The organism is Streptomyces sp. NPDC055189 (assembly GCF_053606765.1).
In genome coordinates this window covers 56,693-101,177 of the sequence record NZ_JBSGSG010000026.1, presented here as the reverse complement: position 1 = coordinate 101,177, position 44,485 = coordinate 56,693, and the positions used below count along the sequence as shown (strand labels likewise).

The 44,485-nt window shown below is 71.1% G+C and carries 42 protein-coding genes and 2 pseudogenes (1 of these 44 only partly in view); 18 read left to right on the top strand and 26 right to left on the bottom strand.

Features of this window, described 5'->3' with window-relative positions:
• Positions 1 to 63: 63 nt before the first annotated feature.
• Positions 64 to 948, bottom strand: a complete 885-nt coding sequence (locus ACWFR3_RS20615) for an NAD(P)-dependent oxidoreductase (RefSeq protein WP_453736036.1) — start codon at positions 946 to 948, stop codon at positions 64 to 66.
• 48 nt (positions 949 to 996) lie between these two features.
• Here ACWFR3_RS20615 and ACWFR3_RS20610 point away from each other — a divergent pair, with 48 nt between their 5' ends.
• Positions 997 to 1,404, top strand: coding sequence for a MerR family transcriptional regulator (locus tag ACWFR3_RS20610; RefSeq protein ID WP_453736035.1), 408 nt, complete (start codon positions 997 to 999; stop codon positions 1,402 to 1,404).
• Positions 1,405 to 1,469: 65 nt separating this feature from the next.
• Here ACWFR3_RS20610 and ACWFR3_RS20605 read toward each other — a convergent pair whose 3' ends face one another.
• Positions 1,470 to 2,918 (bottom strand): lipase family protein, encoded by a 1,449-nt coding sequence (locus ACWFR3_RS20605; protein WP_453736034.1) that lies wholly within the window; start codon positions 2,916 to 2,918, stop codon positions 1,470 to 1,472.
• A 20-nt stretch (positions 2,919 to 2,938) separates the two neighbouring features.
• A complete protein-coding gene (locus ACWFR3_RS20600) occupies positions 2,939 to 4,540 on the bottom strand; it encodes a GMC oxidoreductase (RefSeq protein ID WP_453736033.1) in 1,602 nt (533 codons plus the stop codon).
• Between the two features lie 335 nt (positions 4,541 to 4,875).
• Here ACWFR3_RS20600 and ACWFR3_RS20595 point away from each other — a divergent pair, with 335 nt between their 5' ends.
• Positions 4,876 to 5,523, top strand: coding sequence for a TetR/AcrR family transcriptional regulator (locus ACWFR3_RS20595; RefSeq protein ID WP_453736032.1), 648 nt, complete (start codon positions 4,876 to 4,878; stop codon positions 5,521 to 5,523).
• A gap of 142 nt (positions 5,524 to 5,665) precedes the next feature.
• On the opposite strand, the gene ACWFR3_RS20590 is transcribed toward ACWFR3_RS20595, so the two are convergent.
• A complete protein-coding gene (locus tag ACWFR3_RS20590; protein WP_453736031.1) occupies positions 5,666 to 6,628 on the bottom strand; it encodes an alpha/beta hydrolase family protein in 963 nt (320 codons plus the stop codon).
• 216 nt (positions 6,629 to 6,844) lie between these two features.
• On the opposite strand from ACWFR3_RS20590, the gene ACWFR3_RS20585 reads away from it, so the two are divergent.
• The 5 genes from ACWFR3_RS20585 (at position 6,845) to ACWFR3_RS20565 (ending at position 10,561) form a co-directional block, all read left to right on the top strand.
• The gene (locus tag ACWFR3_RS20585) at positions 6,845 to 7,444 is read left to right on the top strand and encodes a TetR/AcrR family transcriptional regulator (protein ID WP_453736030.1); all 600 of its coding nucleotides are present in this window, start codon (positions 6,845 to 6,847) and stop codon (positions 7,442 to 7,444) included.
• Positions 7,445 to 7,525: 81 nt separating this feature from the next.
• The gene (locus ACWFR3_RS20580) at positions 7,526 to 7,996 is read left to right on the top strand and encodes an N-acetyltransferase family protein (RefSeq protein WP_453736029.1); all 471 of its coding nucleotides are present in this window, start codon (positions 7,526 to 7,528) and stop codon (positions 7,994 to 7,996) included.
• Between the two features lie 202 nt (positions 7,997 to 8,198).
• Positions 8,199 to 8,798 (top strand): SUKH-4 family immunity protein, encoded by a 600-nt coding sequence (locus tag ACWFR3_RS20575; RefSeq protein WP_453736041.1) that lies wholly within the window; start codon positions 8,199 to 8,201, stop codon positions 8,796 to 8,798.
• A gap of 276 nt (positions 8,799 to 9,074) precedes the next feature.
• Positions 9,075 to 9,641 carry a hypothetical protein gene (locus ACWFR3_RS20570; RefSeq protein ID WP_453736028.1) on the top strand — a complete coding sequence of 189 codons (567 nt, stop codon included), beginning with the start codon at positions 9,075 to 9,077 and terminating at the stop codon, positions 9,639 to 9,641.
• A 200-nt stretch (positions 9,642 to 9,841) separates the two neighbouring features.
• Positions 9,842 to 10,561, top strand: coding sequence for an HD domain-containing protein (locus ACWFR3_RS20565; protein ID WP_453736027.1), 720 nt, complete (start codon positions 9,842 to 9,844; stop codon positions 10,559 to 10,561).
• A 33-nt stretch (positions 10,562 to 10,594) separates the two neighbouring features.
• Here ACWFR3_RS20565 and ACWFR3_RS20560 read toward each other — a convergent pair whose 3' ends face one another.
• Positions 10,595 to 11,566: an SDR family NAD(P)-dependent oxidoreductase gene (locus ACWFR3_RS20560; RefSeq protein WP_453736026.1), complete on the bottom strand. Its 972-nt coding sequence runs from the start codon at positions 11,564 to 11,566 to the stop codon at positions 10,595 to 10,597.
• Between the two features lie 64 nt (positions 11,567 to 11,630).
• Between ACWFR3_RS20560 and ACWFR3_RS20555 the strand changes: the two genes are divergently transcribed.
• A complete protein-coding gene (locus ACWFR3_RS20555; protein WP_453736025.1) occupies positions 11,631 to 12,215 on the top strand; it encodes a TetR/AcrR family transcriptional regulator in 585 nt (194 codons plus the stop codon).
• 6 nt (positions 12,216 to 12,221) lie between these two features.
• On the opposite strand, the gene ACWFR3_RS20550 is transcribed toward ACWFR3_RS20555, so the two are convergent.
• Complete coding sequence (locus tag ACWFR3_RS20550) at positions 12,222 to 12,992, bottom strand: SDR family oxidoreductase (RefSeq protein WP_453736024.1); 771 nt, start codon at positions 12,990 to 12,992, stop codon at positions 12,222 to 12,224.
• A gap of 102 nt (positions 12,993 to 13,094) precedes the next feature.
• On the opposite strand from ACWFR3_RS20550, the gene ACWFR3_RS20545 reads away from it, so the two are divergent.
• On the top strand, positions 13,095 to 13,925 hold the full coding sequence (locus ACWFR3_RS20545; RefSeq protein WP_453736023.1) for a helix-turn-helix domain-containing protein: 831 nt from the start codon (positions 13,095 to 13,097) through the stop codon (positions 13,923 to 13,925).
• Between the two features lies 1 nt (position 13,926).
• Here the strand turns inward: ACWFR3_RS20545 and ACWFR3_RS20540 are convergent, their stop codons facing one another.
• Complete coding sequence (locus ACWFR3_RS20540; RefSeq protein ID WP_453736022.1) at positions 13,927 to 15,060, bottom strand: winged helix DNA-binding domain-containing protein; 1,134 nt, start codon at positions 15,058 to 15,060, stop codon at positions 13,927 to 13,929.
• Between the two features lie 87 nt (positions 15,061 to 15,147).
• Between ACWFR3_RS20540 and ACWFR3_RS20535 the strand changes: the two genes are divergently transcribed.
• Complete coding sequence (locus ACWFR3_RS20535; protein ID WP_453736021.1) at positions 15,148 to 15,576, top strand: hypothetical protein; 429 nt, start codon at positions 15,148 to 15,150, stop codon at positions 15,574 to 15,576.
• A gap of 21 nt (positions 15,577 to 15,597) precedes the next feature.
• Here ACWFR3_RS20535 and mnhG read toward each other — a convergent pair whose 3' ends face one another.
• The 10 genes from mnhG to ACWFR3_RS20485 form a co-directional block, all read right to left on the bottom strand.
• Positions 15,598 to 15,969, bottom strand: coding sequence for a monovalent cation/H(+) antiporter subunit G (mnhG, locus tag ACWFR3_RS20530; RefSeq protein WP_453736020.1), 372 nt, complete (start codon positions 15,967 to 15,969; stop codon positions 15,598 to 15,600).
• Entirely contained in the window at positions 15,966 to 16,262 is a 297-nt protein-coding gene (locus ACWFR3_RS20525) for a monovalent cation/H+ antiporter complex subunit F (protein ID WP_453736019.1), read from the bottom strand. The genes mnhG and ACWFR3_RS20525 overlap by 4 nt, the downstream gene beginning before the upstream one ends.
• Complete coding sequence (locus ACWFR3_RS20520) at positions 16,259 to 16,900, bottom strand: Na+/H+ antiporter subunit E (RefSeq protein ID WP_453736018.1); 642 nt, start codon at positions 16,898 to 16,900, stop codon at positions 16,259 to 16,261. The genes ACWFR3_RS20525 and ACWFR3_RS20520 overlap by 4 nt, the downstream gene beginning before the upstream one ends.
• A complete protein-coding gene (locus ACWFR3_RS20515; RefSeq protein WP_453736017.1) occupies positions 16,897 to 18,504 on the bottom strand; it encodes a Na+/H+ antiporter subunit D in 1,608 nt (535 codons plus the stop codon). The genes ACWFR3_RS20520 and ACWFR3_RS20515 overlap by 4 nt, the downstream gene beginning before the upstream one ends.
• Entirely contained in the window at positions 18,501 to 19,076 is a 576-nt protein-coding gene (locus ACWFR3_RS20510) for a Na(+)/H(+) antiporter subunit C (protein ID WP_453736016.1), read from the bottom strand. The genes ACWFR3_RS20515 and ACWFR3_RS20510 overlap by 4 nt, the downstream gene beginning before the upstream one ends.
• Positions 19,073 to 21,964, bottom strand: coding sequence for a Na+/H+ antiporter subunit A (locus tag ACWFR3_RS20505; protein WP_453736015.1), 2,892 nt, complete (start codon positions 21,962 to 21,964; stop codon positions 19,073 to 19,075). Before ACWFR3_RS20505 ends, ACWFR3_RS20510 begins: the two co-directional genes overlap by 4 nt.
• A gap of 108 nt (positions 21,965 to 22,072) precedes the next feature.
• A complete protein-coding gene (locus tag ACWFR3_RS20500; RefSeq protein WP_453736014.1) occupies positions 22,073 to 22,759 on the bottom strand; it encodes a GNAT family N-acetyltransferase in 687 nt (228 codons plus the stop codon).
• Positions 22,756 to 23,619 carry a class I SAM-dependent methyltransferase gene (locus ACWFR3_RS20495; RefSeq protein WP_453736013.1) on the bottom strand — a complete coding sequence of 288 codons (864 nt, stop codon included), beginning with the start codon at positions 23,617 to 23,619 and terminating at the stop codon, positions 22,756 to 22,758. The genes ACWFR3_RS20500 and ACWFR3_RS20495 overlap by 4 nt, the downstream gene beginning before the upstream one ends.
• A gap of 71 nt (positions 23,620 to 23,690) precedes the next feature.
• Complete coding sequence (locus ACWFR3_RS20490) at positions 23,691 to 25,373, bottom strand: MFS transporter (RefSeq protein WP_453736012.1); 1,683 nt, start codon at positions 25,371 to 25,373, stop codon at positions 23,691 to 23,693.
• Between the two features lie 214 nt (positions 25,374 to 25,587).
• Positions 25,588 to 26,601, bottom strand: coding sequence for an NAD(P)/FAD-dependent oxidoreductase (locus ACWFR3_RS20485; protein ID WP_453736011.1), 1,014 nt, complete (start codon positions 26,599 to 26,601; stop codon positions 25,588 to 25,590).
• 97 nt (positions 26,602 to 26,698) lie between these two features.
• On the opposite strand from ACWFR3_RS20485, the gene ACWFR3_RS20480 reads away from it, so the two are divergent.
• From ACWFR3_RS20480 to ligA, 3 genes are all read left to right on the top strand, one after another.
• Entirely contained in the window at positions 26,699 to 27,277 is a 579-nt protein-coding gene (locus ACWFR3_RS20480; RefSeq protein WP_453736010.1) for a helix-turn-helix domain-containing protein, read from the top strand.
• Positions 27,278 to 27,450: 173 nt separating this feature from the next.
• On the top strand, positions 27,451 to 28,392 hold the full coding sequence (locus ACWFR3_RS20475; protein ID WP_453736009.1) for a class I SAM-dependent methyltransferase: 942 nt from the start codon (positions 27,451 to 27,453) through the stop codon (positions 28,390 to 28,392).
• A gap of 43 nt (positions 28,393 to 28,435) precedes the next feature.
• Positions 28,436 to 30,532 (top strand): NAD-dependent DNA ligase LigA, encoded by a 2,097-nt coding sequence (ligA, locus tag ACWFR3_RS20470; RefSeq protein ID WP_453736040.1) that lies wholly within the window; start codon positions 28,436 to 28,438, stop codon positions 30,530 to 30,532.
• Here the strand turns inward: ligA and ACWFR3_RS20465 are convergent.
• The 3 genes from ACWFR3_RS20465 to ACWFR3_RS20455 are packed head-to-tail and all read right to left on the bottom strand — an operon-like array spanning position 30,525 to position 32,214.
• Complete coding sequence (locus ACWFR3_RS20465; RefSeq protein ID WP_453736039.1) at positions 30,525 to 31,028, bottom strand: hypothetical protein; 504 nt, start codon at positions 31,026 to 31,028, stop codon at positions 30,525 to 30,527. The two genes, ligA and ACWFR3_RS20465, sit on opposite strands and share 8 nt — an antisense overlap.
• Positions 31,029 to 31,064: 36 nt before the next feature.
• Positions 31,065 to 31,589, bottom strand: coding sequence for a DUF1877 family protein (locus ACWFR3_RS20460; protein WP_453736008.1), 525 nt, complete (start codon positions 31,587 to 31,589; stop codon positions 31,065 to 31,067).
• Positions 31,590 to 31,635: 46 nt separating this feature from the next.
• Positions 31,636 to 32,214, bottom strand: coding sequence for a TetR/AcrR family transcriptional regulator (locus ACWFR3_RS20455; protein WP_453736007.1), 579 nt, complete (start codon positions 32,212 to 32,214; stop codon positions 31,636 to 31,638).
• A gap of 113 nt (positions 32,215 to 32,327) precedes the next feature.
• Between ACWFR3_RS20455 and ACWFR3_RS20450 the strand changes: the two genes are divergently transcribed.
• Positions 32,328 to 33,602: an MFS transporter gene (locus tag ACWFR3_RS20450; RefSeq protein ID WP_453736006.1), complete on the top strand. Its 1,275-nt coding sequence runs from the start codon at positions 32,328 to 32,330 to the stop codon at positions 33,600 to 33,602.
• Between the two features lie 95 nt (positions 33,603 to 33,697).
• The gene (locus tag ACWFR3_RS20445; protein WP_453736005.1) at positions 33,698 to 35,446 is read left to right on the top strand and encodes a sensor histidine kinase; all 1,749 of its coding nucleotides are present in this window, start codon (positions 33,698 to 33,700) and stop codon (positions 35,444 to 35,446) included.
• An 11-nt stretch (positions 35,447 to 35,457) separates the two neighbouring features.
• Here the strand turns inward: ACWFR3_RS20445 and ACWFR3_RS20440 are convergent, their stop codons facing one another.
• The 6 genes and pseudogenes from ACWFR3_RS20440 to ACWFR3_RS20415 form a co-directional block, all read right to left on the bottom strand.
• On the bottom strand, positions 35,458 to 36,141 hold the full coding sequence (locus ACWFR3_RS20440) for a response regulator (RefSeq protein WP_453736004.1): 684 nt from the start codon (positions 36,139 to 36,141) through the stop codon (positions 35,458 to 35,460).
• A 502-nt stretch (positions 36,142 to 36,643) separates the two neighbouring features.
• A complete protein-coding gene (locus ACWFR3_RS20435) occupies positions 36,644 to 37,108 on the bottom strand; it encodes a Crp/Fnr family transcriptional regulator (RefSeq protein WP_453736003.1) in 465 nt (154 codons plus the stop codon).
• Positions 37,105 to 37,832: pseudogene (locus ACWFR3_RS20430) on the bottom strand (4Fe-4S dicluster domain-containing protein). The gene ACWFR3_RS20435 and the pseudogene ACWFR3_RS20430 overlap by 4 nt, the downstream one beginning before the upstream one ends.
• Positions 37,833 to 38,076: 244 nt before the next feature.
• Entirely contained in the window at positions 38,077 to 38,598 is a 522-nt protein-coding gene (locus ACWFR3_RS20425; RefSeq protein ID WP_453736002.1) for a flavodoxin domain-containing protein, read from the bottom strand.
• 16 nt (positions 38,599 to 38,614) lie between these two features.
• A complete protein-coding gene (locus ACWFR3_RS20420; RefSeq protein ID WP_453736001.1) occupies positions 38,615 to 39,346 on the bottom strand; it encodes a CBS domain-containing protein in 732 nt (243 codons plus the stop codon).
• A 12-nt stretch (positions 39,347 to 39,358) separates the two neighbouring features.
• Positions 39,359 to 42,061: a bifunctional acetate--CoA ligase family protein/GNAT family N-acetyltransferase gene (locus ACWFR3_RS20415; RefSeq protein WP_453736000.1), complete on the bottom strand. Its 2,703-nt coding sequence runs from the start codon at positions 42,059 to 42,061 to the stop codon at positions 39,359 to 39,361.
• 427 nt (positions 42,062 to 42,488) lie between these two features.
• Between ACWFR3_RS20415 and ACWFR3_RS20410 the strand changes: the two genes are divergently transcribed.
• The 3 genes and pseudogenes from ACWFR3_RS20410 to ACWFR3_RS20400 all read left to right on the top strand — a co-directional run.
• On the top strand, positions 42,489 to 43,352 hold the full coding sequence (locus ACWFR3_RS20410) for a universal stress protein (RefSeq protein WP_453735999.1): 864 nt from the start codon (positions 42,489 to 42,491) through the stop codon (positions 43,350 to 43,352).
• 39 nt (positions 43,353 to 43,391) lie between these two features.
• A pseudogene (locus tag ACWFR3_RS20405) lies at positions 43,392 to 43,611 on the top strand (hypothetical protein); the annotation flags it as partial.
• Between the two features lie 30 nt (positions 43,612 to 43,641).
• Positions 43,642 to 44,485, top strand: partial view of a universal stress protein gene (locus ACWFR3_RS20400; RefSeq protein WP_453735998.1) — the 5' portion only. It continues 11 nt past the right edge of the window; the window shows 844 of its 855 coding nt (coding positions 1-844); it begins with the start codon at positions 43,642 to 43,644; its stop codon lies beyond the right edge, outside the window.

Below are 44,485 nucleotides of genomic sequence, written 5' to 3'. Positions count from 1 at the left end.
CTTCTCGGCGGCGTGCCCGGCATTTTCATGTGCCCCTGCCGGGAAGTCCGCTTGTCGGCTCGGTCAGTCGCCGCGGGGCTTGGCGAACTCCTCGATCAGCGCGGGGTATTGTTCCCCGCCGTGCCCGGCGGCGACCGCGCGGTCGGCCATCGCCTTGATCAGTTTGGGCAGTTCGGCATTGACCCCCACTGCCTCGCTCTCCTCGATCAGGTGGGCCATCGCCCGCACGTCGGTCTCCAGGGCCGACACCTCGGCCGGGAAGGCACCGTTGTCGATCTGCTCGGCGTATCCGGGCAGCCATGCGGCCACCCCGACCGCGATCTGCCGCGCGAACGGCGCATATGTGCCGGCGTCCACACCAGCCGTCCTGAGCAGGGCGGTGCCCTGGAGCCAGGCGTTCAGAACGCTCCACATCATCGCCAGACCGGCCACGTCGTACAGGGCTGCCAGCCCGTGGTCGGCGCCGAGGTAGCTGACGGTGCCGAGCGCGTCGAGGGTGGGCTTGTGTGCTTCGAAGTGCGGCTGGGGACCGCTGTGCAGAATCACCGCCTCGGCGGTGCCGATCGCGGACGGGATGGCCATGATGGCGCCGTCCAGGTAGTGGGCGCCGCGCTGTTCGGCCCATCGGGCGGCCTCGCGGGCCCGGGCCGAATCGCCGGATGTCAGGTTGATCAACGTCGTGCCGTCCAGCGGGATATCGCTTCCGCCGAGCAGTGCGCGCATGGCCGGGTAGTCGGTGACGCAGATGACGGTCAGTGGACTCGCCGTCAGCGCCTCGCCCACGGTCGGCGCCATCTGCGCCCCGTCGGCGATGAGTTGGTCCGCCTTGGAGGCCGTACGGTTCCACACGGTAGTGGGGTGCCCGGCCTTGAGGAACGCGCCGGCGAGTGCCCGGCCCATCCGTCCGAGTCCGATGACGGTCACGGGTGTATCCGTTTTGATGTTCATGGCAGCATCGTCAACGTTGATACCGGTGTGAAGGTCAAGTGAGGTGCGATGCGGATCGGGGAACTGAGTCGCCGGACGGGCGTCAACGCCCATCAGTTGCGCTACTACGAGGCCCAGGGCCTGTTGGAGGCAGACCGCGGGGCGAACGGATACCGCGAGTACGACGAGAACGCCGTACTGCGGGTGAAACAGATCCGCCACCTGCTCGGTGCCGGTCTGTCCTCCGAGGACATCGCCTACGTGCTGCCCTGTGCGGTCGGCGAGGCCCCGGAGCTGCCCGGTTGTCACGAGTTGCTGTCAGCGATGCGCTCACGGCTGCAGCGCCTTGACGACCAGATGGACAAGATCGCCCGGTCCCGCGACGCGCTGGTCGTCTACATCGACGCGGCCGAGCGCACGGGCAGCGGAAGCTATCCGCCCTTCGACGGGGCCGGCCAGGAGCCCGTCCCCGCCTGAGCGGCAGAAGCGGCGCACCCGCCCGCGGCCGACGAGCGCCGCGGGCGGGACGCGGGCGGCCCGGGTCAGGGCTGGAGCGGCAGTTTCCAGCAGGTGGAGGCGGTCTGCTTGCCCGAGAGGCGGTCGGTTAGCCAGGCGATGGCATCACCCTGGTCGGTGATGAGGGGCACGAGGTGGTTGGTGAGGATTTTGTCGCCGAGGTTGGGCAGCGCGAGCGGTTCGTAGGTGACGTCGGCGCCCTTGTTGCACCAGTCCGCGGCCAGTTGCCTGGCTTGGCCGTGCGGAACGATGTCGTCGTGGATGCCGGTGGCCAGACGTACCGGGCCACTGGGCTTGAGCCTGCCGATGCGCTGCTTGTCCAGGGCCGCCTGCGCCCGGGGGTCGGCGGCGATGATGTCGCCTATGGATGTGCCGTCGTTGGTCCATTTGTTGCTCTTGGTGAAGCCGTAGCCGAACAGCGCGTCACCGACACACATCGTCGAGGCGTCCTTGAGGGCCGCCTTCCCGGCGGCGTTGACATTCGCGTCGACGACCTCGCGCAGGTCGGGGTCGGCCTGGGCGAAACCGCTGATCGACCAGGCGAGCGCGCCTGCCAGGGCACTGCCGTCGATGCCCTTCATGACCGATGTCAGGTCCGCGGGCGGAGCGCCGGAGTAGGTGCCGGCGAGCTTGATGTCGGGGGCGTAGGAGGACTGGAGTTCGGCGGCCGACGCGCTGGCGCCGCCGCCCTGGCTGTAGCCGTACAGACCGGTGCGGGACTCGGCGGTGACCGAGGCCCCCGGCACGGCGCGCGCCGCGCGGGCCGCGTCCAGCAGGGCGTGGCCCTGGTCGAGGCGGTTGACGTAGGTATGCAGGCGGTCGGTGGCGCCGAGGCCCACGTAGTCGGTGATGACGACGGCTGCCCCGGTGGCCAGGATCCGGTAGATGGCCAGCGCCTCGTAACCGACCGACACCGTCTGGCCGTTGAGGGTCAGGGGGTGCTGCAGGGCGAACGAGGGAGCGCACTGATCACCCTGGCCCATGGTGCCCGAGGCCACCGCGACCAGCGGGCGCGGTCCCGGTTTCGTCCAGGCGGCCGTGGGCTCGATGTAGGCGCCGGTCACCGCGACGGGTTTGCCGGACGAGTCGGTGGACTTGTACATCAGGCGGCTCGCGGTGCCGGGCATCGGGCGGCCGTCCAGGCCGGGGATGCTCAGCCCGAGCGGCATGGCTTCGGTGCGGATCAACGCGCCGTTGGCATCGGGCAGTTCGGTCGGCGGGCTGTAGAAGGCGGGGATGGTGACCCCGCGGGAGACGACAGGCTCTCCATCGGCCGCGGAGGCCGATGCGGCTGACGCAGCGGTTGCGGCCGATGCGCTCGAAAGGCCCACACAGACGGTGCCGGCGACGACACCGGCCATCAGACGCCGGCGGGCCGGGGCGGCACGGCGGGTGATCGACGCTGCCGGGAGTGTGTCCGTTTCGGTCGACCGGGCGGGCAGGGCAGAACGCGAAGGCAGTCTCTTGCGGCTCATGTTGGCTCCTCGTCCGTGATTCAGATGATGGTGTCGATGTCGCGGGCGGTGATGGCGTCCAGCGCCCGTTCGGCCACGGCGGCGATGGTCATGGAGGGGTTGCACGCGCCCGTCGTGCCGGGGATCAGCGCGCCGTCGAGTACGTAGAGGCCGCGTTGTCCTTGCACGCGGCCGTCGAGGTCGCACACGCTGCCCATGGCGGCTCCCCCCAGCGGGTGCCAGGTGCTGTTGACCAGGGAGTTGGTGTCCGTGAGCACGCCGAGCCCCCGGGAGACCGCCGTGACCCGCTGGTGGATGTGGCGGTGGCTGGCGGCGTCGCCGTCCCGTGGCCAGTGCAGCGAGACGGAGTCCGTGGAGGCGTCGTAGCGCAGGCGGCCGCGATCGGGGCTGACTCCGAAGCCGACGAGCATGGTCGTCCTGGTGTCGATGCCCAGTGGTGGCAGTGACGCCTGGATGATCGTGTTCGCGGTGGCCGGGTCGCCCCACGCCTTGCTGCCGTAGACCACCGGTCCGCCCTGCTCGGCCCCGAAGTCCTCCTGCAGGTTGGTCCATGCGTAGATGCGGTCGCCGTTGGTGCCCCAGCCTTCGCCGAGCCTGTCGGGCAGATCGGGGATGGCGCCGGTGGCTGCCGCGCGGACGAGAAGCTTGCTGGTGTTGACGCTGCCGGCCGCCATGATCAGGGCCCGGGTCGAGAGGATCTTCTGCTCCAGGACGCGTCCCGAGTCATCGGTGCGGTCGACGTGGACCTCCCAGCGGCCGTTGCCGGTCCGCGCCACGGAGGTGACGTTGTGGTGCGTCGCCACGGTGACCTCGCCGGTGGCCTCGGCCTGGTGCAGGTAGGTCACGTCGACGGAGTGCTTGCCGCCGTTGTTGACGCCGAGGGCGCAGTCGCCGTTCGTGTAGGACGGTTTCATCTCGCCGCGCAGTTCGGCCAGGGCGTAGTCCCAGTCGATCGGCATCGGGATCTTCTCGAGGCCGTAGCCGGCTTTGCGTACCCGCTCGGCGAACACCCGGGCCGCCAAGTAGGTGGGCGAGCCGACGAGTTCGGCGGGTGCCGTGGCCACCCGCAGCATCTTGGCGACCCGTGGGTAGTGGATCTGGTGCATGCGCCGGTAGTCGAGCCGTTCGGGCAGCCAGGTGTTGAAGACCGCTTCCGACGGCTGGAGGGTCATTCCCTGGTAGACGAGCGATCCGCCGCCGACTCCGGCCGCGCAGACGCTCAGGATGTTCTCGCCGAGTACGGGTTCCAGGAGCCCGGCGTAGGGCGCGAAGTTCAGCGGCGTGCCGAGGAGTTTGGCCAGCGGCCTGACGGCCGCCGGGAGGGTGCCGTACCAGAGCATCCGTTTGTCGAGGCCCGAGATCCGGGGGAAGGTCTCCGCGTTCGGCCCGGTCGGCCAGCGCCGGCCGCGTTCGAGCACGGTCACCGGAACGCCGGCCTGTGCCAGGCGGAGCGCGGCCACGCCGCCGCCGAAGCCGGATCCGATGATGACGACCCGGTGTTCCTCCCGGCTCAGCCGTACGCGGGCAGGCGCTGCGGAGGCGGTCGCCGGTGGCGTGAGGACGCCGGCGGCCGCGAGTCCTGCGGCGCCGGCGAGCAGGGCGCGTCTGCTGGGTGGGGGCATGAGCGGCTCCTTGGCGGGTGCGGGAACTCAAGGGGGTTTGCAGGGGCTCAAGGGGGTTTGCGGGGACTCAGGGGGGCGCTTTGTCAGCGATTGAGCAGGGGGCAGCATTGAACTGTCATGGGCATGACAGTTCGGACGGCATGGCAGCTCGGACGGCATGACGTTCTGACAAGACGGGTCGGACCGACATGGTTACCCGCTGGTCACTTACGGGAGAGTAGGGCTGGGTGTCAGTCTGTGACAAGACGTCTGCATGCGTCATCTGGCCGCTCGCATATGCCGGGTTGACGGCTCGCTATGCTGCCGTGATCGAGACGGAGGGCGGTGGAGCGAGAGTGCGCGAGGCGCCATCCACGCAGCGAGGGCAGACGGCGGAAGCGACCGTCAGACCGTCGCTCGTTCAGCGGCGAAAGGCGGCTCTCCGCTTCGAAATAGCCCGCGAGGCGGTCCGCCTGTTCACCTCGCAGGGCGTCACCGCGACGACGGGGGAACAGATCGCCCGGGCCGTGGGGATCTCCGCGCGCACCATGTGGCGCCACTTCCCCACCAAGGAGAGCTGCGTACTGCCCCTCCTGTCGGCAGGGCTCGACTTCGTCGTGGCCGAACTGCGCCACTGGCCGGCGGAGATGAGCCTCCTGGACTTCTTCGCCGAGACCTGCCGGATCGGCGAGCTGCCCGCCGACACCCCCGTCATCCTCGACCTGATCCGCATGACATCCACCGACCCCGCACTGCGCACCGTGTGGCTCCAGGCCCACGACGACGCCTTGCCGGTCCTGGGACAGCTCCTCGCCCGCCGCTCCGGCAGTCACGCCGACGACCTGAGAGTGAAGGTGCACGCGGCGGCCCTCAACGGCGCACTGCGCGCGGCGGCCGAGGACTTCGCCCAGCGGTACGCCGATGACCCCAAGGCGTCCGGAGCGGAAATCACCGCATGTCTTCTCGCGGCCCTGAATGCGGCGGCGGAGGGCTTGCCCTACTGAGGCGCGGCGACGGAGAGCTCGCCCTGCTGAAGCTCGGCGACGGGCCGCAGACGCGAGCGGGACAGGCGCCCGAACGCCTGCCCCCTTGGCCCGGTTGAACTTTCCGATCCGGCTTGCACCCGGGCCTACCTTGTACCCGGGCCTACTTGGATTCGACGCGTCCGAACGCGGCGGGGCCGGTGGCCAACGCGTCCCGGGCCTCCTGCCAGGCGGTGTCGCCCGGCCGGAACTGGGTGCGGAGGTAGGCCGAGGTGAGCCGTCCGAGTGCGGCGACTCGCCCGGGGTTCTCGTCGCTGGTCTCGGCGGCGTCGTATCCGCTGATCCCGCCGAGCAGATGCTCCGCGCCGAAGAGGGTCAGCAGCGTCTTGCTGCCGGGAGCGAGATGGTAGGGATCGGCGTGCCAGTCCGGACCCATCTCGGTGAAGTGCCGGGAGTCGTCCTTCTCCCCGGCGACCACCAGCGCGGGCGTGGTCATGGCGGAGAAGTCCATGCTCCGGAAGACCGGAACCTGCTGGGCCATGACCCCGGTCAGGATGTCCCCTCCCCTACCGGGGGCGGCCAGCAGCACGCCCTGCTTGATCCGCGACTCGGCGAGGACGACTTCCCGCCCGTCCTCGGGGTCGGCGACCCTGGCTCCCAGCAGGAGGGCTGCGGTGAAGCCGCCGAGAGAGTGTCCGGCCACGGCGATGCTGTCGTGGTCCATGCGCCCGGCGAGTTGCGGCACGGCGGCCTCGATCTCGTCGAACCGGTCGATGATGTGCGTCATGTCCTCGGCGCGCGAGCGCCAGAACATGGGGCCGTCGGGAGCGTCTGCGTGCAGGTGGCTGAGCGTCTTGGAGCTGAGATGGGTGGGCTGGATGACGACGAAGCCGTGGGCGGCCCACAGGTTGGCGAGCGGGGCGTAGCCGTTGAGCGAGGAGAGGTTGTTCGAGCTGCCGTGCCCGTGGGAGAGGAGGATGACCGGCAGGTCGCCACCAGTCGCGGGCAGGGTGACGCGCACTTGCAGGTCCGCGGGGCGCCCGGCCACGGAAAGCACCACCGGACTGTACGAGAGCACGGGGGCGGTCGAGGCGGCGATGCCGGTCATGGAAGTCGATGCACTCACGATGAGCCTGTCCCTTCGGTTTTCCCTTTGAGGCCTCTGCCGCTCCGCCGCCGGCCCGGAGGCGGGCGGGGCGCGCGAGGCAGGGAGGAAGCGCCGGTTTCAGCTAGACTGAACCGGAACGTTGCTCCACTTACGATACGGAACACTGCTCCGCTTATCAAGCGGAACGGCGTTCCGTCTTGTCGGCGGTCAGGGAAACAGGGAAGGGAGAGCGCGGTGCCCACTGCAGGCCAGTCCGGAGAGGTGCCGGCCCCGAGCAAACGGGCCGACGCGGTGCGCAACCAGCAGAAGCTGCTTGCCGCCGCCGCCGAGGTGTTCACCACCTCCGGCGTCGATGCGCCGATCCGCGAGATCGCGGCCAAGGCGGGCGTCGGGATGGGCACGATCTACCGCCACTTCCCGACGCGGGCGGACCTCGTCGTCGCCGTCTTCCGCCACCAGGTCGAGGCATGCGCCGAAGCCGGCCCGAGCCTGCTGGCCGGCAACGAATCGCCCCTCGCGGCGCTACGTCAGTGGATCGACGTCTTCGTCGATTTCCTGGTCACCAAGCACGGCCTCGCCAACACGCTGCAGCCCGACAGCAGCGGCTTCACCGCGCTGCACACCTACTTCCTCGACCGCCTGCTGCCCGTGGCCGAGCAGCTGCTCGACGCCGCGGCCGACGCGGGCGAGATCAGGTCCGGAACGCAGCCGTACGAGCTGATGCGCGGCATCGGCAACCTCTGCATCGGCCCCGACACCGACCCCCGCTACGACCCCCGCCGCCTGGTCGCACTGCTCCTCCAGGGCCTCCAGCAACCGCAGCCGCCGTCCTGACACCGGCACCTGCCCAGGCATCCTCTGCGCGGTCCCTGCCTCTTTGACGTCTGCGACTGCGGTCGGTCTAGGCTTCCGGGCATGAAGATCACCGTGCGGTCAGCTGTCGAGAAGGACCTCTCGTCGCTGCTTGGTCTCTACAGCGAGTTGAACCCCGACGATGCACCCCTGCCCCCGGAGTCCGCCGCCGCCATCTGGTCAGGGATTGCCGGGCAGCAGGGACGCACCGTGCTGGTCGCCGAGGCCGATGCCACTGTTGTCGGCACCGCGGACTGCGTGGTCCTGCCGAACCTCACCCGCGGCGGCCGGACCATCCTCTTCGTAGAGAACGTCGTGGTCGCCGGCACCTGCCGACGGCGAGGAGTCGGGGAGCGATTGCTGGCGGCCGTCGTGCGGCTGGGCGAGACGGCCGGCTGCTACAAGGTGCAGTTGCTGGCAGCGGACGACGAGTACGTCCACACGTTCCACGAGTCGTGCGGCTTCAAGCCGCTCGCGCAAGGCTTCCGGCGCTACATCGAGCGAGACAGGCCGAGCAGCTCAGTAACGGGCTGAGCGGCTCAGTAAGCTGACGGCCGTTGATCGCCCTCGGACGACAAGTTCGCTGCGGATGAGGGCGGGTGAGCGGACGAGTGGATGGGGGCGGACTCGGAGAGTCGCCGGAAGCACCTCCATCCGCAGCGCTTCCCTTGTGACCGCTTCCCATCCCCGAAAGCCCAACGGCGCCCGCGTCGGCGCCGAGTTCGGAGTTCCAGCAGTGCTTTTCGACGTCAGCCGCGACGAACTCGCCGACATTCTCGGCGGCGAGAACCGGCTCGCAACCCTGCCCGCCACCGCCTTCCCGCCCTCCACGGCGGACACCGAGGGCGCGCGCCTCCTGCAGACCGTGGGCGTCCCCACCGAGACGCTCCACCTGCGTGAACCCAACGAGACCTCCGGTCGGCTGGCCCTCGTCAAGGACGTCGTCCACACCGAGGACTTCGAGGACGCCGCGGAGGACGCGGGCGAGTGGCCCGTCATCGGCTGGCTGCTCAACGCCCACCTCGCCCTGGACCCCGGTTCCGGCAAGGTGCACGCTTTCGACCCCGACGAGGAGACCGTGCAGGAACTCCACGCGGACGTCTCCTCCCTCATCCAGGTCGCCTTCCGGTTCCAGCACCTGCTCGAGGAGTTCACCTTCAGCGGCGACGACGCCGAAGAGGACGCGGACTTCGAGCGCCTGGACCGCGAGGTCGAGCGCATTCGTCAGGAAACGAGCAGCACTGACCCGCTCCCCTTCCAGCACGACGAAACCGTCTGGTCGGTGATCAGCCAGGAGATCGCCGCGGGCCAGCACTTCAGGGGCGACGGCCCCTGAGCACGCTCGCTCCACGGGTGATCCCCGAACCCACTGGGCCCCGGAAGATGCGTGGGATGTCGTCCGCGGGTTCGCGGCGCACTGGACGACTCCGCTGGCGGAGGGGGACGGCTGAGGCGAGTCCGAACTGGCCGCCGCCGAGGAGAGGCTGGACCTTCGGCTGCCGCAAGCGCTGCGCGAGGCGGACGCGCTATTCGGCCGCCGCCGGGATCTCACCAGCAACCACGATGTCCTGCTCGCTCCGCGTCCTGGGGCATCCTTCTCGCCGATCTCGCGGTGGATGATCCCGCCGTGTTCATCCGGGCGGATCTGGCGGACAAGAACGCGGAGAAGTGGGAGAGCTGGCTGGAGCGAACCTCTCTGACCTTCATGGAAATCGTGCTCTCGGAATCCCTGCACTCCCCCGAGGAACTCACCGACTTCCTGGACGATCTCGACGCGGACGGCCTGGACGTGCTGGAGCAGCACTGCACGCGCCTGACGTTCCCGGACTACCCGCTCGGCGAGGAGGACACCGGCGTCGTCCGCTGGCACCTGGAAGGAGGCACCTTCGGCCGCGGCAGCCGGACCCGGACCGAAGGCGATCGTCGCGTAGGCGCGCTGTCGTCACATAGGCGCGCTGTCTGGCTATGGCCACTCGGCCTGCAGGCGGGCCCGCTGCTCGGACTGGGCGCTGTCCGGCACCAACTGCATGCACCACTTGCACTCGTCGCCCAGATGCACTGGAGCGTCCAGCCAGTAGGCACCGGTGAGGAGTTGTCCTTGGGGCGGGGTGGCCAGAGGGCCTCTCGTGTCGTCCATGACCCGCCCAACGAGGCCCGACAGGCGAGGTTTTGGCGGTGACAACCCGGCCGCCGCGCAAGCCGTCCTTGCGCCTGAAGTTCCCGCTTCGGTGTCTTCATCCGGGAAAACCGGGGTACACGGCACCGTTTCGCTCCTCCTCCGCGCGGCAGCGGCGGCGGCAGCGGAACCCACCTGGCGAGAATCCGGGGATTGTCGGCATTTTCGCCACTGGTCGGCTCGGTGGCGTCATCCATACGCTCGTGGCAACAACCGCCGAAGAGAGAGCAATTCGCGTGTCCGACCGGAGCAATGAGAAGAACTCGCTTCCGAGCGCTGCGCCCCTGCCCGGAAACGTGGCCGGAGTCCGCATCCCGTCCAGCGAAGTAGCCATGAGAACCGTTGAGTTCGTACGGGGTGTGTCCTCCCAGACCCTCTTCAATCACGTCATGCGGACCTACCTTTTCAGCTCTCTGCTGTTCGATCGGCGGGGTGTCCGCTACGACCGTGAACTCGCTTTCGTAGGCGCGGCCCTGCATGACCTCGGGCTGGTCGAGGCGTACCGGACCCCCACCGAACGCTTCGAAGTCGACGGCGCCGACGCCGCGAAGCGATTCCTGCGCAAGCAGCACATGCCGGCCGAGCGAGTCGAAGTCATCTGGGATGCGATCGCTCTGCACACCAGCGTCGGCATCGCGACGCGGAAGGGGCCGGAGATCGCCATGATCGCCGTCGGCTCCGGGCTCGATTTCGCCGGGAACGACTTGCAGCAGATCCCGTCGGACATCCTTCAGGAAGTACTCACCGCCTTTCCCAGAAAAGGCTTCAAGCAGGACGCGGTCGACAACATCTTGTCGTTGTGCCGCACCAAGCCCGCCTCGGTGCTCATGCACCCCTTCGCCGAGGTCGGCCGCCGCCACATCCCCGACTTCCCGGTGCCCACCGTGGAGGACCTGCTGCTCGCCGCGCCCTTCGAGGAGTGAGTCAGGCACACCCGCCGACGGGCCCCCTGGGCTTCAGGCTCGCAGCAGGCCGGCCGATACCGCCCACAGGCGCTCGGCGGTGACGGGATCCAGCGCCCATTGTTTGACGCCGTGCGGGTGCTGCGCGAGGTCGGCGTCGTTCGGCACGGTGTAGGCCTCTTGTGAGTCGTCGAGGTAGTGGCCTCCGGAGTGGGCGAACCCGGGGGCGACGGCCGCGACGATGCTGGTGGCGGCCCCCTGCTCGACGGTCTTGTACGTGAAGACCCCGGCGGCCTCGGCCGCATCGAGCGACGCCTTCTGCTGCGGTGTGAAGTTCCGCTGCAGTCCCGTCGCGACACCGCCGGGGTTCACCGCATTGGCAGTGATGCCCTCGGGCGCCCAGCGGCGGGTGGCCTCGACGGCAAAGAGGGAGTTCGCCGTCTTGGACTGGGCGTAGGCGATCTGCGGGTCGTAGTCGCGGCGCACGAAGTGGAGGTCGTCGAAGTCGATGCCGGAGCGCATGTGTGCCGTGGAGCTGACCGAGACGACGCGTGCACCGCCGCGGTCGGCCGCCCCGAGGGCCAGGGCGCCGTGGAGGCCGGTGGCCAGGGCGAAGTGGCCGAGATGGTTGGTCGCGAACTGCAACTCCCAGCCCTCACGGGTGCGTTCCGGGCCGCCGGTGACCACGCCAGCATTGTTGATCAGCAGGTGAAGGGGGCCGTGCCACGCGTCGACGAAGCGCAAGACGGTGGGCCTGTCGGCGAGGTCGAGCCGGACAGTCCGTGGACGAATTCCGCCGGTGGACTCCGCGATCGTCTCGGCGACGGCGTCACCCGCAGCCGTGTTGCGGACAGCGAGCGTCACCTCCGCCCCGGCGGCGGTCAGCGCACGGGCCGTCTCGCTCCCGATGCCGGAGGAACCTCCCGTCACGATCGCGCGGACGCCGGTGAGATCGACGCCCCGCAGCACCTCGTCCGCGGTGCTGGAGGCGGTGAAGGGCGTGGAGATGAGTTCACGTGCGGCCATGGCGGCGACTATACGCACTGGACGACTTTTGTATAGTTCGGCTTCCTCCTCGTATGCTCGGCCCATGAAGAGTCCCGATTCCGGCCAGCCGCTCCCGACAGCCGACGGCGCCGACCGTCGGATCACGGTCCTGGACTCCGCCATGGCCACGTTCGCGCGCTTCGGCTACCGGAAGACCTCGATGGAGGAGGTGGCCCGGGCGGCGCGCATCTCCCGGCCCGGGCTCTACTTCCTCTTCGCCTCGAAGGAGACCCTCTTCCGTGCCGCGGTCACCCGGACCCTGGAGCGTGACATCGCCGCGGTCGAGCACGTCCTGGCCGATACCGGGCGCCCCCTCGCGGAACGCCTCGTCGAAGCCTTCGACCAGTGGGCGGGCCGCTACATCGGCCCGCTGGCACGCGACGTGGCGGTGGTCATCGAGGCCAACCCCGGCCTTCTCGGCGAGATCACCGAGACCGCGCCGCGACGGTTCGAGCAACTGATCACCGAAGCGATCGGGGCCGGGTCCGGGTCCGGGTCCGGCCAAGAGTCGGCCGCCCCCGTCGCACAGACGATGATCAGTGCATCGGTCGGCCTCAAATACCAGGCCGCAGAACGGGAGTTCTACCTGGCGCGCATGAAAGCGGCGATCGAACTCCTGCTGCGCTGAGCCCGCCTACCGCTGCCGGACGGGCCGCACGATGATCTCGTTGACGTCGACGTCGGACGGCTGCGCCAGAGCGTAGGAGACGGCGGCGGCGATGGCGTCGGGCCCGATCACATGGGCGCGGTAGGTGCGCATGGCCTCGGCGGCGCCGGGCTCGGTGATGGTGTCGGCGAGCTCGGATTCGACCACGCCGGGCGAGACCGTCGTGACCCGGATCGAGGGGTCGGACTCCTGGCGCAGCCCCTCGGTGATCGCCCGGGCCGCGTACTTCGTGCCGCTGTAGACGGCGCTGGTGGGCACGACCTCGCGGGCGCCGACGCTCGCGACCGTGACGAAGTGTCCCGACCCCTGTGAGGTGAATACGGGCAGGGCCGCGGCGATCCCGTGCAGCAGGCCGCGGACGTTCACGTCGATCATCCGGTCCCACTCCTCGACGAGCAGGGAGTCCAGGCGCGACAGCGGCATGACACCGGCGTTGCCGACCAGGACATCGACGCGGCCGTGGCGCTCGCGGGCGCCCTGGACGAAGGCCGCGACGTCCGCGCGGTCGGTCACATCCAGCTGTACCGGCTGCAGGCCGCCGCCGGAGCGGGCTGCCGCCTCTTTCGTGCTCTCCTCCAGTGCGTGCAGGCGGTCGATGCGGCGCGCACCGGCCACCACCTGGTGTCCCTCCTGTACGAGTCGCGTGGCGATGGCCGCGCCGATCCCGCTGCTGGCGCCGGTGATCAGGACGACCTTGCGGTCGGTCGGAGCGATGTTGTCCGTGTGGTGTGTGGTCATGGCCTCAAGGCTGGTGCGGCCACGGCACGTGCGGGAGAGGCGGCGTTCTCCCGGGTGCAGCGCACCCGGGAAGCCCGCGGACCGCGGATCTAGCATGGCGGTATGCCACGCTCAGAGCTCGGCGCCTACCTCACGGCCCGGCGCGCCGACATCACCCCGGACCGGGCGAACCTCCCCGTCACGGGGTATCGCCGGGTGCCGGGCCTGCGGCGCGAGGAGGTGGCGCTGCTCGCCGGGGTCAGCGCCGACTACTACGTACGCCTGGAGCAGGGCCGCGAGCGCACGCCCTCCGCGCAGGTTCTCGACGCGCTGGCTGCCGCCCTGCGCCTGGACGAGGACGGGCGCCTGCACCTGTTCCGCCTTGCGGGGCTTGGCCCCCGGGCCAGGGCCGCCGCCGTGGCCGACCGGGTCGAGCCGAGCCTGCTGGCGCTCATGGACGCCTGGCCGCACAACCCGGCCGTCGTCTACAACCGCGCGTATGACGTCCTGGCCTCCAACGCGATCGCCGACGCGCTCTTCCACCGCTGGGCGCACTCGCGCAACCTCCTGCACGTCGTGTTCACCGACCCGGCCGCCCGCGCCTTCTACCGCGACTGGCACGACGTCGCCCGCAACTCCGTGGCCGGCTTCCGGCTGGGTCACGGCGCGGCGCCCGACGACCCGCGGGTGCGGCAGGTGCTGGGTGAACTCCTCGAGCAGAGCCCGCAGTTCGCCGAGCTGTGGGCCCGCCACGACGCCCGCGGCAAGGCGCTGGAGAGCAAACGCTTCGAGCACCGCGAGGTCGGCCCGCTGACGCTGACCATGCAGACCTTCGACGTCCGCGCGGCGCCGGGCCAGGAACTCGTCGTCTACCACGCGGAGCCGGCCTCGCCCAGCAGCCAGGCGCTTGTGCTCCTGGGCTCGCTGGCCGCGACCTCACGCCGGGAGTCCTGAGCTACAGCATCCGGACCTCGCCTTCGGGGAGCTTGGCCCACCAGTGGTGGTAGCGGCTGTAGACCGCCGCCTCGCGACCGCCGAGGAACGCGCTCAGGGACCGGGCCTCCGCGGCAAGCCCTTCCCAAGTGGCGGGCTTAAGCGGGTGGAAGGCCGTCGCCTCGATGCCCTCCTCCGTCGGCCGCCACACCCCGGCGACATGGCCGTCCACCAGCAGGGTCGGCAGGACGTCGCCGTTACGCCGGATCACCAGGGGGCGGTAGGCCGGGGGGATCACCCGGCCGCGGTCGGCGTAGGCCAGCAGGATGCTGTCCCACATGGCCATGAGCCGGGGAGGCGCGGGGGTGTCGGCGGGCGGGCGCGGTGCGCCCGGCAGGTCGAACATCACTCTCCCGTCCGGCCCTTGGAGCTGCTCGACGGTGTCGCCCAGGGCGAGGAGCGCCGCACGGACGGGTGTTCTCTGCACCATGGCGAACTGCGCCACGTCCGCGAGGGACGCGGGCCCGAAGCCCGCCAGATAGCGCAGGATCAAGGTCCGCAGTGCCTGCGGGTCAGCCTCCCTGCCCGCCGGAACCCGTCCGCCCGGGGCCGCGACGAAGGACGGCCGGTGGCCGAACGACCAGGGTGCATCCGTGGGGGCATGGTGCAGCGGCGCGTAGCCCTTCAACCCCCACCAGGCCCCGTCCTTCTTGTCGGCACCGAGCCGCTCCTCGACCCAGGCCTGCATTTCTGCCGAAGTCCGGGGCGTGCGAGTGAAGTCCAGCACCTCCGGAACCAGTGCTTCGGCGTCCGCGGGGCTCAGTCCCGCGGCGGCGAAGCGGGAGCCGAGCCGGGAAGCGTAGAGCGTGGGCTGCATCGCTGCCCGAAAGGCGGGGTAATCCTCGGCGTGCACGGCGTGCAGCGTGATCCGCATCAACGTCGCCTTGACCACCGATCCCCCGGTGAACGCGGCCTCGAGATCGTCCGGAGCGAAGCCGGTGAGCCGGTTCCACAGGGCGAGATAGGGCGAGGCGGGCTGCTGCGCCTGTAGCGCGACCACGCGCCGCACTCCCACTTGTACGGTCAACGGCTGTCGCTGCAGCAGCAGTTGACGGCTGAGGGTAGCCCGGTTGAGTGCGCGCTCGGTGATCGTCACAGTGCAGGATTCTGCCTCCCCGATGGTGCGCCCGCCGCCGGTGCCGGGTCACCATGGCAACCTCGTACGACATTTCGGGGAGGCAGGATGCACCGGCGGTATCCCGTAGGCGTCGCGCTGGCTGCGATGTCGCTGTCCGCGTGCGGCACTGAGGAGAGCACCGCCAGGGCCGAGGAAGGTGCCCGCACCGCGGTCGAGTCCTACGTCGAGGCGTTGAACACGCGCGACGCGGACCGGCTGATCGAGGTGGGCGGGGTGCCCGACGACGCCCGCGCGCGGCGTGAGGCCCGCCGGATGTTGGAGGACAGGGGCGGCAGGCAGCTGTCGATCACCGACGTCCGGGTCGATCTCGACATGGGGCCTGATGTCGGGTCGGCGAAGCTGGCGGCCGAGGAGAAGTCCGGCAAGCAGCTGAGCGACACCTTCACCGTGGTGCGCAGGGACGGCACCTGGCACCTGACCGTCTTCACGGACCGGCCCGCTGCCTCCGACAAGCCGACATCGGCGACGGAGTAAATCCCCGCCCCCGGCCCCCGGTCAGAGCCGCTCGTCGCGCTTCGCCGCGCCCGTCGGTGCGCCGCCGAGTTCGTCGAAGAGCAGGGCGCAGTCGCCGGTCTGTCCCGTGCGGTAGGCGACTCGGGCCACCAGGTGCGCGGCGACGGGGTTGGTCAGGAGTTGGAAGAAGACGACCAGGGCGAGCGTGCCCAGGTCGACCCAGGAGCGCAGCCGCAGCGCGACTCCGGCGGTGAGCAGGATGATGCCCAGGGTCTGGGGGTTGGTGGCGGCACTGCTGCGGGCCAGGACGTCGGGCAGGCGCAGCAGGCCGATGACGCCGGTCAGGCAGACCAGGGCACCGATGAGCAGCAAGGCCGCGCCGGTGAGGTCGACCACCTGGTGCCAGGTGCTCACGGGCCCTCCTTGGGCGAGTTGGGGCGGTCGCGTACGGCGATGAAGCGGGCGATGCCCACCGAACTGGTGAAGCCGAGGAAGGCGATCACCAGCATGATCGAGAGGTAGTAGCGGGTCCGGGTGGAGGCCGCCTGCACGCCGATCCCGGCCACGATCAGGGCCGCGGCGACATCGACGCCCACCGCGCGGTCGAGCATGGACGGGCCGCGCCAGATGCGGATCAGCAGGAGTGCGCCCGCCAGGAGAATCACCGCCAGGGCGGCGTCGAGCAGGAGGTCGTCCGCAGCGGTCACGGCCCGGGGTCCTTTCCTTCGGGAGGAGCAGGCGGCGCAGGGGGTTCGGGTGAGGCAGGAGATTCGGGTGAGCCGGGAGGTGCGGGCGGGGGCCCGGGCTCCGCCGCGACGCGCTTGACCTCCGCGCGGGTGCCGAAGGCCCGGACGACCATGGCCTCCAGGCGCCACGCGTCGCGGCGGGTGCGGCGTACCGCGTCGCGGTCGTCGGCGTCGGACATGTGCAGGTACAGGGTGGCGGTGGCGGCGTTGACCTCGACCAGGGCGCCGCCCGGCACGCACGAGACGGCGACCGCGGTGGCGGCGATCATCAGGTCGGTGCGGCAGCGCAGTTGGACGGCGATCACGGCGGCGGGGCGTTTGCGGCCGCCCAGGGCCTGGCGGGTCACGGTGGCGCTGGAGACGACCATGTCGTAGGCCAGGTATCCGGCCAGGCGCAGGATGCCCAGCGGGCGCAGGCGCAGGGCGAGTTCGACGGCCGGCAGCGGGAAGACCAGGCACAGGGCGACGGCGACCAGAATGCCGCTGATCAGGTTGCCCCAGGTCGGCCCGGACCACAGCAGCATCCAGATCACCGTGAGCCAGGCGATCAGGGAGGGGTCCAGGCGGCGCGGACGGGTCGGGGTCACAGGAGAGCTCACGGGCCGAGCACCGCCGTGACGTAGGGGGTGCGGGCCAGGAGTTCGGCGGCCGAGCGGTCGGCCAGGCCGGCCAGCGGGGTGGCGAGCACGGTGTAGGACAGTCCGAGCAGCACCGCGGCGACGGTCGCGCCGATCATGACGTACGGCACCCGGGCCGTGGTGCGCACGCAGGCCGCCGCGGGGGCCACGGCCACCGCGCCGGTGCTCTTGAGCGGCACGGCGTCGTCACTGTCGTCGCTGTCGTCGGTGTCCTCCAACACGGTTCCTTCCAGGGGGAGGTGGGCGGGAGTGGCCCGCCAGAACGCCAGGTTCCACACCTTGACCATCACGTAGAGCGTCAGGAGGCTGGCGACGGCGCAGGCGGCGAGCAGCACGTAGGCGGCGACGCCGCCGTCCGCCGCGCCGGCCTGCATCAGGCCCAGCTTGCCGAGGAAGCCGGACAGCGGCGGGATGCCGGCGAGGTTCATGGCGGGCACGAACCACAGCGCGGCCAGCAGGGGCGCGGTGCGGGCCGCGCCGCCCAGGCGCGTCAGTTCGGTGCTGCCGTAGCGCCTTTCGAGCAGTCCGGCGGCCAGGAACAGCGTCGTCTGTACGGTGATGTGGTGGGCCGTGTAGACGATGGCGCCGCCGATGCCGCCGCGGCTGCCCAGCGCGAGTCCGTAGAGCATGAAGCCGATGTGGCTGACGAGTGTGAAGGACAGCAGCCGTTTGAGGTCGGTCTGGGCCACCGCGCCGAGGATGCCGATCAGCAGGGACGCGAAGGCGACGGCCATCAGCAGGGTGGAGAGCCGGTTGCCGGGGAAGAGCAGGGTTTCGGCGCGCAGTATGGAGTACACGCCGACCTTGGTAAGGAGTCCGGCGAAGACGGCGGTGACCGGGGCGGGCGCGGTGGGATAGGAGTCGGGCAGCCAGGCGGCCACCGGGAAGACGGCGGCCTTGACGCCGAACACGGTAAGGAGCAGGGCCTCGATCAGCGTGCGGACGCCCAGGGGCAGTTCGGCCAGGCGCACCGACAGCTGGGCGAAGTTGGCGGTGCCGCAGGCGGCGTAGGCGACGGCGATGCCGGCGAGGAAGACCAGGGAGGAGACGAGGGAGATGACGACGTAGGTCGATCCGGCGCGCAGGCGCGGTTCGGTGCCGCCCAGGGTGAGCAGCACGAAGCTGGCCATCAGCATGATTTCGAAGCCGACGTAGAGGGTCACCAGGTCGCCGGCGAGGAAGGTGAGCGAGACTCCGGAGACCAGGACCAGGTAGGCGGGGTGGAAGATCGCGATCGGGGCGCGTTCCTCGCGGTCGACCATGTCCTGGCCGAGGGCGTAGATCAGGACGATGAGGGTGACGGCGCCGGACACGGTCAGCATCAGCGCGGCGAGCCGGTCGGCGACCAGGGTCACCCCCAGCGGCGGGGCGAAGTCGCCGAGGTGGACGACGAGCGGGCCGCTCCGGTCGGCCCCGACGAGCAGGATGAGGTCGACGGCCAGGACGGCGGCCAGGACGCCGACGCCGATCATCCGGTGCAGTATGCGCAGCCGGGGCCCGATGAACATGCTCAGGCCGCACGCGGTCAGCGGCAGGACGACGGGCAGCGGGACGAGGGCGTTCAACGGGGGTCGTTCTCCTGCCGTGCGGGTTCTGGCGATGGCGCCGGGTCCGCGCCGAGGATGTCGTCCCACAGGTCGCCGGGGGCGTCGCGGGCGCGGGCCTGGAAGGCGCGGTCCTCGCGCAGTCGGCGGCGCTGTTCGCGGCGTTCGTCGCGCCAGGCGCTCGGTCCCTCGCCGCGGTGGCGTTCGCGCAGTTCGGCGCGTTCCTCGGCGATCTCGGCGCGCAGGACGACGCGGCGGTCCTCCACGTCGTCCTGGACGAAGTCGGTGCCGGTCAGCTGGCTGCTGCGGTAGACCATCGCGAGGACGAACGCGGTGGTGGCCAGGGTGATGACGACGGCGGTCAGGACGATGGCCTGGGGCAGCGGGTCGGTGACCCGCGCGTGTGCGACGCCGGGGTAGAGCAGGGGCGGGGCGCCGGCGCGTCCGGTGGTGGCCAGGACGAGCAGGTTGACGCCGTTGCCGCAGACGATGACGCCGATGAGCACGCGGGTCAGGCTGCGGGTGTGCAGCAGGACCGCGCCGACGGCGGTCAGGACGACGGCGCAGATCAGCAGGGTCAGGCTGACGGTCACCGCTCCCCCTCTCCGGCGAGCGCGAGGCCGGCCCGGTGTTCCGTCTGCTGGTCGATCTTGGATCCGAGGGCGCGGACGACGTCCAGGACCCCGCCGAGGACCAGCAGGTACACGCCCAGGTCGAAGAGGATGGCGGTGCCCATGTGCCAGTCGCCGATCAGCGGCAGATGTCCGTGCCACGTCCAGGCGTGCAGCACGGTGCCGTCGGCCAGGCCCAGCAGGGCGATGCCGGTCGACAGGGCCAGGCCAAGGCCGGTGAAGAAGCCGGGATGCAGCGGGGCTGCGGCCTCCAGTTCGTGGCGTCCGCCGGCGAGGTAGCGGATCATCAGGGCCACCCCGGCGACGAGTCCGCCGACGAATCCGCCGCCCGGCAGGTTCTCCGCGCACAGCAGCAGATAGACCGAGAGCATCAGGATCGGGTGGAAGACGAGGCGGGCGATCACCTCGAAGACGACCGAGCGGTGTTCGGGGGCGAGGGTGTCACCGGCCGTCAGCCAGCTGCGCTCGGGGGCGGTCTGACGGTATTTCGGCGGCACTTCGATGGCCGGTGTCGCAATGGACCAGGCGGTCACGCCGCCGGGCAGCGCGCGCGGTGTGCCGGGTGCCGGGCCCTGGCGGCGGTGGACGTACAGCAGGCTGGTGACGCCGAGGACGGCGACGGCGAGGACGGCGGATTCGCCCATGGTGTCCCAGGCGCGGAAGTCCACCAGGATCGTCGCCACCACGTCCTTCAGGCCGTGGTGGGCGGTTTCCTCGGTCATGGCGGCCCCGGCCGGATCCGCGGTGCGTGCGGCGGCCGCCAGCCAGACCGCGCAGGCGACCACGAGGCTGCTGGCGAGCGCTAGCAGCAGGCTGGCGATGCGGCGCCAGGAGCGCAGCGTCTCGCCGAAGTGCACGGGCAGCCTGCGCAGGACCAGGACGAGGACCACGGTCGATACGGTCTCCACGCCGAACTGGGTGAGGGCCAGATCGGGTGCGCCCTGCACGACGTACAGCAGCGCCGTGCCGTAGCCGGTCAGGCCCGCGAGTACGGCGGCCTTCATGCGGCGCTGCACCACCAGGCACATCAGGGCGCAGGCGCAGGTCAGTGCGGCGACCGCGGCCTGCCAGGGGGTGTCCCAGGCGCGGGGGGCGGGGGCGCCGTGCCAGGGGCGGTCGGTGACCAGGACCGCGAGGAGGCCGGCGAGCATGACGCCCAGGACGGTGGCCACGTACGCGGGCAGGGAGCCCTTCTGGACCGCGCCCGTCACCTGCAGTGCCATGCGCTCCACGCCCAGCACGGTCCGCCCGAAGGCCTCGTCCGCCTTGGGCCAGGCCAGCCGCCGTCCCAGCCGCGCCACCGTGTCCCGGCCTGCGAACAGGGCCGCGCCGCCGACCCAGGCCAGCGCGGACAGACCCAGCGCGGGGCCGAAGCCGTGCCACAGGGCCAGGTGGTAGGGGTGCGCCGGGAGGGTGTACTGCGCCGCGTACGCCTCGAAGAGGGGCGCCGCCCACCCGATGCCCGGACCCAACAGCAGCGAGGCCAGGGCCAGCAGGGCAGGCGGGGCCAGGAAGAGGGGGCCCACACGATGCACGGCACTGTCGGCGACTCCCGGTTTTCGGGCGAAGGCGCCCCACAGGAAGCGCAGGGTGTAGGCGGTGGTGAGCGCGGAGCCGACCACGATCAGCGCGAGCACCCACCGCTCGGCGACGGTGCCGTGCCACAGCGCCTCGAACGCGGCCTCCTTGGCGACGAATCCGAGCAGCGGTACGAACGCGACCATGGAGGCGCCCGCGAGGACGGCGACCGCGGCCACCCACGGCAGCGTCCGCCCCACCCCGGACAGGCGCCGCAGGTCGCGTGTCCCGGCCGCGTGGTCGACGATCCCGGTCACCAGGAACAGCGGCGCCTTGAACAGCGCGTGCCCCAGGATCATCGTGACGGCCGCGAGCCCGGTGTTGTACGTGCCGTCCCCCGCGAGCACGATCAGGAAGCCGAGCTGGCTGACGGTCCCGTAGGCGAGGACGAGCTTGAGGTCGTTCAGGCGCAGCGCGCGCCAGCCGCCGAGCAGCATCGTCGCCGTGCCAAGGATCAGGAGCACCGGCCGCCACGGCGCGACGTCGGCGAAGGCGGGCGCCAGGCGCGCCACCAGGTAGACGCCCGCCTTGACCATCGCCGCCGCGTGCAGATAGGCGCTGACCGGGGTGGGAGCGGCCATCGCGTTGGGCAGCCACATGCTCAGGGGCCACACCGCCGACTTGGCGAGGGCGCCGACCAGGATAAGGACCAGCGCCACCGAGAGGGTGGCGTCGGCCGCGGGCGGCGATTCCAGGATCCGCGAGATGCGATACGTGCCGGCCGCGTGGCCCAGCATCAGGAACCCGACGAACATGGCGAGACCGCCCACCATGGTCACCGTCAGGGCCTGCAGGGCGGAGCGGCGGCTGGCCCGCTTCTCGCTGTCGTATCCGATCAGGAGGAAGGACAGGACGGTCGTCAGTTCCCAGAACAGATAAAGGATCATCAGGTCGTCGGCGAGGACGAGGCCCAGCATCGCCCCGGCGAAGGCCAGGAGGTTCCCGCCGAACGCCCCCAACTGCCGTGTTCCCGGCGCGAAGTAGCTGCCGCAGTACAGCAGCACCAGAGCGCCGATGCCGGCGGCGAGCAGCACCATCACCAGCGCCAGCGCGTCGAGGCGGAACGCCGCGTCGACGTCGTAGGCCTCGATCCACGTCCACGCCTCGCTACTTGCTCCGCCGCCGGTGACGGTGGACCACTGGCACAGCGCCCAGACGAGCGCGGCCGCGGGCGGCAGCGCAAGCACGATGAAGGCGCGCGGGCCGGCACGGCGGACGAGCGGGGCCGCGCAGAGCGCGACAACGAAGTGAGCCAGGACCAAAACGGTCATGACTCATGCATATCTGCAAGTAAGAGACATATAGGGTGGGCGCGCCGGAGAACGGCGCGGGGCGGCACAACTGCCGGGCAGGAGCGCCGTCGCGCGGCCCGCGCTGTCTCAGCGGGCGCGCAGGGCCTTCCAGTCGTCCTCGAGGATGGAGTACTGCACGATGTCGTGCCACACCCCGTCCACGTGCCCGTAGTGCCGCAGCCGTCCCTCCCGCACCATGCCGGCCTTCTCGATGGCCCGCTGCGCGGCGATGTTGGAGGGCATGAAGCCCGTCCAGACGCGGTGCAGCCCCAGGCGGTCGAAACCCAGGACCCCGAGCAGGAAGCCGATCTCGACGCTGTGGCCCACGCTGACCCTGTCGGCGCGCAGCGCCAGGCCCACCTCCGCGCTGCGATAGCCCACGCGCACCATCCCGCCCTCGCCCGACTGGTCCTCGACGATCAGCTTCGCCGAGCCGATCAGCTCGCCCGTGGCGATCTCGCTGACGCCGAGGCGGTAGTGCGTACGAGGCGTGCGCCGGGCACCGGCCCTGGCCTGCTCGACCAGCGCCTCGGCATCGGAACGACGAAAGGGCGGCATGCCGAACTCACGGGTGGTGCGCGGGTCACCGAAGATACCCAGGACGCCCTCGACGTCAGCGGGCAAGAACTCCCGCAGCCGCAGCGTGGCCCCCTCGATGAGCACGGCACGCTGTTCCGGCGGGCACGAGGGCCGTTCGTCAAGGCGCACCCGGCGCGGCTCTCGCGGAGCCCATAGGTGGGCTTGCTCCCGCTCGGCTTGCAGGCGATCCGTCATCTGTTGACTCCTTGGTGATGTTCCGTCAGACCGAACGACAGGCGCGTGACCCACAGCGGTCTGCGTGCGCGGATCGCAGGAAGAAGGCCGGCCAGGGGCAGCAGCCACCCGCAGAGGAAGCCCCGGCCGCGGGGTTCGCGCACGGCCCGTACGGCGGCGATGTTCGGGTGCACCGCGCGCAGCTTCCGCTGCTCCTTCGGGGTCATCCCCCAGAGCATCGGCGGCGGACGGTATCCGGCCGGATAGCTCCACCGGCCCTGCGCGGTGCGGGCGGCCATCCAGGCCGGCGGGGTGTCAAAGACCAGTTCCGCTCCGGGAAAGCGGGCGGCGCACGCCTCGAAGAGCCGGTGCACCACGTCCCGCGGGAGATACATCAGCATCCCCTGGGCCAGGATCAGCAGCCCGTGCGAGGGGTCGACCTCATCCATCCACCGTGCGTCGGTGGCCGAGCACGACAGCGTGCGATGGCGCGGCGCGTCCGGCAGCAGCCGCTGCCGCAGCGCCGCGACCTCGGGCAGATCGACCCCCAGCCAGCGCACCCTGCCGTTGTCCACCCGCCAGAACTGCGTCTCCAGGCCCTCCCCCAGCGAGACGACCGTGCCGTCCGGATGATCACTGAGGAAACGTCGCACCTCACGGTCGTAGCAACGGGCCCGTACGGCCATTCCCTGCGCCAGGCCCCAGTTGCCGGTGCCGAAGCGGCGTTCAAAGGGGTAGTCGACGGCGTCGATCACCTCGATCGCCTTGGGGTCCGTCAGTGCCGAGCCGGGGTCCTTCGCGGCCAGAGCGCGGTGGTGCAACGTCCACAGCGTCGTCTCGGCGACGCCGTCCAGCTTGGCCTTCCGCTTCTGTCCGTCCATCCGGCGATGGTCACAACACCGTCGGCGGCCCAGCAAGGAGCGTCACTCGTCCGAGTGTTTAGATCACTCGTTCAGTTGGGATTTGCCGCCGAGGCCGTTCCCGGTTCGATTTCCGCTTCTTCCGCTGCCAGTTGGGCCGTGTGCCGCGGTCCGCGCGCCAGGATGTACAGGAACAGGGCGGCCATGACGGCGACGCCTGCCCACATGGCCTGCTGCCAGCCGTCGACGAACGACTCCTGCGCGGCGCGGACCAGCGCCCCGGCATGCGCACCGCTTCCCTCCGCGGCCCCCAGGGCGTTGGCGACGCCTTCGCGTGCGGAGTCGGCAGCGCCGCGGGGGATGTCTTCAAGGCGGGCATCGATGGCGCTGCGGTAGCCCGAGGACAGCAGCGCGCCGAGCAGGGCGACGCCGAGTGCCGTGCCGAACTCCCGGGTGACGTCGTTGAGCGCGGAGGCGACGCCCTGGCGCTCGCGCGGCAGTGAACTGGTGATGGCCTCGGTCGCGGGCGTCATCGACAGGCCCATGCCCGCCCCCATGGCGAGCATGCCGGGCAGCACGGAGAGGTAGCCGCCGCCGACGGAGACGAGAGCGGCCATGAGTGCCAGACCGGCGCCGGCCAGCGCAATTCCCGCCGCCATGGTCAGCCGCGCGCCGATGCGCGCGGCAAGACGGGGCGCAAGTCCGGAGGTCATCATCATCAGTACGGCCATGGGCATCAGCGCCAGCGTGGACAACAGGCCCGACCAGCCGAGCACGGCCTGGAAGAAGGGGAAGAGGACCACGAAGATGCCCGCCTGCACGCCGAAGACCACCAGCAGCGTGATCGAACCGCCGGCCGGCGAGCGCTGACCGAACAGGCGCACGTCCAAGAGCGCGGCATCACGGCGGCGCAGCTCCCGGGCCACGAAACCGACCGCGGCCAGGGCGCCGACCGCGAGGCTGATCAAGGTCACGGGGTCCGTCCAGCCCCGCTCGGGGCCTTCCTGCAGCACGAATATCAGGCCGACCACCGCGACGACAGAGGTCAGCGCGCCCACCGTGTCGAACCGGTGACCGGGCTTCTGCCGGGTGTTGGGAACGAACCGCGAGCCCATGACGAAGGCCACGACGACCAACGCCACGGGCAGGACGAACAGCCAGCGCCAGCTCGCCACGTCGACCAGCGCGGCGGAGAGGAACATGCCCAGGATGCCGCCGCCGCCGGCGACACCCGTCCACACGCCGATCGCCCGGCCGCGTTCTTCGGCGGGGAAGGTGGAGGTGATGACGGCCAGCGTGACAGGCATGATCATCGCTGCTCCGACGCCGCTGAACAGGCGGGCACCGAGCATCACTTCGGCCGACGAGGCGAGCCCGGCCACCACGTTCGCGACGCCGAAGACGGCCAGGCCGGCGAGCAGCATGGGCTTGCGGCCCCAGCGGTCGCCGAGAGCGCCGAGCGGCAGGAGCAGTGCGGCCAGGCTGAGGGTGTAGATGTTGATGATCCACAGGATCGTGCTCTGCGAGGCACCGAAGGCCAGGGCGAGGTCGGGCTGGGCGACGTTCAGCCCGGACACCGAGGCGATCACGGCCATCAGGGCAATGCAGACAGCGATCAGGATGATGCGACGGCGGCGCGCGTCCGGCAGGCCCGCGCCGGTGGCGTCGCTGCCACCGGCGGCGCTGCCGTAAACGCTGTCGCCGCTGTCGCCGCGGGGATCTCCAGCTCTCAGCAGCCGTGCGGGCCGAGGCTGGGGAGGTCGATTCGTACTCATGGGGTCCTCTCGCGGAACATGCGGAATCGGGCGCCGCATCCGCATCGATCGATGGGGCGCCTGGTGGTGACGGGTCATGAGCGGGCCCCGCGCCGGGCGCACGGCGTCGTCGCACTCGGCGGGCTGAGGGGCCGGGGCGTGCAGCCGGAGCGGGGCGGGCGCGGGGCGATCCCGCGCCGGGGCAGGGCTCAGGCGGGCCGGGCCGGTACGGGGCTCAGGCGGGGGTGACGCTGCGCTGCGCGGCGGTGAGGGCCGCTTCGGTGTCGGCGGTGGCCAGGTCTGCGTTCATGCGGGCACCGGCCAGGGCGCCTGCCGCGGCGGACGCGCCGACCTGGGCGCTCAGGTCGGTGGCGTTACCGGCCACCCACACCCCCGGAACTTCGGTGGCACCGGCCATCCCGGTGGCGAAATGGCGGCCCATCCCGCCGGGCAGGTCCTCCAGCGGAAGCCCCAGTCCCTCCAGGCCCTCGGTACGGGCCTGCATGACGGTGGCGACGGCTAGAACCCGGCGGGACACCAGGTCTCCGTCACTCAGCCGTACGCCCGCGATACCGCCGTCCTCGGCGGCCACGACCTCGGCCACCGGGGTGTCGACGACACGGATGTTGCGCGCGGCGAAGCGTGCGCGGGTGTCCTGGTCGAGTTCGGTGCCGCGCGTGAAGTAGACGAGGTCGTCGGTCAACTGGCGGAACAGCAGCGCGTGGTGGACGGAGGCCGGGCCCACGGCGAGGACCCCGATGGGCTCATCGCGCACCTCCCAGCCGTGGCAGTACGGGCAGTGCACCACGCCCCGCCCCCAGTGAACGGCGAGGCCGCGCACGTCGGGCAGGACATCGCGCAGCCCGGTGGCGACGAGCAGGCGGCGCGCCGTCAGGGTGCGCCCGTCGGCGAGCGTGATCGTGAAGCGCGGGTCTCCCCCGGCGGAGGGTGCGGCCGGGGCGGCGGCGATCACTTCCCCCGTCACGACGAGACCGCCGTAGTGACGTACTTCCCCGCGTCCGCTCCGCAGCAGTTCGGTGGGCGAAATGCCCTCCAGGCCGAGCAGGCCGTGTACGCCATCGGCGGGTGCGTTGCGCGGGGTGCCGCTGTCGATCACGACGACGGTACGGCGGGAGCGGGCGAGCATCAGCGCGCCGTTCAGGCCCGCGGCGCCGCCGCCGATCACCACGGCATCGACGGTCTCGCCCGGCAGCTGGTCGGTCGCGTACGCGGTAGTGGTCTCAGACATGGCGTCGCGCCCTTTCCTTCGGCGATCCCCCGTCGGTTGAGGGGGCTGCGGTCCCGACCATAGGCACGCTTTGCGGCAAGGGCATACAATATTGCCCATGGCGCAAGAAGATGGCGAGATGGACAGCCTGGTACGCAAACGGATCCGGGCCCTGCGGGTGGCACAGGGCTGGTCCCTGGAGGAACTGGCCACCCGTGCCCGGGTCAGCCAGTCCACGCTCAGCCGCATCGAGAACGGCCGGCGCCGCCTGGCCCTTGACCAGCTCGTCACGCTCGCCCGGGCACTGGACACCTCCCTGGACCAGCTCGTCGAGACGGCCGGCGACGACGTCATCACCAGCCCGGCGATCGACGCGGCCCACGGACTCATGCGCTGGCCGATCAAGGCGGAGCCCGGCATGAGCGTCGTACGCCAGCGCATGACGAATCCGCCGCCCGACAGCCCCTCCCGCATGCGCGCCCATCCGGGCCGTGAATGGCTCGTGGTGCTGTCCGGCACCGCGGTCCTGCTCCTGGGCAACCGGCGCCTGCGCATCGAGACCAATCAGGCCGCGGAGTTCCCCACGATGCTGCCGCACGCGATCGGCGCCGAGGGCGGGCCCTGCGAGATCCTGGGCATCTTCGACCGCGACGCCCGCCGCGGACACCAGCGCGAGGACAAGGGCGACAGCGACTGACCCCGGCGCGCAGCAGCGACCGGTCCGGCGCGTGCCGGGCCGGGCGGCGCCCCCGGACCCCACCGGAGCGGGATCGCCCGCGGGTTGCGCCTCCGGCAGCAAAGCGGCCGATCTTCTTGCATACTCCGGGATCCGTGGTGCCGCCCCGGCTTGATCGACTTAGCGTCGCTGTCATGACCCACGCTCACTCGCACGCAGCCCACGACAGCGGCCACCACCTCCCCCCGCACGGACCGGACACCGGCGTCACGCCGGACTCCGGCATCGCGCCGGACTCCGGCATCGCGCCGGACTCCGGCATCGCGCCGGACTCCGACGTCCAGGCCGAGATCCTCGACCTGGACGCGGAGGTGCTCGCCGAGCACATCGCGTCCATCACCGCATGGCTGCCCCTGGACAAGGAGCCGCGCCACATCGTGGACCTGGGATGCGGAACGGGGGCCGGCACCTTCGCGCTGCTCGCGCGCTACCCCGAAGCGCACGTGACGGCCGTCGACGCGTCGGCCGGCCATCTCCACCGGCTGCGCGCGAGGGCGGAGACGTTGGGAGTGGCCGACCGGGTGCGCACGGTCCTGGCCGACCTCGACGCGGACTGGCCCGAGCTCGGCAGCCCCGACCTGGTGTGGGCGTCGGCGTCGATGCACCACCTCACCGACCCCGACCGCGCCCTGCGCAACGTCCGCGAAGTGCTCGCGCCCGGCGGCCTGTTCGCCGTCGTCGAGCTGGACGGCTTCCCCCGCTTCCTGCCGGCCGATGCCCCCGAGGAGCGGCCCGGCCTCGAGGAGCGCTGCCACGCCGCCCTCGCGCACCACCACGCCGAGCACGTATCGCACCGCGGAGCCGACTGGGGGCACAAGCTGGCGGCCGCCGGTTTCACCGTCGAGGGCGAGCGCACGATCCCAGTGAACATCGACGGCTCACGCAACGAGGCGGTCGGCCGATACGCCCTCACCACCCTGAAGCGCCTGCGCGAAAGCGCCGCCCACACCCTGGCCACCGAGGACCTCGGCGCCCTCGACCACCTGCTCGACACCGAAGGCCCGCACAGCATCCTGCACCGCGACGACCTGGCTGTACGCACAGAACGCAGCGTGTGGGCCGCGCGGCGCGCCTGACCCGGGGCACATCGTCGGCCGATTGTCAGTGCCTCCGGGCACGATGGCGCACATGACAACTTCAGCTCCTGTGTTTGCCGATGCCGCCGCCTACGTGCAGGCGGTCGAGGACGCCTCGAAGGCCGCTGCCGCCTACTACACGGGCGGCACCTCGGCGCTCGACGACGACGCCTACGACCGTCTGGTGCGGGCGATCGCCGCGTTCGAGGCCGAGCATCCCGACCAGGTGCTGCCCGACTCGCCGACCGGGAAGGTCGCCGGCGGCGCCGTACAGGGCGACGTACCGCATACGGCGGCCATGCTCAGCCTGGACAACGTCTTCACGCCCGAGGAGTTCACGACCTGGACCGCCTCCGTGGCGCGCCGGATCGACCGGGAGGTCACGCGCTGGAACGTTCAGCCCAAACTGGACGGCCTCGCCATCGCCGCGCGCTACACCGACGGCCGCCTCACCCAACTGGTCACCCGCGGGGACGGGACGGCCGGCGAGGACGTATCGCACGCAATCGGCACCATTGAAGGGCTGCCCGGCCGGCTCACCGAGCCGGTCACGCTGGAAGTGCGCGGCGAAGTCCTGATGACCAACGGCCAGTTCGAGCACGCCAACACGGTGCGCACCGCGCACGGCGGCGCACCGTTCGCCAATCCGCGCAACGCCGCCGCCGGCACGCTGCGGGCCAAGGACCGCGCTTACACGGTGCCGATGACGTTCTTCGCCTACGGTCTGCTGCCGCTGCCCGCCACCCCTGCAGACGCCGCCGGGCAACTCACCGCGCTGGCACACGGCGACCTCCTGCAGCACGCGGCAGACCTCGGCGTGCACACCCCGGCCGACACACAAGTACCCGGGGTCACGCTCGAAAGCGTCGAGGACGTCCTGGCCCGGGTGCAGGAGATCGCCGCGCTGCGCGCCGAACTGCCCTTCGGGATCGACGGGATCGTCGTCAAGGCCGATCTGGCCGCCGACCAGCAGGCCGCCGGATCCGGCAGCAGGGCCCCGCGCTGGGCGATCGCGTTCAAACTGCCCGCCGTGGAGAAGATCACCAAGCTGGTCGGGGTGGAGTGGAACGTCGGCCGCACCGGCATCATCGCCCCGCGCGCAGTCCTGGAACCGGTCGACATCGACGGCTCCACCGTCACCTACGCCACGCTGCACAACCCGTCCGACATCACCCGGCGCGACCTGCGCCTGGGTGATCAGGTGATGGTCTACAAGGCGGGCGACATCATCCCCCGCATCGAAGCTCCCGTCGCCCACCTGCGTACCGGTGACGAACAGCCGATCGCCTTCCCCGAGGTGTGCCCGCAGTGCGGCTCCGCCATCGATGCCAGCGAGCAGCGGTGGCGCTGCGAGCGCGGCCGTGACTGCCACTTGGTCGCCTCGCTGTCCTACGCGGCCGGCCGCGACCAGCTCGACATCGAGGGCCTGGGCGCCACCCGCGTCATCCAGCTCGTCGACGCGGGCCTGGTCGCCGACATCGCCGACCTGTTCACCCTCACCCGCGAACAGCTCCTGGGCCTGGAGCGGATGGGCGAGACCAGCACCGACAACCTCCTGGCCGCGATCGAGACGGCCAAGACCCAGCCGCTCGCCCGCGTCCTGTGCGCGCTGGGCGTACGCGGTACGGGCCGCTCCATGTCCCGTCGTATCGCCCGGTACTTCGCCACCATGGACCACATCCGCGCCGCCGACGCGGAGGCGATGCAGAAGGTCGAGGGCATCGGCAGCGAGAAGGCCCCGGTCATCGTCGCCGAGCTGGCCGAACTCGCCCCGGTCATCGACAAACTCATCGCGTGTGGGGTGAACATGACCGAGCCCGGCGCCACACCCCCCTCCCCCGACGATCAGGCCACGGCCGACGGCCAGACCGGGACCGGTGAGGAGGCGGGCCCGCTGGACGGCATGACCGTGGTCGTCACCGGCGCCATGACCGGCGCGCTGGAGCAGCTCAGCCGCAACGAAATGAACGAACTGATCGAACGCGCCGGCGGCAAGTCGTCCTCCAGCGTCTCCAAGCGCACCAGCCTGGTCGTCGCGGGAGAGGGCGCCGGGTCCAAGCGCACCAAGGCCGAGACTCTCGGCGTACGCCTGGCCACGCCGGACGAATTCGCCGAACTGGTAGCGGCGATGCTCACCTGACAGTTCGCCAGCGCGGCGCCTCATCGTCGGGGACATCCGGGGAGGCGAAGTGGAACGGCACATCGAGATGACCGGCCAGCGCCCTGCCCGCCTCTGCGGCAGCGGCGCCCGGCCGGGGTCCGCCGGGGCGGTGGTAGACGGTTGCCAGGCAGCCGTCCCCGGCGGGCTCGTCCAGGACCGCGACCAGCAGCACGAACCAGTCGTGGACGGTGTCGCCGTCCCACAGAGCCTCGACCGCGGCCACCTTCCCCGGGAGGGCCGCGGCGCGGGCGGCAAGGGAGGGAATGTCGAGCGGGTCGGGCGGCGTGTACTGCACGCGGTCGCCCAGGGTTTCATAACGCGCGTGGATCACCTGCTCCGCCTCGCGCAGTCCCAACCCCAGCGGCCTCAGGGCCTCCCACACGGCCTTGACCGCCATCAGGCGGCGATCGCACAGCACGTTCGCATCGGCCTCGCGGCGGGTCCGCTCCTCCAGATAGGCCCACCAGCCGTCCATTGGCTCCCCCGTGGTGTCAGTCATGGGATGCATTCCTCAGTCCCACCACAGCACGACGAGCAGTCGGCGTTGGGCCGCGTCCCGGTAGAAGACGCGCAGGGCCTCGAAGTAGTGGCGCAGGTACTTCCTCGGACCGCCGATGATCTCCGGGGCCCAGTGCCCGATCAGACGCGCCGCTCTTTTCTCGCGCCGCGGGAGGCCGGCGAGGATCGCGGGGAAGTCGATCTGGTCGAGCAGGTTCGAGATACGGGCGACTTCGGGCTCGCTCAGGGCCGTGGGAGTTGAGCCGAAGCGTGCGATGTCGTGGGGCGGGACGTCGAGGAAAGCAAGGTCGATCGCGTCGTCCCCGTCGGTGGCTTTCGAAAGGGCCTGCGCGTGCGCCTCGTCGAGATCCGTCAGCTCGCAGACACGCCGCAGGAGGGTCGGCGCCCAGTCGAGATCGAGTACGTCTGCCGCCGGCGGGTCCCAGCCGTGGTCCCCGTCCGGGGAAGCCTCGGCTGATTGTCGACAGGCGGCGAGGTAGTCCGCCGAGACGCGGGCAAGTTGTTGGGTGACGGCCATGACAGCAGTATCCAAACCGCGTCCAGCGGTTATTGCGGGACCGATGTCACCGGCCCGCACCCTCCAGCGGAACGCGGGGCGCCGCGACCGCGCGGACGATGGCCGCCACCTCTGCTCGCGAAGTGGGCTGGGAGTCCACGGAGTTGTGGATGGAGAAGCCCTCCACCAGTGCGTCGAGCGCCCGTGCCGTCAGGGGGTCGAAGTGCCGGGCCAGGGACTGGCGGCTGGCCTGCATCCAGGAGCGCAGCACGTCGGTCAGTTCCGGATGGCGGGCGGCGAACGCGTACAGCTCGTAGCTGAGCAGCAGGTTGCGGTCGGTGCCCCAGACCTTGCCGCAGATGATCTCGACGACTGCTTCCTGTGCCTCCTCGGGTGTGCGCGCCGCCTCGAGGAGCGCCCCGTAACGCACGGACACGGACTCGGCGAGGCGGGTGAACGCCTCGGTGAGCAGGTGCTGCATGTCGTCGAAGTAGTAGGTGAGGGACCCGAGCGGCACCCCGGCCGCCGAGGCGATCTTGCGGAAGGTCACTTTGATGGCGCCGTGTTCGGCGATGACGTCGAGCGCCGCATCGAGGATGCGCTCACGCCGCCGGGGGTCGTTGGGGCCGCGGGTGCTGCCTGTCATCGCTGTCGTCTGCCTTCTTTTTCCCGTACCCGAGTGTGTACATTTGTACATACCCCGATGTCGGCCCGTGGCGGCCGACCCGAGCATTCTTCCGGATCCCGTGGAGCTTCCCCTTGACAGACCGCGCCGTGCGCCGACGCCGTCAGGCTCTCTATCTGTTCTTCTTCCTGCCGGGCATCTCCATGTCCTCCTGGGTCACGCGCACCCCTGACGTCCGCGACCAACTGGGCGTGTCCACGGGTCAGATGGGGTTGGTCCTTTTCGGTCTGTCCGTCGGCTCCATGGGCGGCATCCTGTGTTCGGGCCGCCTCGTCTCACGGTTCGGCACCCGGCCCGTGATCGCGGTCGGCACCGGCCTGATCGTCGCGAGCATGCTCGTGATCGGAGGCGGCAGCACCGTACCGTCCGCGCCCATGGTCGCCGCCGGTCTGTGCCTGTTCGGGGTGGGGATGGGGGCCTGCGAGGTGGCCGTCAACGTCGACGGCGCCGACGTGGAACGCCTCACCGACTCGGTGATCATGCCCACCCTGCACGGCTGCTTCAGCCTCGGCACCGTCATCGGCGGCCTGGCCGGCATGGCGGCCACCGCCGCCGACTTCCCCGTCTTCTGGCACCTGGCCGTCGTCACCGCGATCTCTGCGGGCATCCTGGTCCACGCCCTGCGCGCCATCCCGGCCGGCACCGGCACCAGCGACACACCCCGCGCCGCGGGCACCGCCCAGCCCGCCGGACCCCGCGTGTGGAAGGACCGCAGGCTCCTGCTGATCGGAGGCATCGTCCTGGCCATGGCCCTGGCCGAGGGCGCCGCCAACGACTGGCTCCCCCTCCTCATGGTCGACGGCCACGGCCTCGACGCCGCGCTCGGCTCACTCGTCTTCGTGGGGTTCGCCGCCGCGATGACCCTGGGCCGCTTCAGCGGCACGTTCTTCCTCAACCGCTTCGGACGGACGGCCGTCATACGCGCCAGCGCCATCTCCGGTGCCATCGGGCTCGTGCTTGTCATCTTCTCCGACAGCGCGGCCGTCGCCGCGGCGGCCGTCCTGTTCTGGGGACTCGGTACGTCTCTGGGATTCCCCGTCGCCCTGTCCGCGGCCGGCGACTCCGGTCCCGACCAGACCGCGCGCGTGAGCCTGGTGGCCACCATCGGCTACGTCGCCTTCCTGGTGGGCCCGCCGTCCCTGGGATTCCTGGGCGACCACTACGGGCTGCGCTCCGCGATGGTGGTGGTCCTGGTGTTCGTCGCCGCGGCCATCGCCCTCGCCCCTGCCGCCGGCCCCCGCTCCCCCGCGGTGGCGCACGGCGGCTCCCCGCAGGACACGCCGCCCGGCAGTCCGGACGCCCCCGCTCCGGCCGCCCTCCGGTCCCCCGCGCCCGACGAGCGGCGCTGAAGGCGGCCAGAACCTGCCGCTCTCCCGTTCCGCGCCCTGTGGCTACTGTGAGGGAAATGCAACGCCTTGGCTCACGGACCCCGGCGGAGGCAGACATGGGTGGGGACGCGCGGAGCGAGTCACGACAACTGCCACGACTGCGACTGGATGAGCTGCTCGAAGAACTCCAGGTCCGGATCGATGCGGTCCGCGGCACCCGGGACCGGCTGCACGGCCTGCTGGAAGCGGTCCTTTCGGTCGGACGGGAGCTGGATCTTCCGCAAGTGCTGCGGCGCATCGTCGAGACCGCCGTGGCTCTGGTGGACGCGGAGTACGGCGCGCTCGGCGTCATCGGCGCGGGGAGCAAGCTGGACGCGTTCCTGCCGGTGGGGATCAACGAGCAGCTGCAGGCGCAGATCGGTGATCTCCCCTCGGGGCACGGGCTGCTCGGCGAGTTGATCCGGCATCCCGCGCCGCTGCGGCTGCGGGAGTTGTCCGAGCACGCGGCATCGTCCGGCTTCCCGCCCCATCACCCGCCGATGCACACGTTCCTCGGAGTGCCCGTCCGGGTGCGTGAGGAGGTGTTCGGGAATCTTTACCTCACCGAAAAACACGGCGGGGTCGAGTTCGACGCCGAGGACGAGGCTGTGCTCTCGACGCTGGCCGTGGCGGCGGGCGTGGCCATCGAGAACGCCCGGCTCTACGAGGAGGCGCGGCTGCGCGAGCGGTGGCTGGCGGCCGGAGCGGAGTTCGCCAACGCCCTGCTGTCCGGAACGGCCGAGGGCCGCGTGCTGGAATTGATGGTCGAACGAGCCCTGGAGATCACCTCGGCCGACATCGGTGTGGTGGATCTGGTCGCGGCAGAAGGGGAAGAGCTGCAGGGCGCTCTGGCCCTCGGGGAGGGCGCGGCCGTACACCAGGGGCGGCGCATCCCCCGCCAAGGAACCCTGGCCGGCGCCGCATTGAGCAGGGGCGGGCTGCTGGTCACCGAGGATGTGGCCAGTGATCCCCTGGTCACGTTCAGCCCGGAGAGGTGGAAGGGCATGGGACCTGCCGCCGCCGTTCCCATCGGGACGGCCGAGCGGTTGCGCGGCGTACTGGTCCTGGCCCGCCGGACCGGGCGCCCCGCCTTCAGTGAGGCCGAAATCGCTCCGTTGCCCGGCTTCGCCGGACAGGCCGCGCTGGCCCTCGAACTCGCGGAGCGGCGCCGCGACGTCGAGCAGATGAGTCTGCTCGAGGACCGTGACCGGATCGCCCGGGATCTGCATGACCTGGCGATCCAGCGGCTGTTCGCGACCGGCATGACCCTGCAGAGCGCCCAGCGCTTCGTCCAGCACCCCGAGGCCTCCGAACGCCTGATGCGCGCGGTGGACGATCTCGACTCCACCATCAAGATCATCCGTTCGACCATCTTCGGGCTCCGCGCCCATGAGGCGGGCGTGACGGCCGCAGCGGGGTTGCGCGTGCGGATCGCGCGGACGGTGGAGGAGGCCGTCACAGCGCTCGGCTTCACGCCCGCACTGCGCATGGAAGGCCTGATCGACACCGATGTCCCCGCCGATATCGCCGACGATACGACGGCCGTGCTCAGCGAGGCGCTCGCCAACATCGTCCGGCATGCCCGGGCATCGGCCGCGGAGATCTCCCTCGTCGTACACAAGGAGCACCTGACACTCACCGTGACGGACAACGGCGTCGGCCTCGGCGTCGGCGTCGGCGTCGGCGTCGGCGAGAGCGCACGCCGCAGCGGGCTGCGCAACATCGCCGAGCGGGCCGAAAGGCCGGGGGGCACGCTCACTCTCGGCAGTGGGCCGGATGGTGTTGGCACTCGCCTGGAGTGGCAGGTTCCGCTGACCGGCCGGTGAGCCGGGAGAGGTCAGCGTGACTGGTCCGGGTCGAAGTGGGCGGCGATCACGGCGGCTTGGACGCGGCGTTCGACGCCGAGCTTCGACAGGAGCCGGGAGATGTGGTTCTTGACGGTCTTCTCCGAGAGGTAGAGCCGCTTGCCGATCTGGCGATTGGTCAGGCCCTCGCCGATCAGGGCGAGGATGTCCCGCTCACGTTCGGAGAGCCCGGCCAGCTTGGCGTCCTGCGGCGCCGCTGCCTCGTCCGGCCCTCGCAATGTACTCATCAGGCGGGTGGTGGTGGCCGGGTCGAGCAGGGACTGGCCGGCGGCGACGGTGCGTACCGCGGCGATCAGGTCGGTTCCCTTGATCTGCTTGAGGACGTACCCCGCCGCCCCCGCCATGATCGCGTCCAGGAGCGCGTCGTCGTCATCGAAGGACGTCAGCATGAGGCAGGCCACCTCCGGCATCCTCGACCGCAGTTCACGGCAGACCGTGATGCCGTCGCTGTCGGGCAGGCGGATGTCCAGGATGGCCACGTCCGGGCGCAGGGCAGGACCGCGGATCAAGGCCTGCTCGCTCGTGCCCGCCTCGCCGACGACCGAGATGTCCGGTTCGGAGTCGAGCAGGTCGTTCACCCCCCGGCGCACGACCTCGTGGTCGTCGAGGAGGAAGACCCGGATCGGGTGCTCCGGTGAGAAGGAACGTGCGGTCATGGCTGCCCCCTGGATGTCGGCGGTCCCGTTCCGATCGTGTCGGGTGGGCGATTCGGCGCAACAGGGCCGGATGGGCCCCACCGGCATGATTTCGATGTCATATCTCAGCAGGTGCGCGGGAGTTGTTCACCCAGCGGCGGCATGTCCACGACTCGTCGCGCGCCGATCAGCGTGTGACGGGTCGACCCGGTCGGCGGGACCTGCTGTGCAGCGCCCGATGAGAACGGCCCGGGCCCCTTCGGGACGCGCACTCAGTGCGGTGAGCGCCTTCGTCGGCCCGGTCCGCCGCGATGAAGGCGACCAGGCACCCCTCATTGGCCACGATCAACGGGGTCGAGGCCGAGCGCATCGCACGCGACGACTTGGCGATCGGGGTTGTCCCACGGCGAACTGGCCCGGCACGAAGGCGGGCAGCGGCTCCCCGACGGCCGCAGACGGAGCGTGGCCCTGTCCGGCGTCTCCGCCCAGCGGGCGACGACCCGGCAGGGAGCCGGGGTCGCGGTCATCCCCGCACACCGCTTCCGCTGCCGTAGGGGGCGTACAGGTCCAGAAGGCGCGTCCTGGCCGCCTGCAGGCGGTGGGCGAGCACGCGCCCCACCCACTGGCCGACGACCGCACCCAGGGCCGGGTCGTCCTCGCACATCAGGCGGACCGTGAGCGCGTCGAACTCGTCGGCCCGCACGGGGCTCTGCGCGAGAGCGCCCAGCTGCCAGACGTACGGCGGGAACAGCCAGGACCAGCCGACCAGTTCACCGTGGCCCAGGGTCTCGATGGCGGCGGCGCGGCGGCCCGGGACATGCATGTCCAGGACGACCGATCCGGTACGGATGATCCAGAACCGGTCGGCGTGCCCGCCCTCCTCGAAGATCCGCGCCCCGGCCGGGAAGGACACCTGGCGGGCGATGCGCATCAGCCGGTTGCGGTGCTCGGCCGGAAGAGCGCTCATCATGGTCGTGGTGCTGGTCATCGTTCCGTCTCCTTCTGGTCCGCCTCGTCCTTGAGGGCCGCCACCTCTTCGGTGATGTCGATGCCGACGGGGCACCAGACGATGCAGCGGCCGCAGCCCACGCAGCCGGAGCTGTCGAATTGGTCGTGCCAGGTGCCGAGTTCGTGGGTGAGCCACTGCCCGTAGCGGCTGCGCCCTAAGGAGCGCACCGGCCCGCCGTGCACGTAGGAGAAGTCCAGGTAGAAGCAGGTCGCACCCGGTTCGGTGCACCCGGCGGCTATGAGGAGTGCCCCCTCCGGCGTTCCTCATAGCCGCTGTCCCGGAAGTGGCCGCCCCTCAGTACCCGGTCCTGGATCGCGATGGCCCGCAAGTCGCAGGGGCGCACCCCGAGGAAGGCGTACGAGGGCCGGCCGGCGGTCTCGGTGCTGATGGCCACCGTTCCGTCGGGCGCACGATCCGCGCTCCACAGCCGCTCGCGCTGCGGGTGGAGGAAGATCTTCCAGGACTGCTGCCCGGCCGAGTGCGCGAAGGCGGCGCCGTCCTCGCGGCGCCGCAGACGGTAGTGCCCCGCCTCAAGTTCCACCCCCCAGCCGTACGGAAGCTGTTCGGCCGATTCGAGTTCGCCCGGGAAAATCGCACCGTCGCGAACAGTGGGCCCCACGACGCTATGGCCGTCGGCCGGCAACTTCGCCACGAGGGCCTTCAGACCCTGCCGGTCGAAGACTGCCGTCGCTTCGGTCGTCATGCCCGTCCTCCCACACGTCGGTGCGTTCCCTGCTCACCAGGCTCGAAGAGGAGCGGCAGGCGGGGCAGGGGCCGAGCGGCCCTATTCGGGCCCGCTCGGGCCGGTTCAGGGCGCACTGCCGGTGAGCACCCAGAGCACCCAGAGCACCCAGAGCACCAAGGTGGCGGCGCGGCGCCGCCCACGGCGATCGCTCCAGCGTCAGCGCACCTTGGCCGGGTGGCGCGTGCGGGGACCAGTGCTGACCTCAACGCTCCTCGGACCGCCCTGCGATCTCGCCCTGCAGGGTGCCGCCGATGCGCTGCGCCCAGGCCGAGATCCGTTCGAAGTCACGGAAGTCACCGCCTCTGCCGGACTTTACGATCATGCGGGCGACCCGGCCCTTCGCCCCCTCCTTGAGGCAGCCGCCGAAGGTGACATGCTCCCTGGCGCCGAGGCGGACAAGGGCACGGCGCGCGGCGGGTACCGGCGGGATGTCCCGCTCTCCCGCCGACGCGTCCAGGGGCCCGCTGCTGAACAGCCACAACGGCCGCTCGGCCAGCGCCGAAGCGTTGCGCCGGACGAATCGACGGGCGTCCTTGTGCCAGCGGCCCGCGTAGAGCGGACTGCCGAGCACGATGGCGTCGTAGGCACGGACATCGCAGACACCGGACACCAGACACAGCTCGGCCTGAAGGCCCTCCTTGCACAGGACCTCCGTGATGGTGCGGGCGATCTCGGCCGTGGACCAGTTCTTCGTCGCGTAGGCGACCAGCACCTTGAGGGTCATGGCGAGGTGTCCCTTCTCAGAGTTTGCGCAGCCAGTCGTCGGCCACGCCTCGCAGGGCCTGATCGTTCGGCTGGAGGTGGGAGTCGTCCAGGCGGTAGGCGAGCTTGTCGACGACCGCGACGACTCCGTCGATCTCGCGCGTCATGTGCAGGGCGACGGGGACTTCGCTGCGGCGCTCCAGTTGGCCCTCCAGGGTCACCACACCGTCGCGCACATCGATCCTGATGGACTGGGGTGCCAGCCACAGCGCGCCGACCAGGACCTGCTCGATCACTTCGTGTCGGATCTCGTCGTCCGCGCGCAGGAACACCTGGAGCAGGTCGCGCCGGGTGACGATACCGACCAGGCGGTCCTCGTCGTCGACGACGGGCAGCCGCTCCACCTCGTGCTGGGCCATGCGCCGGGCGCCCTCGGCGATGGTGGTGTCGGCGTGGACACAGACGGGCGGCGTGGACATCAGCTGTCCCGCCGTGCGTGCGGTCGCTTTGGTCCTGCCCTCGCGCGCGGCACCGCCCATCCGGGGCAGCCGCACTCGGCGCTGCGGGCGGGCGGGGTCGGGAGCCTGCGGCTCGCGCGCCAGCAGGTCCGTCTCGGAGATCACGCCGACCACCTTGTCGTCGGCGTCGATCACGGGCAGCCCGCTGATGCGGTACTCGGACAGGCGCCTGGCCACCTCCTTGAACGGTGTGCCGTACTGCGCGCTGACCACCTCGCTGGTCATCACCGAGCCGATCTTGCTGTGCTTCATGTCGTCTCCTCCTCAGCGCAGTCGGCGCAGGTAGGGGTCGTGGGCGGTCCGCGGCAGCAGCCGGATGCGTACGTCGAGTGCCGTGGTGCCGCCCGGCCGGGCCAGCACGGGGTTGAAGTCGGCCTCGGCGAGCTGCGGCAGGTCGCAGGCCATCCGGGAAAGCCTGTGCAGCAGTTGCTCGAGGCCTTCGAGGTCGACCGGGCCACGGCCTCCGTGCCCGAAGAGCAACGGGGCACAGCGCGGTGCGGTGATCAGATCGTGGACGTCGAGGTCGGTGAGCGGGGCCAGCCGGGCCGCGTGATCCGCGAGCAGTTCCGTGGCCGTGCCGCCGAGTCCGAACAGGACCAGCGGGCCGAATACTTCGTCCTGGACGACGCCCGCGAACAGTTCGGTGCCGCGCTCGGCGAGCGGCTGGACCACCACACCGGTCAGCAGACCGGCGAAACGGGTCGCGAAATCCCGGAAGGCGAAACGTACTTGGGAATCTCCCTGCAGATCGAGGTGGATGGCACCCTGCTCGCTCTTGTGCAGCAGACCGGGCCAGTGCGCCTTCATCACCACGCGGCCGTCCGGACCGCGCAACCGCTCGGCGGCCAGAGCCGCCTCGTCCTCGGTCTCGGCCCAGGCCCAGGGCAGCTGGGGGAGGCCGTAGCAGGCCAGGAGCTCGGCGCAGACGCGCGGGTCCGGCCAGCCGCCGCCGGGCTGCCCGGCCAGCCAGCTCTCGGCCACCGCCCGGGCGCGCCGTGTCTCCACCCCTGCGAGGTCCGCAACGGTGCCTGGCGGGCGGGCAAGCCACTGGGCGCGGCGCACGGCGTGGGCCAAGGCGCGCGCGGCGGCCTGCGGATCGGCGAAGGCGGGTACGGAGCCGCCCGCCTCGGACGGCAGCAGCCGCACGGGCAGCGCCTGGTCGAGAAGGACCGCGGCGACCGTTCGGGAGCGACGGCCGGGGGCGCCGGTAAGGGCCCGGACCAGATCGTCGCCGGTCGCCGCGGCGACCGCGGTGGGGACAAGGACCACCAGGACTGCGTCGACGGCGCCGGACAGCGTCAGCCGGTCCACACAGCTTTTCAGCTGCGCCTCGGTGACTGCGGCGGTCGCATCGACAGGGTTGGCGGTCCGGGCCCCCGCGGGCAGGACGGCCAGCAGGTCGTCCATCAGGTCGACCGGCAACCGCGGCAGGGTGAGCCCCGCCTCGGCACACGCGTCCGCCGCGAGGACCCCCGCGCCGCCCGCGTTGGTGACGATGACGACGCGATTGCCGGCCGGCGCGGCCTGGGAGTGCAACAGGGCGGCGGCTTCGAGGAGTTCGCCGATCGTTCGGGTGGCGGTGATGCCGGCCTGGGTGAACAGGGCCTGGCGGGTCATGGTCCGGGTGGCGGCCGCCGCGGTGTACGAGGCCGCGGCCCGCCGGCCGGCCTCGGTACGGCCCGCGTCCACGGTCAGGACCGGCATGCGCCGGGTCACCCGCCTTGCGGTTCGGGAAAAGGCCCGGGGGTTGCCGAAGGACTCCAGGTGCAGCAGGGCCAGGTCGGTGACGCCGTCGCACTCCCACCACTGGAGCAGGTCGTTGCCGCTCACGTCGTACTTGTCGCCGAGCGAGACGAAGCTTGAGACGCCAAGGCCGAGATGGGACAGGCCGCCCAGCAGGGCGATGCCCACTCCCCCGGACTGCACGGCGACACCGGCCGTGCCGCGATGGGGGTGCCGGGCGGCGAAGGTCGAGTCCAGCGACAGCGCCTTGTCCGTGTTGGACAGGCCCAGGCAGTTGGGGCCCACCAAACGCATTCCGTAGGTTCGGCAGGTGGCCAGCAGGGCGGCTGCCTGTGCGCCGTCCAGGCCGGATGTGACGACCACCAGGGCGCGTACGCCGGCCTTGCCGCATTCCTCGGCCGTCGCGGACAGGGCCGGCGCGGGTACCGCGAGGACCGCCAGGTCGGGGGTTTGCGGCAGCGCGGCGACCGAGGGGTAGGCGGGCACGCTCATCAGCGAGGACACGCTCGGGTTGACGGCGAAGAGCTGCCGGGTGAAGCCACCGGTGCGCAGATTGCGCAGCACGGCGCGCCCGACGGATCCCGCCCTGCGGCCCGCTCCGACCACGGCGATCGAGGCGGGCCGCAACAGCGGCTGGAGGCTGGCCACGTCGGCCGTGCTGCCGCGTGCCTCGACCGCCGTCAGGTAGGTCTCGTCCTCCTCCAGGCGGATGGTGCAGTGCAGTTCGGGGCCCTCGAAGCGGCGGGCGGTGTGCAGTCCCAGGTCGGCGAAGACCTTCAGGACCTCGTGGTTCTCGGCGAGCGCGTCGGCCGCGAACGCGGTGATGCCGTCCGCGCGGGCGGCGGAGACCAGGTGCTCCAGGAGCAGGGTGCCGACCCCCCGGTGGTGCAGGTCCTCGGCCACGGCGAGCGAGATCTCGGCGGTCGCGGGGTCATCGTCGGTCTTCTCGTACTCGGCCAGACCGATGATCCGGCCCCTGGTCTCGGCGAGCAGCGCACGGTATCCGGGGCGGGGGCGGGGAGCGGCGCAGGCCCGGTCCGCGGCCTGCACGGCGGACCGGCGGCTCGTGGCGAAGAACCGCAGCCACAGGTTCTGCGGCGACATCTCCTCGTAGAGGCCCTGAAGTCGTACGTGGTCGTCGGGCCGGACGGCCCGTATACAGGTGGTGGTCCCGTCGGCGAGCAGGGCGTGGACCGGGGCTCTGCTTTGCTCGTCGTGTGTCATCTCGGGCCTCCAGAAGGCAGGTTGACTCTTCGAGGATCGGGGCGTCGGGACCAGCGCCCCAGGGGCTGGCCGGGTGCGGCCGGGGGCCGATCGGCCCTATGCGCGGGGGCGGGGCAGCGGTTCGCCGAGTTCGGCCGCCACCGCCCCTGTCATGGCCCGCAATACGTCCGGGGTCCGTTGTGCCTCGGCTTCGTCGACCTCAGTTATGTGGCGACGGCTGGCCTCCGCGAGCAGACGGCGCCTGAGGAAGCAGCCTCCAACGAGGCGGACGGTGCGCGGGGCGCCGTGCGCCACGGCGTGGGCGCGCGCCTCGACAGGGCCGAATGTCCCCTGCCGGGGCCGGTTCGCCCCTCCCCCGCTCGACTTGTGCGGTGGAACGGTCCGACGAAGAGCCCCGGCCGGGGGCCCGCCGGAAGGTGGTGGCATCGTGGACAAGCCCTTGATCGTCGGCGTCGACGGCTCGGATCCGAGCCTGCGCGCACTGGACTGGGCGGTGGACGACGCCGCGGCGCACGGTGTGCCGCTGCGTGTCGTCCATGCGTCGAGGTGGGAGTGGTACGAGGGGCATGAACCGTCCTTCGGCATCAACCGCCCGTCCGTGCAGGCCCTTTCGGACCAGATCGCGGCGTCAGCAGCCGAACACGCGCTGCGCCGCACCGACTCGGTGAAGGTGACCTCCGAGGTTCTCTCCGAAGATCCGGCTCTCGCACTCGTGCGGCTCAGCTCAGAAGCCGACGCCGTCGTGGTCGGCAGCAGGGGGCGTGGCGATCTCACCGAACTGCTGCTCGGATCCGTCGGTCTGTCCGTCGCCGCGCACGCCACGTCGCCGGTGATCGTCGTGCGCGGGCGCGAGGAGAACGTGGAGGGCTCCTTCCGGTCCATCGTCCTCGGGGTCGGCAACTCCGAAGAGGCGGGACCCGCCGTGGAGTTCGCCTTCCGTGAGGCGCAGACGCTCGACGCTCCTGTGACGGTCGTCCATGCCTGGCGCTGCCCGGCCCGGGAAATCCCCGACTTTCCCACGATGGTCCAGGACGAGCACCGGCAGCGCGCCGCGGCTCAGGTCGAAGAGGCCGTGCGGGAGGCGACCGCGGCGCATCCCCGCGTCAGGGTCCGCCACAAAATCGTCGAAGGCAACGCGCGCACAGTGCTGCTACAGGCGTCCCGCACGGCAGATCTCCTGGTGGTCGGCGCCCGCCGCAGGAAGGGCCACGTCGGCATGCAGCTCGGCCCGGTCAACCATGCGCTGCTGCACCACGCGGCCTGCCCGGTGGCCGTCGTCCCGCATACCTGACCGGGCCCGCATACCTGACCGGGCCCCGGACACCGAGGTCGCAACGACCTGGACCGCCACCGCCTCGTGATGGACATGAGCGACCGCGTGCCCGGTCTCGCCGTCCGCGCCGCCTCCGTCCGCCAGAGCGTGGCCGACACCCACCTCCGTCCGCCAGAGCATGGCCGACACCCGCTTTCGTCACCACGCCTGGATCCGCGCCCACGCCGGCGACCTCCCCGAGGTCGCCGAGGTCGCCGACTGGACCTGGACCGGCTGACCCTGCGACCGCACCGTGGAGGTAAGCACCATGACCCCACAGCACACCATCACCGCCGGCATCGACGGCTCGCCCGAGAGCCTGGACGCCGCTGCCTGGGCAGCGCGCGAGGCCCTGCGCCGCGCTCTCCCCCTCCACCTGATCCACGCTTACGAACAGCCCTCGGAGCGCAGTCGCCTGCCGGAGATCGAAGTCCCTTCGCACCGCGAAAGCGGCGCACTCGACCGTGCCGTCCTGGGACTCTCCCGCGCGTACCCCACCCTGGGGATCCTCGACGAGCAGGTCACCGGTCCGCCGGTGCGGGCACTGACGACAGCAGCCGAATCCTCGGCCCTCCTGGTGCTCGGCTCACGCGGCTTCGGCGCGATCGCAGGTGTCCTGGTCGGGTCGGTCGCCCTGGCCGTCGCGGCACGTGCTCCCTGCCCGGTCGTCCTGGTACGGACGCAAGAGCACCACGAAGACGAACATGACAGCTCGCCGACGCACCCGCACCGTCCCGTCGTGCTCGGCCTCGATCTGAACCGTCCTTGCGACGAACTGATGGAGTTCGCCTTCTTCGCCGCGGCCATCCGTCACGCGCCGCTCCATGTCGTACACACCTGGACGGTGCCTCTGCTCCCCACCGCCGATGTCCTCGATCTCGCCGTGACGAAGTCCCGCCTACTCTCGGCCGCCCTGACCCCCTGGAGGCACAAGTTCCCCGAGACGCAGGTCACCGAATGTCTCGTGCACGGCCGGGCCGGCCACCATCTGGTCGAGGCAGCCGCAGGGTCCGCGCTGCTCGTGGTCGGCCGCCGCACACCTGCCGGAGAGCATCTCGGACCGACCACGCACTCGGCGATCCACCACGCCATGGGGCCGGTCGCCATCGTTC

Excerpts from the sequence above, each read along its gene's own strand:
- ACWFR3_RS20455 (WP_453736007.1), bottom strand. The coding sequence starts at position 32,214 with ATGACAGGCAGCACCCGCGGCCCCAACGACCCCCGGCGGCGTGAGCGC.
- ACWFR3_RS20615 (WP_453736036.1), bottom strand. The coding sequence starts at position 948 with ATGAACATCAAAACGGATACACCCGTGACCGTCATCGGACTCGGACGG.
- ACWFR3_RS20505 (WP_453736015.1), bottom strand. The coding sequence starts at position 21,964 with ATGACCGTTTTGGTCCTGGCTCACTTCGTTGTCGCGCTCTGCGCGGCC.
- ACWFR3_RS20580 (WP_453736029.1), top strand. The coding sequence starts at position 7,526 with ATGAAGATCACCGTGCGGTCAGCTGTCGAGAAGGACCTCTCGTCGCTG.
- ACWFR3_RS20480 (WP_453736010.1), top strand. The coding sequence starts at position 26,699 with ATGGCGCAAGAAGATGGCGAGATGGACAGCCTGGTACGCAAACGGATC.
- ACWFR3_RS20475 (WP_453736009.1), top strand. The coding sequence starts at position 27,451 with ATGACCCACGCTCACTCGCACGCAGCCCACGACAGCGGCCACCACCTC.
- ACWFR3_RS20460 (WP_453736008.1), bottom strand. The coding sequence starts at position 31,589 with ATGGCCGTCACCCAACAACTTGCCCGCGTCTCGGCGGACTACCTCGCC.
- ACWFR3_RS20550 (WP_453736024.1), bottom strand. The coding sequence starts at position 12,992 with ATGACCACACACCACACGGACAACATCGCTCCGACCGACCGCAAGGTC.
- ACWFR3_RS20610 (WP_453736035.1), top strand. The coding sequence starts at position 997 with ATGCGGATCGGGGAACTGAGTCGCCGGACGGGCGTCAACGCCCATCAG.
- ACWFR3_RS20490 (WP_453736012.1), bottom strand. The coding sequence starts at position 25,373 with ATGAGTACGAATCGACCTCCCCAGCCTCGGCCCGCACGGCTGCTGAGA.
- ACWFR3_RS20435 (WP_453736003.1), bottom strand. The coding sequence starts at position 37,108 with ATGACCAGCACCACGACCATGATGAGCGCTCTTCCGGCCGAGCACCGC.
- ACWFR3_RS20600 (WP_453736033.1), bottom strand. The coding sequence starts at position 4,540 with ATGCCCCCACCCAGCAGACGCGCCCTGCTCGCCGGCGCCGCAGGACTC.
- ACWFR3_RS20545 (WP_453736023.1), top strand. The coding sequence starts at position 13,095 with ATGCCACGCTCAGAGCTCGGCGCCTACCTCACGGCCCGGCGCGCCGAC.
- ACWFR3_RS20560 (WP_453736026.1), bottom strand. The coding sequence starts at position 11,566 with ATGGCCGCACGTGAACTCATCTCCACGCCCTTCACCGCCTCCAGCACC.
- ACWFR3_RS20605 (WP_453736034.1), bottom strand. The coding sequence starts at position 2,918 with ATGAGCCGCAAGAGACTGCCTTCGCGTTCTGCCCTGCCCGCCCGGTCG.
- ACWFR3_RS20485 (WP_453736011.1), bottom strand. The coding sequence starts at position 26,601 with ATGTCTGAGACCACTACCGCGTACGCGACCGACCAGCTGCCGGGCGAG.
- ligA (WP_453736040.1), top strand. The coding sequence starts at position 28,436 with ATGGCGCACATGACAACTTCAGCTCCTGTGTTTGCCGATGCCGCCGCC.
- ACWFR3_RS20445 (WP_453736005.1), top strand. The coding sequence starts at position 33,698 with ATGGGTGGGGACGCGCGGAGCGAGTCACGACAACTGCCACGACTGCGA.
- ACWFR3_RS20440 (WP_453736004.1), bottom strand. The coding sequence starts at position 36,141 with ATGACCGCACGTTCCTTCTCACCGGAGCACCCGATCCGGGTCTTCCTC.
- ACWFR3_RS20495 (WP_453736013.1), bottom strand. The coding sequence starts at position 23,619 with ATGGACGGACAGAAGCGGAAGGCCAAGCTGGACGGCGTCGCCGAGACG.
- ACWFR3_RS20425 (WP_453736002.1), bottom strand. The coding sequence starts at position 38,598 with ATGACCCTCAAGGTGCTGGTCGCCTACGCGACGAAGAACTGGTCCACG.
- ACWFR3_RS20465 (WP_453736039.1), bottom strand. The coding sequence starts at position 31,028 with ATGGACGGCTGGTGGGCCTATCTGGAGGAGCGGACCCGCCGCGAGGCC.
- ACWFR3_RS20500 (WP_453736014.1), bottom strand. The coding sequence starts at position 22,759 with ATGACGGATCGCCTGCAAGCCGAGCGGGAGCAAGCCCACCTATGGGCT.
- ACWFR3_RS20555 (WP_453736025.1), top strand. The coding sequence starts at position 11,631 with ATGAAGAGTCCCGATTCCGGCCAGCCGCTCCCGACAGCCGACGGCGCC.
- ACWFR3_RS20535 (WP_453736021.1), top strand. The coding sequence starts at position 15,148 with ATGCACCGGCGGTATCCCGTAGGCGTCGCGCTGGCTGCGATGTCGCTG.
- ACWFR3_RS20420 (WP_453736001.1), bottom strand. The coding sequence starts at position 39,346 with ATGAAGCACAGCAAGATCGGCTCGGTGATGACCAGCGAGGTGGTCAGC.
- ACWFR3_RS20415 (WP_453736000.1), bottom strand. The coding sequence starts at position 42,061 with ATGACACACGACGAGCAAAGCAGAGCCCCGGTCCACGCCCTGCTCGCC.